Source organism: Variovorax sp. (assembly GCF_035634955.1).
In the GTDB taxonomy this organism is placed as follows: Bacteria; Pseudomonadota; Gammaproteobacteria; order Burkholderiales; family Burkholderiaceae_C; genus Variovorax.
The window spans coordinates 167398-224593 of sequence record NZ_DASQBZ010000027.1 but is presented as its reverse complement, the minus strand read 5'-3'; the positions used below and the strand labels follow the sequence as shown (position 1 = coordinate 224593).

50 protein-coding genes (1 of these 50 cut by a window edge) are annotated in these 57196 nt (G+C 70.3%); 26 read left to right on the top strand and 24 right to left on the bottom strand.

Annotated features, from left to right (window positions below; genetic code table 11):
• Positions 1 to 127 precede the first annotated feature (127 nt).
• From VES41_RS19205 to VES41_RS19190, 4 genes are all read left to right on the top strand, one after another.
• Entirely contained in the window at positions 128 to 925 is a 798-nt protein-coding gene (locus VES41_RS19205) for a histidine phosphatase family protein (RefSeq protein ID WP_324820324.1), read from the top strand.
• Between the two features lie 26 nt (positions 926 to 951).
• Positions 952 to 1860 (top strand): NAD(P)H-hydrate dehydratase, encoded by a 909-nt coding sequence (locus VES41_RS19200; protein ID WP_324820322.1) that lies wholly within the window; start codon positions 952 to 954, stop codon positions 1858 to 1860.
• 43 nt (positions 1861 to 1903) lie between these two features.
• Complete coding sequence (nikR, locus tag VES41_RS19195; protein WP_324820320.1) at positions 1904 to 2383, top strand: nickel-responsive transcriptional regulator NikR; 480 nt, start codon at positions 1904 to 1906, stop codon at positions 2381 to 2383.
• Between the two features lie 104 nt (positions 2384 to 2487).
• The gene (locus VES41_RS19190; RefSeq protein WP_324820318.1) at positions 2488 to 4569 is read left to right on the top strand and encodes a TonB-dependent receptor; all 2082 of its coding nucleotides are present in this window, start codon (positions 2488 to 2490) and stop codon (positions 4567 to 4569) included.
• Here the strand turns inward: VES41_RS19190 and ydiK are convergent.
• The 9 genes from ydiK to VES41_RS19145 form a co-directional block, all read right to left on the bottom strand.
• Positions 4547 to 5731, bottom strand: coding sequence for an AI-2E family transporter YdiK (ydiK, locus tag VES41_RS19185; protein WP_324820316.1), 1185 nt, complete (start codon positions 5729 to 5731; stop codon positions 4547 to 4549). The genes VES41_RS19190 and ydiK overlap by 23 nt on opposite strands.
• Before the next feature lie 110 nt (positions 5732 to 5841).
• The gene (locus VES41_RS19180) at positions 5842 to 7026 is read right to left on the bottom strand and encodes a Bcr/CflA family efflux MFS transporter (protein WP_324820314.1); all 1185 of its coding nucleotides are present in this window, start codon (positions 7024 to 7026) and stop codon (positions 5842 to 5844) included.
• Positions 7027 to 7044: 18 nt separating this feature from the next.
• A complete protein-coding gene (locus tag VES41_RS19175) occupies positions 7045 to 8022 on the bottom strand; it encodes an alpha/beta hydrolase fold domain-containing protein (protein WP_324820312.1) in 978 nt (325 codons plus the stop codon).
• A complete protein-coding gene (locus VES41_RS19170) occupies positions 8019 to 8612 on the bottom strand; it encodes a cupin domain-containing protein (protein WP_324820309.1) in 594 nt (197 codons plus the stop codon). The genes VES41_RS19175 and VES41_RS19170 overlap by 4 nt, the downstream gene beginning before the upstream one ends.
• A gap of 16 nt (positions 8613 to 8628) precedes the next feature.
• Positions 8629 to 9939, bottom strand: a complete 1311-nt coding sequence (locus tag VES41_RS19165; RefSeq protein ID WP_324820308.1) for a TRAP transporter large permease — start codon at positions 9937 to 9939, stop codon at positions 8629 to 8631.
• A complete protein-coding gene (locus tag VES41_RS19160; RefSeq protein ID WP_324820306.1) occupies positions 9936 to 10502 on the bottom strand; it encodes a TRAP transporter small permease in 567 nt (188 codons plus the stop codon). The genes VES41_RS19165 and VES41_RS19160 overlap by 4 nt, the downstream gene beginning before the upstream one ends.
• Before the next feature lie 6 nt (positions 10503 to 10508).
• Positions 10509 to 11579 carry a C4-dicarboxylate TRAP transporter substrate-binding protein gene (locus VES41_RS19155; RefSeq protein WP_324820304.1) on the bottom strand — a complete coding sequence of 357 codons (1071 nt, stop codon included), beginning with the start codon at positions 11577 to 11579 and terminating at the stop codon, positions 10509 to 10511.
• Positions 11580 to 11627: 48 nt separating this feature from the next.
• A complete protein-coding gene (locus VES41_RS19150; RefSeq protein WP_324820302.1) occupies positions 11628 to 12632 on the bottom strand; it encodes a hypothetical protein in 1005 nt (334 codons plus the stop codon).
• Between the two features lie 4 nt (positions 12633 to 12636).
• Positions 12637 to 13197, bottom strand: coding sequence for a cupin domain-containing protein (locus VES41_RS19145; RefSeq protein WP_324820300.1), 561 nt, complete (start codon positions 13195 to 13197; stop codon positions 12637 to 12639).
• 120 nt (positions 13198 to 13317) lie between these two features.
• On the opposite strand from VES41_RS19145, the gene VES41_RS19140 reads away from it, so the two are divergent.
• Positions 13318 to 14283, top strand: coding sequence for a LysR family transcriptional regulator (locus VES41_RS19140; protein WP_324820298.1), 966 nt, complete (start codon positions 13318 to 13320; stop codon positions 14281 to 14283).
• A 75-nt stretch (positions 14284 to 14358) separates the two neighbouring features.
• On the opposite strand, the gene VES41_RS19135 is transcribed toward VES41_RS19140, so the two are convergent.
• Together VES41_RS19135 and VES41_RS19130 are read right to left on the bottom strand one after the other, a co-directional pair.
• Positions 14359 to 19194, bottom strand: a complete 4836-nt coding sequence (locus VES41_RS19135) for an NAD-glutamate dehydrogenase (RefSeq protein ID WP_324820296.1) — start codon at positions 19192 to 19194, stop codon at positions 14359 to 14361.
• Positions 19195 to 19372: 178 nt separating this feature from the next.
• Positions 19373 to 20986 carry a CYTH and CHAD domain-containing protein gene (locus VES41_RS19130; protein ID WP_324820295.1) on the bottom strand — a complete coding sequence of 538 codons (1614 nt, stop codon included), beginning with the start codon at positions 20984 to 20986 and terminating at the stop codon, positions 19373 to 19375.
• A 17-nt stretch (positions 20987 to 21003) separates the two neighbouring features.
• Here VES41_RS19130 and VES41_RS19125 point away from each other — a divergent pair, with 17 nt between their 5' ends.
• Positions 21004 to 21927 (top strand): LysR family transcriptional regulator, encoded by a 924-nt coding sequence (locus VES41_RS19125; protein WP_324820293.1) that lies wholly within the window; start codon positions 21004 to 21006, stop codon positions 21925 to 21927.
• Between the two features lie 57 nt (positions 21928 to 21984).
• On the opposite strand, the gene VES41_RS19120 is transcribed toward VES41_RS19125, so the two are convergent.
• Positions 21985 to 23001: a serine hydrolase gene (locus VES41_RS19120; protein WP_324820291.1), complete on the bottom strand. Its 1017-nt coding sequence runs from the start codon at positions 22999 to 23001 to the stop codon at positions 21985 to 21987.
• Positions 23002 to 23092: 91 nt separating this feature from the next.
• Here VES41_RS19120 and VES41_RS19115 point away from each other — a divergent pair, with 91 nt between their 5' ends.
• Positions 23093 to 23857: a YoaK family protein gene (locus VES41_RS19115; protein WP_324820289.1), complete on the top strand. Its 765-nt coding sequence runs from the start codon at positions 23093 to 23095 to the stop codon at positions 23855 to 23857.
• Positions 23858 to 23867: 10 nt separating this feature from the next.
• On the opposite strand, the gene VES41_RS19110 is transcribed toward VES41_RS19115, so the two are convergent.
• Positions 23868 to 24182 carry a hypothetical protein gene (locus VES41_RS19110; RefSeq protein WP_324820287.1) on the bottom strand — a complete coding sequence of 105 codons (315 nt, stop codon included), beginning with the start codon at positions 24180 to 24182 and terminating at the stop codon, positions 23868 to 23870.
• A gap of 242 nt (positions 24183 to 24424) precedes the next feature.
• On the opposite strand from VES41_RS19110, the gene VES41_RS19105 reads away from it, so the two are divergent.
• Genes VES41_RS19105 through chrA form a run of 3 tightly spaced genes read left to right on the top strand, consistent with a single transcriptional unit; the run spans position 24425 to position 28614 of the window.
• Positions 24425 to 25840, top strand: coding sequence for a nucleobase:cation symporter-2 family protein (locus VES41_RS19105; RefSeq protein ID WP_324820285.1), 1416 nt, complete (start codon positions 24425 to 24427; stop codon positions 25838 to 25840).
• Positions 25841 to 25853: 13 nt separating this feature from the next.
• Complete coding sequence (locus VES41_RS19100) at positions 25854 to 27308, top strand: 8-oxoguanine deaminase (protein ID WP_324820283.1); 1455 nt, start codon at positions 25854 to 25856, stop codon at positions 27306 to 27308.
• Positions 27309 to 27354: 46 nt separating this feature from the next.
• Positions 27355 to 28614 (top strand): chromate efflux transporter, encoded by a 1260-nt coding sequence (chrA, locus tag VES41_RS19095; RefSeq protein ID WP_324820282.1) that lies wholly within the window; start codon positions 27355 to 27357, stop codon positions 28612 to 28614.
• 118 nt (positions 28615 to 28732) lie between these two features.
• On the opposite strand, the gene VES41_RS19090 is transcribed toward chrA, so the two are convergent.
• From VES41_RS19090 to VES41_RS19075, 4 genes are read right to left on the bottom strand one after another with little or no spacing between them, the layout of a single operon-like run.
• Positions 28733 to 29737: a tripartite tricarboxylate transporter substrate binding protein gene (locus VES41_RS19090; RefSeq protein ID WP_324820279.1), complete on the bottom strand. Its 1005-nt coding sequence runs from the start codon at positions 29735 to 29737 to the stop codon at positions 28733 to 28735.
• Between the two features lie 19 nt (positions 29738 to 29756).
• Positions 29757 to 30389: a 3-isopropylmalate dehydratase small subunit gene (leuD, locus tag VES41_RS19085; RefSeq protein WP_324820277.1), complete on the bottom strand. Its 633-nt coding sequence runs from the start codon at positions 30387 to 30389 to the stop codon at positions 29757 to 29759.
• Between the two features lie 2 nt (positions 30390 to 30391).
• Positions 30392 to 31813, bottom strand: a complete 1422-nt coding sequence (locus tag VES41_RS19080; protein ID WP_324820275.1) for a 3-isopropylmalate dehydratase large subunit — start codon at positions 31811 to 31813, stop codon at positions 30392 to 30394.
• 5 nt (positions 31814 to 31818) lie between these two features.
• A complete protein-coding gene (locus tag VES41_RS19075; protein WP_324820273.1) occupies positions 31819 to 32682 on the bottom strand; it encodes an isocitrate lyase/PEP mutase family protein in 864 nt (287 codons plus the stop codon).
• Positions 32683 to 32827: 145 nt separating this feature from the next.
• On the opposite strand from VES41_RS19075, the gene VES41_RS19070 reads away from it, so the two are divergent.
• Positions 32828 to 33628, top strand: coding sequence for a GntR family transcriptional regulator (locus VES41_RS19070; RefSeq protein ID WP_324820271.1), 801 nt, complete (start codon positions 32828 to 32830; stop codon positions 33626 to 33628).
• Between the two features lie 28 nt (positions 33629 to 33656).
• Here VES41_RS19070 and VES41_RS19065 read toward each other — a convergent pair whose 3' ends face one another.
• Positions 33657 to 34649: a formylglycine-generating enzyme family protein gene (locus tag VES41_RS19065; protein WP_324820269.1), complete on the bottom strand. Its 993-nt coding sequence runs from the start codon at positions 34647 to 34649 to the stop codon at positions 33657 to 33659.
• Between the two features lie 404 nt (positions 34650 to 35053).
• On the opposite strand from VES41_RS19065, the gene VES41_RS19060 reads away from it, so the two are divergent.
• The 9 genes from VES41_RS19060 to VES41_RS19020 all read left to right on the top strand — a co-directional run bounded on the left by VES41_RS19060 (position 35054) and on the right by VES41_RS19020 (position 46228).
• Positions 35054 to 36655, top strand: a complete 1602-nt coding sequence (locus tag VES41_RS19060; protein ID WP_324820267.1) for an ABC transporter substrate-binding protein — start codon at positions 35054 to 35056, stop codon at positions 36653 to 36655.
• A 54-nt stretch (positions 36656 to 36709) separates the two neighbouring features.
• Entirely contained in the window at positions 36710 to 37693 is a 984-nt protein-coding gene (locus tag VES41_RS19055; RefSeq protein WP_324820265.1) for an ABC transporter permease, read from the top strand.
• Positions 37690 to 38613, top strand: coding sequence for an ABC transporter permease (locus VES41_RS19050; RefSeq protein ID WP_324820263.1), 924 nt, complete (start codon positions 37690 to 37692; stop codon positions 38611 to 38613). The genes VES41_RS19055 and VES41_RS19050 overlap by 4 nt, the downstream gene beginning before the upstream one ends.
• Complete coding sequence (locus tag VES41_RS19045) at positions 38610 to 39626, top strand: ABC transporter ATP-binding protein (protein WP_324820261.1); 1017 nt, start codon at positions 38610 to 38612, stop codon at positions 39624 to 39626. The genes VES41_RS19050 and VES41_RS19045 overlap by 4 nt, the downstream gene beginning before the upstream one ends.
• Complete coding sequence (locus VES41_RS19040; RefSeq protein ID WP_324820259.1) at positions 39623 to 40654, top strand: oligopeptide/dipeptide ABC transporter ATP-binding protein; 1032 nt, start codon at positions 39623 to 39625, stop codon at positions 40652 to 40654. The genes VES41_RS19045 and VES41_RS19040 overlap by 4 nt, the downstream gene beginning before the upstream one ends.
• 51 nt (positions 40655 to 40705) lie before the next feature.
• Positions 40706 to 41932 (top strand): amidohydrolase, encoded by a 1227-nt coding sequence (locus VES41_RS19035; RefSeq protein ID WP_324820257.1) that lies wholly within the window; start codon positions 40706 to 40708, stop codon positions 41930 to 41932.
• Between the two features lie 25 nt (positions 41933 to 41957).
• On the top strand, positions 41958 to 43613 hold the full coding sequence (locus VES41_RS19030) for an amidohydrolase (protein ID WP_324820255.1): 1656 nt from the start codon (positions 41958 to 41960) through the stop codon (positions 43611 to 43613).
• Positions 43614 to 43641: 28 nt separating this feature from the next.
• Complete coding sequence (locus VES41_RS19025; RefSeq protein ID WP_324820253.1) at positions 43642 to 44643, top strand: CobW family GTP-binding protein; 1002 nt, start codon at positions 43642 to 43644, stop codon at positions 44641 to 44643.
• Between the two features lie 70 nt (positions 44644 to 44713).
• A complete protein-coding gene (locus VES41_RS19020) occupies positions 44714 to 46228 on the top strand; it encodes a PLP-dependent aminotransferase family protein (protein WP_324820251.1) in 1515 nt (504 codons plus the stop codon).
• Between the two features lie 55 nt (positions 46229 to 46283).
• On the opposite strand, the gene VES41_RS19015 is transcribed toward VES41_RS19020, so the two are convergent.
• Entirely contained in the window at positions 46284 to 46676 is a 393-nt protein-coding gene (locus VES41_RS19015) for a nuclear transport factor 2 family protein (RefSeq protein ID WP_324820249.1), read from the bottom strand.
• 221 nt (positions 46677 to 46897) lie between these two features.
• Here VES41_RS19015 and VES41_RS19010 point away from each other — a divergent pair, with 221 nt between their 5' ends.
• Complete coding sequence (locus VES41_RS19010; protein ID WP_324820247.1) at positions 46898 to 48319, top strand: FAD-binding oxidoreductase; 1422 nt, start codon at positions 46898 to 46900, stop codon at positions 48317 to 48319.
• Between the two features lie 106 nt (positions 48320 to 48425).
• On the opposite strand, the gene VES41_RS19005 is transcribed toward VES41_RS19010, so the two are convergent.
• Together VES41_RS19005 and VES41_RS19000 are read right to left on the bottom strand one after the other, a co-directional pair.
• Positions 48426 to 48998, bottom strand: a complete 573-nt coding sequence (locus tag VES41_RS19005) for a BPSL1445 family SYLF domain-containing lipoprotein (RefSeq protein WP_324820245.1) — start codon at positions 48996 to 48998, stop codon at positions 48426 to 48428.
• A 168-nt stretch (positions 48999 to 49166) separates the two neighbouring features.
• On the bottom strand, positions 49167 to 49643 hold the full coding sequence (locus tag VES41_RS19000; protein ID WP_324820243.1) for a MarR family winged helix-turn-helix transcriptional regulator: 477 nt from the start codon (positions 49641 to 49643) through the stop codon (positions 49167 to 49169).
• Between the two features lie 36 nt (positions 49644 to 49679).
• Here VES41_RS19000 and VES41_RS18995 point away from each other — a divergent pair, with 36 nt between their 5' ends.
• Positions 49680 to 50480: a siderophore-interacting protein gene (locus tag VES41_RS18995; protein WP_324820241.1), complete on the top strand. Its 801-nt coding sequence runs from the start codon at positions 49680 to 49682 to the stop codon at positions 50478 to 50480.
• Between the two features lie 32 nt (positions 50481 to 50512).
• Here the strand turns inward: VES41_RS18995 and VES41_RS18990 are convergent, their stop codons facing one another.
• Together VES41_RS18990 and VES41_RS18985 are read right to left on the bottom strand one after the other, a co-directional pair.
• The gene (locus tag VES41_RS18990; protein WP_324820238.1) at positions 50513 to 52069 is read right to left on the bottom strand and encodes a protein adenylyltransferase SelO; all 1557 of its coding nucleotides are present in this window, start codon (positions 52067 to 52069) and stop codon (positions 50513 to 50515) included.
• Positions 52070 to 52152: 83 nt separating this feature from the next.
• A complete protein-coding gene (locus VES41_RS18985) occupies positions 52153 to 53046 on the bottom strand; it encodes a LysR substrate-binding domain-containing protein (protein WP_324820236.1) in 894 nt (297 codons plus the stop codon).
• Positions 53047 to 53121: 75 nt separating this feature from the next.
• On the opposite strand from VES41_RS18985, the gene dkgB reads away from it, so the two are divergent.
• Positions 53122 to 53937: a 2,5-didehydrogluconate reductase DkgB gene (dkgB, locus tag VES41_RS18980; RefSeq protein WP_324820234.1), complete on the top strand. Its 816-nt coding sequence runs from the start codon at positions 53122 to 53124 to the stop codon at positions 53935 to 53937.
• A gap of 5 nt (positions 53938 to 53942) precedes the next feature.
• On the opposite strand, the gene VES41_RS18975 is transcribed toward dkgB, so the two are convergent.
• Positions 53943 to 54716 carry a sulfite exporter TauE/SafE family protein gene (locus tag VES41_RS18975; protein ID WP_324820232.1) on the bottom strand — a complete coding sequence of 258 codons (774 nt, stop codon included), beginning with the start codon at positions 54714 to 54716 and terminating at the stop codon, positions 53943 to 53945.
• Positions 54717 to 54880: 164 nt separating this feature from the next.
• Between VES41_RS18975 and tauA the strand changes: the two genes are divergently transcribed.
• The 3 genes in view from tauA to VES41_RS18960 are tightly spaced (at most 22 nt apart) and all read left to right on the top strand, a layout consistent with a single transcriptional unit that may run on beyond the window.
• The gene (gene tauA / locus VES41_RS18970; RefSeq protein ID WP_324820230.1) at positions 54881 to 55888 is read left to right on the top strand and encodes a taurine ABC transporter substrate-binding protein; all 1008 of its coding nucleotides are present in this window, start codon (positions 54881 to 54883) and stop codon (positions 55886 to 55888) included.
• Positions 55889 to 55901: 13 nt separating this feature from the next.
• Positions 55902 to 56687: a taurine ABC transporter ATP-binding protein gene (locus VES41_RS18965; protein ID WP_324820228.1), complete on the top strand. Its 786-nt coding sequence runs from the start codon at positions 55902 to 55904 to the stop codon at positions 56685 to 56687.
• A gap of 22 nt (positions 56688 to 56709) precedes the next feature.
• Positions 56710 to 57196, top strand: the 5' portion of a protein-coding gene (locus tag VES41_RS18960) for an ABC transporter permease subunit (RefSeq protein ID WP_324820226.1). It continues 416 nt past the right edge of the window; 487 of the gene's 903 nt are visible here — the first part of the coding sequence; its start codon is at positions 56710 to 56712; the stop codon falls past the right edge of the window.

The window sequence follows — 57196 nt, the reverse complement described above, 5'->3', positions numbered from 1 at the left end:
ATGCGCCGTCCGGATGCACGGTCCGGCAACGTCGCGCCGCCGCCGCCCCGGCGTGGCACCCCGGCCGACTCGGGCTGAACGCGTCCTCCTACGCGCGCGGGCCCGCCGCCTCGCCGAGCATCGCGGCGTGAACACCGCCGATTGGCCAGAAACGCTGTGGATCGTCCGGCATGGGCAAAGTGCCGGCAACGTGGCGCGCGACGCCGCCGAATCCGGCGGCCTGCCGGTGATCGACCTGGCGTGGCGCGACATCGACGTGCCCCTGTCCGACCTGGGGCACGAGCAGGCGCGCGCGCTCGGCGGCTGGTTCGCGCAGATGCCGGAGCACCAGGCGCCGCAGGTCATCCTGTGCTCGCCGTACGAGCGTGCGCGCCAGACCGCCGCCTCCGTGGCCGAGGCACTCGTCGCCCAGCGCCGTGCGGACGGCAGCGACGGCGTTGCGCTGCGCCTGGACGAGCGGCTGCGCGAGAAGGAGTTCGGCATCCTCGACCGGCTGACCAAGGTGGGCATCCGCCAGCAGCATCCGGCTCTGGACGAACAGCGCCAGCATGTCGGCAAGTTCTATTTCCGGCCCCCGGGCGGCGAGAGCTGGTGCGACGTCATCCTGCGCCTGCGCAGCCTGCTGGAGATGATCACCCGCGAATACGCGCAGCGGCGCGTACTGGTGGTGGCGCACCAGGTCATCGTCAACTGCATGCGCTACCTGCTCGAGCATCTGGACGAGCGCCGCATATTGGAGATCGACCGCCAAGGCGACGTGCCCAACTGCGCGGTCACGTCGTACCAGGGCGCGCAGGCACGGCAGGCGGCCTCGCCGCTGGACACCGCCCTGGAGCCCGACCTGGTGAACTTCGTCGCACCCCTGCTCCAGACGCACACGCCCGTCACCCGAGCACCGGACGAGCCAGCCGGCGCCAAGCCCTGAGGCCGGCACGCCGGAACCGCGCACGCATGCCCGCCGCCACCGCCCACCGTGCCTTCGCCCTGACCCGCACAACGCTGCGCCGCTGGCCCCTTCCGCCGATCGACGCCGACGGCGACAAGGAAGTGCGCGGCCACGTGCTGGTCGTCGGCGGCAGCGGCGAGATTCCCGGCGCCGCCGTGCTCGCCGCCACCGCGGCGCTGCGCGCGGGGGCCGGCAAGCTCACCCTGGCGGTGCCGCGGCGCGTGGCCGTTGCGGTGGCTGTCGCCATGCCGGAGGCGCGGGTCATCCCGCTGCCCGACGACCCAGCGCGCGGCGCGCGCGTGCCGGCCGGCGTGAAGGAAGCCGCGCGCGCCGCCGACGCCGTGCTGGCCGGCCCGGGCATGCAAAGCGAAGCCGGCACGATCGCGCTGGTGCGGCAGCTTCTGCCATGCTGCACCGGGGCGACAGTGGTCCTGGATGCGCTGGCCATGTCGGCGTTGGCGGTCGCGCCGCACCTCGCCACCGCCTGCGCCGGCGTGGTGCTCACGCCGCATGCGGGCGAAATGGCACACCTGAGCGGACGCAGCAAGGCGCTGGTCTGCGCCGACCCGGAGGCATTCGCGCGCTCGGCCGCTCTGCGCTGGCAGGCATGCGTTGCGCTCAAGGGCGCGCGCACCTTTCTCGGCGCGCCCGATGGATCGATGCTTCACTTCGACGGCGGCGACCCGGGACTGGCGACCTCGGGCTCCGGCGACACGCTCGCCGGCCTCGTCGCGGGACTGGCGGCGCGCGGGCTGCCCGCGCTGCATGCAGCGGCCTGGGGCATCTGGGTGCATGCGGCGTCGGGGGCCGCGGTGCAACGGCGCCTCGGCTGCCGGGTGGGATTTCTGGCACGCGAACTGTGCGACGAATTTCCGCGCGTGATCCGCGGCGTCGCTGCCGGCCGCCACGGCTAGCGGCGCACGGCGCCTGCGGCCGCCTTGCCTGCACAATCGCGCCATGCAACGCTTCACCATCTCGCTGGACGACGAGCTGGCCCGCCAGTTCGACGGATTCATCGCGCACAAGGGCTACGTGAACCGGTCGGAGGCCGTGCGCGACCTCATCCGTGCGCGCCTGGGCGGCGCGACGCAGGACAGCGGCGCGGACGCGGCCCGCGCAAGATGGTGCGTGGCCAACCTCAGCTATGTCTATGACCACCATGACCAGACGGTGGCCGTGCGCGTGCTGGACCTGCAGCATCAGCATCACGACCTCGTCGTCGCCTCGATGCGCACGCACCTGGACCATCATCACTGCCTTGAAACCGCGGTGCTGCGTGGCCCGGCTAAGCCGGTCCGCGCACTGGCCGACCAGCTGATCGCGCTCAAGGGCGTTCGCCACGGTCAGGTGCACATGGTGCTGCTCGAAGCCGATCGCAGGTCGCATCGCCACGAGGGCGGCGCCGGCACGCACATCCACCTGAGCCCGCGCAACTGAAGGGGTCCGCCGGGTTGCCCCGGCGGACCCCTGCTACCTAAGTACAGGCCGGAATGCGTCTTGCGTGGGCCTTGCGTAAGAACAATTGCAATATTCTCTTACGCATGAAACTCGCTCTCAACGCCTGTGCCGCGGTGGCCCTTCTGCCCGGCACCGGCATCGTCGCCCACGCCCAATCGACCCATCTGCCCGAGATCGAGGTGCGCGGACCGCGCGACGCCACGATCGGCACCGCTGACAGCGCCAGCGAGGGGGCGGCAGAACGCGAGTCCTTCCAGACGCGGCCCAAGCTGCGTCCCGGCGACATCGTCGAGGCGGTGCCCGGCGTGGTGGCCACGCAGCATTCGGGCGATGGCAAGGCCAACCAGTATTTCCTGCGTGGCTTCAACCTCGACCACGGCACCGACTTCGCCATGACCGTCAGCGGCATGCCTGTCAACATGCCATCGCACGGCCATGGCCAGGGCTATGCCGACCTGAACTTCCTGATTCCCGAGCTGGTCTCGGGCGTGCGCTATCGCAAGGGGCCGTACTTCGTCGACAACGGCGACTTTTCCCTCGCCGGCAGCGCCAGCATGGACTACGTGAGCGCGATCGATGCGCCCTTTGCCGAGCTGACCCTCGGCGGCGACGGCTACCGCCGCCTGCTCGCCGCCGGCTCGCGGACCGTGCAGGACCAGACCTGGATGGGCGCGCTGGAGCTGCAGGGCAACGACGGCCCCTGGGACGTGCCGGAGGATCTGCGCAAGGCCAATGCCGTGCTGCGCTACTCGCAGGGCAGCCAGGTGCGCGGCTTCAGCTTGACCGGCATGGCCTACAAGAGCGACTGGAACGCCACCGACCAGATTCCGCAGCGCCTGGTCGATTCGGGCGACCTCGGCCGCTACGGCTCGCTGGACCCGACGGACGGGGGCAGCACGCGGCGGCTCAGCCTGTCGGGCCAGTGGTTCGACAACTCGCCCGAGGGCCAGACGCAGGTCAGTGCCTACGCCATCGACTACCAATTCGACCTGTTCTCGAACTTCACCTACTTCCTGAACGATCCGGACGCGGGCGACCAGTTCGAGCAGACCGACCGGCGCCGCATCTTCGGCGCGCAGGCCGCGCGTTCGCTGCCCAACCGCCTGGCCGGCATGGACGGCGTGCTGAGCTTCGGCGCGCAGTGGCGCGGCGACCGCATCGGCAGCGTTGGCCTCTACGATACGCGGGCACGCGAGCGCGACCGGACGGTGCGCGACGACCGGGTGTCGCAGGACCTCGTCTCGGCTTACGGCCAGCAGTTGCTCAACTTCAGCGACCGCTGGCGCGGCTACTTCGGCCTGCGCGGCGACATGCTGCGCTACGACGTCGAGGGCCGCGAACCGGTGTATGGGCCGGGCAACAGCGGCAGCGGACACGACGCGCTGGTCAGCCCGAAGGCCGGACTGGCATTCACCGTGACGCCGGCGAACGAGCTGTACCTGAACGCCGGCAGCGGGTACCACAGCAACGACGTGCGCGGCGCCACCATCAGCGTCGATCCGCAAAGCGGGCTGCCAGCCGACCGGGTGCCGGCGCTCGTGAAGGGGCACGGCGGCGAAGCGGGATGGCGCTTCGCGCCTGGCGAACAGCTCAGCCTGACCACCGCGCTGTGGATGCTCAACCTCGATTCGGAACTGGTCTACGTCGGCGACGCCGGCACCACCGAGCCGGGCCGGCCCAGCCAGCGCCGCGGCGTCGAGACCAGCCTGCGCTGGACACCGTCATCGACGTGGCGTTTCGAGTTCGACGGCGCTCTGTCCCGCGCCCGCTTTCGCGGCCCGGCGCCGGAGGGCGAAGGCGACTACGTCGACAACGCGATCGAGACCGCCGTGTCGGCCGGCGTGGTGTGGACGCATGGCCCGCTGATGGCGACGCTGCGGCTGCGCTACATGGGCCCGCGTGCGCTCGACACCACGAACAGCGTGCGCTCCAGCGCGACCACGCTGCTCAACTTCGGCTCGCGTTACGCGGTCAACCGCCACCTCACCCTTGGCGTGGACGTGTTCAACCTGGCCGGCAGCAAGGGCAACGACATCGAGTACTACTACGCGTCGTGCACCGCTGGGGAAGTGGCCAGTGGCGCCTGCGGCGCCGGCATCGACGATCGCCACATCCATCCGATGGAGCCGCGCACGGTACGGGTCAGCGCGCGCTGGGCGTTCTGACCGCGGCCGGCGCGCGCGAAGTGCGCGGCGCGCCGTCGACGCCCACCTGCGGTACCTGCACCACATCGACCTCGGCGATCGGCGGCAGCGGCACCTCGCCCGTCATCTCCGGGGGCTCGCTGTCATCCAGCCACGCGTCGATCAGCGTGTACGAGACCGCCAGCATCACCGGCCCGACGAACACACCCACCAGGCCGAAGGCGAACAGGCCGCCGATGACGCCGGCGAAGATGAGCAGCAGCGGCAGGTCGGCGCCGCGCTTGATGAGCCAGGGCCGCAGGAAGTTGTCCATAGTGCCGACGATGAGCGTCCACACCGCCAGGAAGATGCCCCAGCCGGTGGCACCGCTCCAGAACACCCAGATGGTGGCCGGCAGCAGCACCAGCGTGGGCCCGACCTGGATGATGCACAGCATGAACATGACGGCGGTGAGCAGCGCCGCCAGCGGCACGCCGGCAACCGCCAGCCCGATGCCGCCGATCACCGCCTGGATCAGCGCCGTCAGCCCCACGCCCAGCGCCACGCCGCGGATGGCCTTGCCGGCCAGCACCACAGCCTCCTGTCCGCGCTCGCCGCCGACCCGCCAGCCAAAGCGCTGCACCACGCGCGCGCCGGTCTCGCCGTTGAGGTACATCACGCCGGCGATGACGACCGTGAGCAGGATCTGCACCGTGAGCGCGCCGACGACACCGGCCTGCGACAGCACCCACGTCGTGACCTCGCTCAGGTAAGGTGTGACGCGGGTCTGAAGGCCGGCCATGCCGGAAGCGACCAGGTCGTCCCAGGTGGTGCCGAGCTTTTCGCCGATGAACGGCAGGTTGCGCAGCCAGTCCGGCAGGTGCGGCGGCCCCTGGTCGATCAGCGAGCGGACCCAGGCGTAGGCCACGTCGGCATGCTCGGCCACGGTGGAGATGGCCAACGTCAGCGGCAACGCGAACAGCAGCAGCAGGATCAGCACCATGGCCGCGACCGCCAGGCCCCGGCTGCCCCACAGGCGCGACTGCAGCCACAGCAGCGCCGGCCAGCTGGCCACAACGACCATCGCGGCCCAGATGGTGGCGCCCAGGAAAGGCCGCAGGATCCACAGCGCCGAGCCGATCAGCAGCACGATGCACAGCACGCCGAAGGTGATCTTGGCCAGGTCGGTGCGGTAATTCGTCATCTCGTCGGGCTCTCCTCAATTGCCCGACATCCTAGCCCAGGGGACGCGACGGATGGCGGCTGGCGGGCGGCCCCTATCGCACCCCCGATCAGCCGATGTGCAGCGCCACCTCAGGCGATCCGGCGCGGCCTGGGCCTGCGCACCAGCGCCAGCATCGCCGCGCCCGCGAGCGCGCTGCCCAGCGAACATGCCGCGAACGGGGCCACGGCGCTGCCGAACTGGTTGATCGCGAACACGGCCGCCGCGCCCGCCCCCATCTGGCAGAAGCCTGCCAGCGCCGCCGCCGCGCCCGCGGCATGCGCGGCGACGCCGACAGCGCCGTTGAGCGCCAGCGGCAGGCAGACCCCGCTGGCGAGCGCATAGAGAAGCATCGGGCCGAGCAGCCGCGGCACCGACAGCGTGCCGGCAAGCGCCAGCACGACGCCCAATCCGGCGGCGGCAACCAGGCTGGCCAGCAGCAGCGCGCCGTCAGCGCCGAAGCGACGGGCCGCAGCCGGCGTGGCCAGCCCCCCGCCCACCACCGCCGCGCCGAGCAACAGCTGACAGGCACCGTAGCCCGCCGGGCTTGCGCCCAGCCGGCCGATGAGCAGCGCCGGCGCGATCGAGATGAACGCCATGAACCCGACGCCGAGGAGCGCCAGGTTGGCCGCATAGGCCACATAGGCCGGACAGCGCAGCAGCGCTGCCTGGCCTCGCAGCGTCCCACGCAGGTTGGATCCCGTGCGCCGTGCCGGCGGCAGCGTCTCGGCGAAACAAAGCCACAGCCAGACCCACAAGACGGCGCCATACACGGCGCAGGCCAGGAACACCGTGCGCCAGCCCCATGCGCCAATGAGCATGCCGCCCAGCAGCGGAGCCAGCGCAGGCATGACGGCCACGGCCAGCGTGACGCGGGACATCGCGCGCAGCGCATCCGGCCCGAGATGGGCATCGCGCACTGCAGCGCGCGGCACGACCAGCGCTGCGCAGCCGCCCAGGGCCTGCAGCACGCGGGCGACCATCAGAACGCCGAAATCCGGCGCAAGCGCAGCCCAGATGCTCGCCGACACGAACAGCCCGGTGGCGCACAGCAGCACCGGGCGCCGCCCGAAGCGGTCGGACAGCGGACCGAGCAGCAGTTGGGCCAGCGCATAGGTGAGCAGGTACAGCGACAGCGTCAGCTGCACGGCCGACTGCGGCGCTTCGAAGGCGGCGCCGATGGCCGGCAGCGCCGGCACGATGACGTTGAGGCCCAGTGGCGCGATCGCGGTGGCGCAGAACAGCAGCAGCAGCGAGGACGCGGGCGCGGCGGCCACGTTCGCACCCGGCCCTTGTCAGCCGAGCGCAGCCCGGGTGCCGAGCCAGTGGCCCAGGCTGGTCGCGCCGCCGGCCACGGCTCGCCGCGCAGCCGACAGGAATCGACCGCTGCGAATGAACCCGTGCGGCACGCCGTCGTGCACTTGCAGCCGCACCGGCACGCCCGCAGCCTGCAGGCGCTGCTGCAGCGCATTCGAATCATCGAGCAGCGGGTCGAGGCTGGCGGCATGCAGGTCGACGGGTGGCAAGCCTTCCATGCGTGCCAGCAGCGGCGCGGCGCGCCAGTCGCGCCGCTGCGCTTCCTGCGCAAGATAGTGATCGCGGATCCAGTCGAGCTGCGCAGCCGACAAGCCGAAGCGGCCGTCACCGAGCCGCTGCCACGAATCGGCGGTGGTGTCCCACGAGTACACGCCGTAGTACAGGAGCAGCCCCCGCAGCGGCGTCTCGCCGGCATCGCGTAGCGCGCATGCCGCGGCCAGCGCCAGGTTGGCGCCTGCGGAATCGCCGGCGGCCGCCAGCCGATCGCCGTCCACACCGTATTCGGCCCCACGCGCGGCAAAGTGACGGACGACGGCCACCGCCTCCTCGAACTGGACGGGAAAGCGCGCTTCGGGCGACGGGCTGTATTGCACGTCGACGGCTGCCGCGCCGCTGTCGCGCACCAGTTCGCGCATCATGGCGTCCCACTCGTCGATGCGCCCGAGGGCGAAGCCGCCGCCATGGAAATAGACGACCGCAGGCACCGGCGAGACCGCGCCATCCGGCAGGTGCACGCGGCAGAGCACGGGCCCGTGCGGGCCAGGCACCTGAACCTGCGCCTCGCGCTGCAGGGGCACGCTGCCTTCCGACAGGAACGCGCCGATGGCGTCGTAGGCAGCGCGCGACTGCGCCACGGGCGCCGCCTCCAGCAGCGGCGCGGCCAGTCCGCGCTCGCGCAGCGCCGCGCCCATGGCCGGCACTTCGGGGTCGACCCAGGGCGGCGGCGGCGCGCTCACACCGTCACGCCCATGAACTCGGTGCCGATCTTCTGGTACCTGTGGATCACGTCCATGCCGAACCGTTCGACCATCATCTTGCTGTCCTCCGGGCCGACGGCGATGTCGTTGAAGTCCTCGTCTCCCTTGCCGGTGATCAGCACCAGCAGCAGTGCGTCGTCGTCACCGACGTTGGTGAAGTCGCGGCACACGCCCGGCGGCACCGCGATCATGTCGAACGGCTGCAGGAAGGTCTCGTGCTCGCCCTGGTCGCCCCAGCGGATCCGGAAACGCCCGGTCAGGCACATGAACGTCTCGTGCGTCTTGAAGTGCGCATGCAGCAGCGGCTTGTCGCCCGGGGGGCAGCGGGCGATGATCACCGACAGGCCCTTCTCGCCGTCGATGGCCGGCTTCTGCGCCATCGGCCCGCCCTGGCTGGCCGGCGCCATCAGCAGGTACAGCGTCTTTGCGGCCATCAGTTCGTAGGCTTCGCGCGGGATGCCGGTCTCGCTCTGGTACATGGCGCTTTGCGGCTGCAACTGGTCGAAGCGCGCGATGCGCGATTCCATCTGCTCGGGGGTGACCGAGATCGTCCTCATCGGGATGTTCATGCAAGTGCCTCCTGTTTCAGCGGATGAATGCCGTGGCCATCCACGGCATGGCGATCACCATCAGCGCCACCGCCAGCATGACGGCCGCGAACGGCAAGGTGCCCATGAAGATGTCGTGCAGCGAGATGCTGCTGTCGTTGATCGAGGCCTTGACGATGAACACGGCCATGCCGAACGGCGGCGTGAGCAGTCCGATCTCGACCACGATGACCGTGATCACGCCCAGCCACACGACGTCGACCTGGAAGGCCTGGAACACGGGCAGGAACAGCGGCACGCAGATCAGCAGGATCGACGCCGAATCCATCAGCGTGCCCAGGATGAGCAGCACCACCAGGTAGACCGCCATCAGCGCGACGAAGCCGAGCCCGGCCTCCTGGATCGCCTGCGCCAGGTACATCGGCAGGCCGGACACCGCGAGCATGCGCGAGTAGACGTTGGCCGCGATAATCAGCAGGATCAGCGACGCGGTGACGTGGCCGGTTTCGGTGAGCAGCCGCCAGAACCCGCGGGCCGACAGCCGCTTCTTGGCCAGCGCGATCGCCAGCGCGCCGAGCGCACCCACGGCGCCCGACTCGGTGGCGGTGAACACGCCCCCGTACAGGCCGCCGAGCACCAGCACGATCAGCAGCAGGATCGGCAGCAGCATGCCGGCCATTTGTCGCTTGCCCAGCGGCGCGAAGGCCGCCGAGGCCTCGTTGCGGCCGAACAGCGCCGGATGGCGGCGCGCCCGCAGCCAGATCATGGCCGCGTACGCCACCGCCAGCACGATGCCCGGGATGATGCCGGCCAGGAACAGGTCGCCCACCGACGTGTTGGTCACCAGTCCGTAGATGATGAACAGCACGCTCGGCGGGATCAGCATGCCCAGCACCGAACTGCCGGCCACGACGCCCACCGCGAAGCGCTTGTCGTAGCCGTAGCGGATCATCTCGGGCACCGCCAGCTTGCTGAAAACCGTGGCGGCCGCCACGCTCACGCCGGTGATCGCGGCGAAGATCGCATTGGCCATGACGGTGGCGATGCCCAGGTTGCCGGGCAGCTTGCGGAACGCCTGGTGCGCCACCGCGAAGCTGTCCTTGCCCAGGTCCGCGATCATCACCAGCAGCCCCATCAGCACGAAGAGCGGGATGACGCCGAACACGTACGCCTCGATCGAGTCGGTGGCGGCGAACGCGAGCATGGTGCCGGCCAACTCGACGTTGTCTCGGATCAGCCATATGCCCACGAAGGACACGATGATCATCACGACCGGCACATGCATGCCGCTGTAGACCAGCAGCACCAGGAACAGGATCGACCACAGGCCTATCGCGGTGCCGCTCACTTGCGCTCTCCCCAGACTGCCTCCAGGTGCCGCCAGGCCAGCAGCAGGAACTGCAACAGCACCGCCGCGCAGCCGACGATCATGATGGCCCGCACCGGCCACTTGGGCAGCGAGAACACCGCGGGGTTGCCGTACGTGTCGCCACTGGCGATGGCGCGCTGCAGGAACGGCACCGTGGCATACAGGATCACGCTGAAAGTCAGCGCACCGAGCAGGTGGAACAGCGCCTGCAGCGCGTGGTAGCCACGCGGCAGGCGCGCCTGTAGCAGCCGAAGCAGCGCATCGGCCTGGATGATGCGCCCCGCTCGCAGCGTGTCGGCAAACTGCAGGAACACGATGGCCGCGATGGACGCGATCACCATCTCGGTGACGCCCGTGAGGGGTTTGCCGAACAGGAAGCGGCCGAACACGTCGACGTTGATCACCACCATGATGAAGCCGATCAGCACCGTGCCGGCCGCGTTCAGCGCGGCGCACAGCCAGCCCAGAAGGCGGTCGGGCAGCCCGGGCTGCACCGCCGGCTGCGCCGACGCGGCGGCGGCATCGAGATCGAGTTGCGCCATGCCGGATCAGGGCCTGGTCCAGTCGCGCGCCGGCTGCGCGCCGGCCTTGCGCAGGTTCTCGACGTAGGTGCGCAGCACTTCGCGCGCCGGCAGGCCCTTGGCCTCGAGCGGTGCGGCCCAGCGCTCGGCGATGTTGGGCAGCGTGTTGGCCCACTTGACGCGTTCGTCGGCGCTCAGCGCCGTAATGGCCGCGTCGTGCTTGCGCATGGTCTCGAAGGCGGCGTCCGTCTCGCGCTCGATGCGCGCCACCATCGCCTCCTGGTGGGCGTCGGCCGCACGCTGGATGGCCTGCCGGACCTCGGCCGGCAGCCGGTCCCAGCTCGCCTTGTTGAACACGATGTCGAAGGCGTTGATGGCGCCGAAGCCCGTGCGCACGATCTGCGGGGCCACCTCGTACATCTTGCCTGCGGCCGACAGCAGCGCCGAGTTGATGGCCGCGTCGTAGACGCCGGTCTTCATGTCGTTGTAGGCCGTGCCCATGGTGGCGGCCACCGGCGATGCGCCGGTGCCTTCCAGCCACAGCGTGTTCGACGCTGCCGCGGCCACCTTCATGCCCTTCACGTCGGTGACGCTGGCGACCGGCCTGCGCGAAATCAACAGGTAGCTGTCGAAGGAATAGCTGGTCAGGTAGACCAGGTTGAGATTCGACCAGGACTTCTGCATCGCCGGCATCGTCTTCTGCATGTCGTGCAGGACCTTGGTCGCGAGGCGCGGGTCGTCGGTGGCGAACGGCGCGGCCGACACCACGTTCTGCAGCGGCAGCCGCGCCGGCTCGAACAGGTGCACCACGTGCCCCATGTCGGCCAGCCCCGTCGAGACCGCGTCCAGCATGTTCGGCATGGTGGCGAGCGTGCCGCCGACCGCCACGTTCCACTCCACCCTGTGCTTGGACCCGGCCTTCTCCAGTTCCTTGTTCACGCCGGGCAGGAAGGTCTTGACCTGCTCGTCGGTCCAGGCGAAGGCCGCCGGGTAGCCCGAGGCGAAGGTGAGCTTGTGGGTGACGGTCTGGGCCTGCGCGGCGCCGTGCGCGACGAGCAGCGCGATGCCGAGCGCACCGCCGAGAAGTCTGAGTTTCACGCTGTCTCCTGATGTTCTGATCGCCGGGGCGGGAACCCCGCACCGACGTTACGCAATGTGTCGCGGTGCCGCAACCACAGCCGCGGCAATGCCGACATTGGTCCGGTCAATGGCCGCCGCCGCGCGCGGGTCCTCGTCCGGTGCGAAGCGAAAGCCGGACACGCCCGCATGCTGGTAGAAACCCGAGTCCTGCACCACCAGGCTGATCATCGTGCGACTGCCGCGGTTGTGGTGCGAATGTGCGGCGCCGGCGGGGGTCACCATCACGCCCAGCGGCGCCCAGTCGATGCGCTGACCGGCCACGAAGGAACTGCAGCTCTCGCCCTGCAGGCTCAGCGTCAGCGCGGCGCCGTTGTGGCAATGGGCGCGCTGGTCACGGCCGGCCTCCAGCGTGTTGATGTTGGCGATGAAAAAGGGCGTGGTCAGGTGCGCTGGCTCCAGCGTGTCGCGGGTGAAGATCACGGCCCGCCCGACCGCCTCCTCGCGGCCTGCCAGCTGGTCGAGCCGGGCCATCTCGCCGGCGATGGCGGCGGCCGTGTAGCGCACCGCGCCAGGCCGGCGCTGCGACAGCGCCCTCACCCCCAGGTAGCGCCACAGCGGTTCGTCCGAGACGGTGAAGACGAGCGAATCGGCGCTCGCCTCGTGGCGCACGCCGCTGGCGGCGGGCAGCACCAGCACGTCGCCGGCCGCCCATGGCACGACCTCGTCGCCGGCCAGCGAGCGGCCGCTGCCGCTGTGCACGTAGTACAGGCGGGACAGTGCCGGCTCGCTCTGCGACAAGGGATCCGCGGCGCGCAGTTGAAGGTAGTGCGCGAGCATGGTCGGCGTCGTGGCCGGGCTGTCCAGGCCCAGCTCGGCCGACCGGTCGAGCGCGAGCGCGCGGCTGCGCACCGGCCACGGACCTTGCACGACCTGCAGCCGCTCGGCCTCGAAGGAACCGCTGGCCGCCCGCGCCTGCAGCGGCTTGAAGTGATTGACGGGGATGTGGAAGCGGGCACGGTCGTCGGCGGGCTCGGCCGTCTGCGCGTCAGGCCGCTGCGCAATGGTGGCCATGCGCTCAGCAGCCCGCGGCGGCGTCCGCGGGGAAGATGCCGGCCTCGACCAGCCGGCGAATGCCCTGCGGCGATATTTCCGCCGCGGGGGCGTTGCCGCCGATCACGCCGAGCAGCAGGCCCTCGGCCTCGCCGTCCGGCGGCGCGACGCATTCGAAACGGCGCTGCACCCCGACCGGGCAAGCGATGAAGTCGAGCGGCTCCAGCACCACGTGGTCGTCGCCGTCCGCGCCCTCCCACTGCACCTTCCAGCGGCCCTTCATGGCCATGAACGTCTCGACAGTGTCGTGCGTGTGCATCAGCACGCCCTTGCCCGGCGCGGCCTGGATGAACGAGATGCCGAAACCGGCCGTCAGGTGCGACACGCGCGCCCGGGCCTTGTCGCCGAATGGCGAGAACCGGCCTTCTCCACTCGGCTGGTCGAACCCCAGCACATTGAGAAAGGCGCGCCGGCATTCGGGCAGCTGCATGTCGGGCAGCCCCTCGTCGCAGCGCGTGAGGTCCGAGAAGCGCGCGACGCAGCGGTGCATCTCCTGCGCGGTGGGGCGGATCGTGGTGATGGCCAACGCAAGTCTCCTTTTACTTATAGTCCCCGGAAGGGAGCGACCATTGCAACACCCCGCGACGACCCCCACAACCAACGGCATGCAATGCCGACATTCACGGCGGGGATGGAGAACTTGCGCATGAGCCGCAATCACATCAGCCTGCTCGTGTGCCTGGACGCATTGCTGAGCGAACGCTCGGTGACCCGCGCCGCGCAGAAGCTGGAGATGAGCCAGCCGGGCATGAGCAACGCGCTGGCGCGCCTGCGCCAGCTGACCGGCGACCCGCTGCTGATCCGCACCCCGCAGGGCTTTCGCCTGACCGAGCGGGCCGAAACGCTGACGGACAAGGTGCGCGCCAGCCTGGCGCTGGTGGATGAGATCTTCGGCAACGAGGCGCCGCTCGATCCGCAGCAGGCGGCCGGCCACGTGTCGATTGCCGCGCCGGATTCGGTCGGCATCGCGGTGATGCCGGCGCTCGCCGGCGCGCTCGCACTGGCCGCGCCGCAGGTACGGCTGGACATCCGGCTGCCCGACGCCGAGCGCCTGCGCGACTGGCTTGTCGAGGGCGAATGCGACATCGCGGTCGGCCACTTCCCGGACCTCGCCTCGGACCTGCGCTGCATGAACCTGTTCACCCAGGGCCTGTCCTGCATACGCGCCCATTCGCAGGGTCCCGCTGATCCGTTGGCACTGCAGGACTACCTGGATGCCACGCACGTTGTGTTCGGCTCGCCGTTCTCGGCGCGCTCGACCATGGAGACGACCATCGACGAGGCGCTGGGCGCGCTGGGCCACGCGCGCCAGCGCATGGTTCGCGTGGCGTCGCTGCCGCCGATTCCCTACATCGTCGCGCGCAGCACGCACATTGCCACGCTACCCACCTGGATGGCCACCCACTATGCCTCGTTCCTGCCGCTGCAGGTGCAGCCGCTGCCTTTCGAGGTCGCCACCGTGCGCTGCAGCATGGTCTGGCACGACCGGACGCACCGGCTCGGCCTGCAGGCTTTCGTGCGCGAGCAGTTGCGCGAGGTCACGCAGGCACTGATGCGCGAGGAGCCGGCGCCCGCGGGCTCCCTGCTGCGCAGCGGCATCGGCACCGGCTAGGCTCCATCGAGGCCATGCGATGCACGGGGCCTGGCAACGCGCCCCCCGCCGCGCACGCATGCCCGGCGCGCCGCTTCAGGCCAGCGCCCGCAACTCCCGCAGCGCCACCGAAAGCATCGCCGCATCCGGCGCCGGCACTGCGCGCAGCTCGGTGACGAGCCGCCCGGCCCGCGCCAGTTCGCGTGCGTGGGCGTCGCGCCAGGTCTGCACCAGCGCCGGGGCGCCGCTGCCGGCGGCGCCGCCGGCCAGGACGGCGCCGGTCATGGCACGCTCGAGGCCGGACAGGTCGTCCTGCATGGCGGCCTTGGCCAGCATCTGCCAGTGCTGGTCGCCCGGCAGGGCGCCGATGCGGTCGCGCAGCCACGCAGTGCCGAGGGTGTTGGCCAGGTCGAAGTAGACGGCGGCCACCAGCTCAACGGGCGCCTGCGCGCTGCCGGCCAGCTCGGCAATGTCGAGCGTGGCGTTGAGCGAATCGAAGGTCGCCACGCGCTCGGCCAGCTCGCGCGGCACGCCGGCGCCGGTGTAGGCCGCCACGGTCGCCTCGTCGCGCGCGCGCTCGTCGGCGTCGAGCAGTTGCGGCAGCCGCGCCGCCAGCGCCTCGACGTTGGGCTTGAAGTGGGCCACGACGTCGGGAATCGGCTCGGCCAGCCGGGGCGAGCGCAGCAGCCACTTGGTGGCCCGCTCCAGTTGCCGGCTGCAGTCGGTCAGCAGCCGTGCCTGCACCGCGTCGTCGACCCGGTTGTCCAGTGCATCGACCGCCTCCCACAGCGCGACCATGCCGAAGATCTCGCGCGCCATGAGGTAGGCGCGAACCACCTCGAACGGACGCGCGCCGGTGGTCTCCACCAGCCGGTGCACGAAGGTGCTGCCGACCCGGTTGAGCGCGCTGTTGGTCACGTGCGTGGCGATGATCTCGCGCCGCAGCGGATGCCGCGACATGTACCCGGCGAAGCGCTCGCGCAGCAGGCTGGGGAAGTAGCGCGACAGTGCGGTGGCCACCCAGGGGTCGTCCGGCAGCGGCGATTCGAGCAGCTCGTCGTACAGCCAGATCTTGCCGTAGGCCAGCAGCACCGCCCGTTCGGGCGTGGTCAGGCCCTGGCCGGCGGCGCGGCGCTCGGCCAGCTGCTCGTCGCCGGGCAGGAACTCGATGGCGCGGTTGAGCCGGCCGGCCTTCTCCAGGAACTGCATGAAGCGTGTCTGCGCGTCCAGCAGCTGCGGCGCGACACGGCCGGTGACCGACAGGATCTGCGTCTGGTAGACGTTGTCGCGCAGCACCAGTTGCGCCACCTCGTCGGTCATCTCCGGCAGGATCGCGTTGCGCTGCTTTTCCGTCAGCTCGCCCTCGGCAATCGGCAGGCCCAGCAGGATCTTGATGTTGACCTCGTGGTCGGAGGTGTCGACGCCGGCCGAGTTGTCGATGGCGTCGGTGTTGATGCGCCCGCCGGCCCGCGCGAACTCGATGCGCCCGAGCTGCGTGCAGCCCAGGTTGCCGCCCTCGCCCAGGACCTGGCAGCGCAGCTCGCGCCCGTTGACGCGAAGGGCGTCGTTGGCCCGGTCGCCCACCTGCGCATGGGTTTCCTCGCTCGCCTTCACGTAGGTGCCGATGCCGCCGTTGTAGAGCAGGTGCACGGGCGCCTTCAGGATGGCGCTGACCAGCGCGGTCGGCGTGAGATGCTCCAGCGCCGCGTCGATGCCCAGTGCCTGTTTGACCTGCGGCGTGAGCGCGATCGACTTGGCGCTGCGCGCGTGGATGCCGCCGCCCTCGGAGATGAGCGATGCGTCGTAGTCGGCCCAGGATGAGCGCGGCAGCCGGAACAGGCGCTCGCGCTCGGCGAAGCTGGCGGCCGCGTCCGGTGTCGGGTCCAGGAAGATGTGCCGGTGGTCGAACGCGGCCACCAGCCGGATGTGGCGCGACAGCAGCATGCCGTTGCCGAACACGTCGCCCGACATGTCTCCGATGCCGGCGACGGTGAAGTCCTGGCTCTGGGTGTCGATGCCCAGCTCGCGGAAATGGCGCTTGACCGACTCCCAGGCGCCGCGCGCGGTGATGCCCATGGCCTTGTGGTCGTAGCCGACCGAGCCGCCGGAGGCGAAGGCGTCGCCCAGCCAGAAGCCGTACTCGGCGCTGATGCCGTTGGCATAGTCGCTGAACGTGGCGGTTCCCTTGTCGGCGGCCACCACCAGGTAGGGGTCGTCCTCGTCGTGCCGGCGCACGTCCGGCGGCGGCACGATGGCGGTGCCGGTGCGGTTGTCGGTGATGTCCAGCAGGCCGCGCAGGTAGTCCTGGTAGCAGGCCACGCCCTCCTTCATCCAGGCCTCGCGGTCGGCCGGCGACGGGGCGCGCTTGAGCACGAACCCACCCTTGGATCCGACCGGCACGATCACCGTGTTCTTGACCATCTGCGCCTTCACCAGGCCCAGCACCTCGGTGCGGAAGTCTTCCGGCCGGTCCGACCAGCGCAGGCCGCCGCGCGCCACCCGGCCACCGCGCAGGTGCACGCCCTCGAAGCGGGTGGAATACACGAAGATCTCGAACATCGGCCGTGGCTCGGGCAGCTCGGGCACCTGGCGCGAGTCGAACTTGAACGACAGGAAGGCACGGCGGCGGCCCTGCGCATCGCGGCGCCAGAAGTTGGTGCGGGTGGTCGCCATGATCAACGCCAGGTAGTGGCGCAGCACGCGGTCCTCGGACAGGTTGGCCACCTGCTCCAGCGCCGTCTCGATGGCCGCCACCTTGGCCTCGATGTCGCCGGCATCCGCCCCGCCGCCGGCGGCAGGATCGAAGCGCAGGACGAACAAGTCCACCAGCTGCTGCGCAATGGCGGCATTGGCCACGAGCGTGGATTCGATGAACGCCTGCGACAGCGCGAACCCCATCTGCCGCATGTACTTGGCGTAGGCGCGCAGCACCACGATGCGGTGCACCGGAATACGCGCGGCCAGCACCAGGCGGTTGAAATCGTCGTTCTCGACACTGCCGTCGAACACGGCAGCGAAAGCCTCCTCGAACACCGGGCGCAACGCGTCCACGTCGAGCTCCGCCTCGCCCAGGCCGCTGCGCAGGCCGAAGTCGTGCACCCACACCGGCGCCTCGCCCGGCGGGGCGATGCGATGCGGATGCTCGTCCAGCACCTTCATGCCCAGGTGCTCCATCATCGGCAGGCTGGTCGACAGCACCAGCGGTGCGCCGCGCACCAGCAGCTTGAAGCGCAACTCGCCGGGCGGCGCCTCCAGCGGCCGGTACAGGTTCATGCCCAGCGGGCGGGCGTCGTCGAGCTGGTCGATCAGCGCAATGTCGTGCACCGCCGCGCGGGCCGGGAATTCGTCTCGGTAGCCGGGCGGGAAGGCGGCGCCGAAGCGGCGCAGCAGCGCATTGCCGCGCGCCTCGCCCTCGGTCTCGATCAGCGCGCTGCGCAGGTCGTCCACCCAGCGCCGGGCCGCAGCCGCGAGCTGCTGCTCGAGCTCGCGCACGTCGAAATCCGGGATCTGGCCGGGGCGGGTGCGCACGGTGATGTGCACCCGCGCGAGGATCGATTCGGAGAAGTGGACGTCGAAGTCGGCGCCCACGCCGTTGAAGGCCTGCAGCAGCAGGGCCTGCCACTTCTGCCGCAGCTCGGTCGTGTAGTTCTCGCGCGGCGCGTAGATCAGGCAGGAGACGAAGCGCTGGTACGGGTCGCGCCTGACGAACAGCCGGAAGCGCTGCCGATCCTCCAGGTGCAGGATGCCCATGGCGGTGGCCAGCAGCTCGTCCGGCCCGGTCTGGAACAGCTCGTCGCGCGGATAGGTGTCGAGCAGGTGCACCAGCGCCTTGCCCGAATGGCTGCCGCGCGCCAGGCCGGCGCGGGCCAGCACGTCCGCCACCTTCTTGCGCAGAAGCGGAATGTCGGCCGGGCTGGCGCTGTAGGCGGTGGAAGTGAAAAGGCCCAGGAACCGGTGCTCGCCGCAGACCTGCCCGGCGGCGTCGAATCGCTTGATGCCGATGTAGTCGAGGTAGCCCGGCCGATGCACGGTCGAGCGGGAGGTCGACTGGGTGACGATGAGCAGCTGCGGCAGCCGCGCCTGCGCCCGCACCTCGCGCGGCAGCGCGGCGAAGCTCGCGCCGGTCTCGCTGGCCGCCGCGCGCAGGATGCCCAGGGCCGACCCCGCCACCGCGCGCAGCCCGTCCTCGCCGTCGGCAGTGGTGACCAGGTCGTGGCTGCGGTAGCCCAGGAACGTGAAGTGGCCGTCGGCCAGCCAGCGCAGGAAGGCGACGTCCTCGGCCAGCTCGTCGGGCGGCACCGGCAACGCACCGTCCTGCACCCCCGCCACGATCTCCAGCACCTTGTCCTGCATCGCCTGCCAGTCGGACACCGATGCGCGCACGTCGCCGAGCACGCGGCGCAGGTCGGCCTCCAGGGCCTGCAGCTGGGCCGGGTCGGCCACGCGATCGACCTCGACGTGGATGAACGACTCGCCGGCCGCGCCCTGCCCGTCCAGTCCCTCGAGCTGGCCAGAAGCGTCACGCCGCACGGCCAGCAGCGGGTGAATGATCAGGTGCAGCGTCAGGCCGTGGCGGTTGACCTCCATGGTCACCGTGTCGACCAGGAACGGCATGTCGTCGTTGACGATCTCGACAATGGTGTGGGTCGATTGCCAACCGTGCTCGGCCACGCTCGGATTGAAGGCGCGCAGCTTGACCCGGCCCGGCTCGCGCTGGCGCGCGAAGCCCCAGTGCGACAGCGCCGCGCCGTACAGGTCGGCCGGCTCGCGGTCGAGCAGGTCCTCCGGGTCGACGTTGCGGAAATAGCGCTGCGCGAACGCCAGCAGTTGCTGCGCACCGTGCGGGTCGGTGACTTTCGAGCGGATGAGCCGCTCGACCTCGTCCAGCCGCTCGCCGGCGCGTGCCGCGCCTGCCGTTTCGGAAACCTGCATGAATATCCTCCTGATGTTCTTGGATTGACCAGCCCGCAAATCTACGCGGGCCGGATGTCGGCCCGGGGTCAGCGGCGTTCCGGCCGCGGGAACTCCCTGCCGCCGCCACTGTGAGAGCCCCGGCGCAGAAAGGCAAGGGCCGCAGCCGGGGCCCGGACGATTCTGCCGGGCCCGGCGGTCAACCCTCGTCGGTCCAGAAGCACCTGGCACCGGCCAGCCGGGCCAGCGCCTTGCGGCAGTCGCGCGCCTGCAGCGGCGCCTGCGCGGCCAGCCAGCCGACGGCGAACCAGGCGCGCGGATCGGTCTCGGCGCGCTCGCGGTACAAGGCGCACGCCACCAGCCGGTCGTTGAACGTGCCCAGCGCGTCCTGCACGGGCAGCAGGCGCTTGGCATAGCGCGCGACCTTCTTCTCGTCGAACAACGGCGTCACGAACTCGCACAGGTAGCGCAGGCGCTTGGCGCGCTTGCGCACCCGATGCTGAAGCAGCGGCGCCAGCGACTCGAAGCGCCGGCCGTCCCGCACGACCTGGCGGTGCAGTTTCTGCAGGCGCTGGCGCAGCAGTTCGCGCACCGCGTGCGCGTCGGCCGCACCTGCGGCATCCGCGTGCCCGCCCGCATCGGCGGCGCCGCAGTGGCTCAGCAGGGCCAACAGCGCGGCCTGGAACGCCGGCGCCCGCACGACCGCTGCGGGGGTGGATGCGCCATCGCCTTCGCGGGCCGGCAGCGACGGGTCCATGGCCGGCGCGCCGGCCCCGTCGAGTGCCGGCTGCAACGCCTGCGCCGCCAGCACCCGGTCGCGCCGCGCGCCCAGCAGGCGGAAAGCCTCGGTCAGCGCCGGCTCGACCGCCGCGGCCGGCAGGCTCGCGGGCGCCAGCGGATCGAGTTCGCGCAAGGCGGTGCGCGTGCGCCGGATGCCGACGCGCAACTGGTGCAGCACCTCCTCGTCCTCGTTGCCAGCGGCCACCTCGCTGGCATTGGGCAGCACCTGCGCCAGCACGCTGGCCAGCACGGCGCGCTGAACCGCCGCGCCGGTGATCGGGCCGGCCCTGCTGCCGTCCAGCCGCACCGGCACGGCGCGCGCCGCCAGCGCCAGCGGCCGCCCGGCCTGCAACGCGCGCACGCGTTCGCCCCGCCCGGCCTTGGTCAGGCTGCTCAGCCACAGGCCGTGGCGCGCACGCCAGCGCTGCGCCGCCGCCACCAGGCCGTCGAACGGGCCATGGAGCAGTTCCAGCTCGAGTTCGCACACCGGGGAGGATCGCCGTGGCCCGGCCGCGCTTTCCGGCGCATAGACCTCGCCGGTGTCGAGCGCCAGCTCGATGGCGGCGCCGCCGACGCGGGTGCGCCGCGCCAGGCGCCAGATGTCGGTGCAGAAGGTCTCGACGAGCGGGCCGTCGGCCTTGGCGAGCACGGCCTCCAGCCGATCGCCGGCAGGCGTGCCGCGGTGGCGCGCAGGATCGGCGACGGGCGGCTGGCCGGCACGGGCCACGCCCAGGTCCACGTTGTGCTCGAGCCGCACCAGCGGGCCGGCCTCGCCCATCGCCTTGAGCGTCTGCACCCAGCGCCGCCCCTCCTTGCGCAGGCGCAGCGCCACATGATGCGCGCCCAGGTCGCCGGCGGCGGTGTCGAAATAGCGTGCGACCAGGTGCGTGCGCGTGGCAGTGGCCGTGCGCAGCTCCTTCTCGAGCGCGGGCAGGCGCTCGGGCGGGATGTCGAACTTGAACTCGATTTCCTTCATGGCGCGCACGTCGATGTCGCAACCGGGCAGTCGGTGCCCGGAGAGCGATGTTGCCATGCCGGCAGAATCCATCCATGCATGCCAAGGTGCTCCGCTACTTCGCCGAAGTCGTCCGCGCGGGATCGATCCGCAAGGCGGCCGCGCAGCTGCACGTCGTGCCGACGGCGGTCAACCGCCAGATTCTCAACCTCGAGGAGGAACTGGGCGCGCCCCTTTTCGAGCGCGTGCGAGGCACGCTACGGCTCACGCCGGTGGGCGAGATCGTGCTCGAGCACGCGCGCGCCACGCTGCGCGAGTTCGACGGTGTGCGCGAGCGCATCGCCGCGGTGCAGGGCCTGCGCCAGGGCGACGTGACGCTGGCCACCACGCCGGGCATGACCGAGGCCTTCCTGCCCGGGCTGGTGCACGGCTTCCACGCGGGGCATCCGGGCATCCGGCTGCGCCTGCTGGACTATCCGGTGCCCGAGGTGCTGCGCAGCGTGCATGCCGGCGACAGCGACCTGGGCCTGGCCTACGACGTGCCAGACAGCGCCGGCTTCCGCGTGCTGTTCACCAGCGAGTGGCCGATCGGCGCGGTGGTGCCGCCGGGGCATCCGCTCGCCCGCCAGGCCACCGCCCTGCTGTCGGACTGCGTGGGCCATCCGCTGATCCTGCCGACCGCCGACCTGTCGCTGCGGCCGCTGCTGGACGGCGCGTTCGCGCGCAGCGCCATCCGCGTGACGCCGGTCGTCGAGAGCACGTCCACCGCGCTGATCCGGCAACTGGTGATGCGCGGCGCCGGCATCAGCCTGCTCAACGCGCTGGACATCGCCGGGGAGCGGCGCGCCGGCCACCTGGTGTTCGTGCCCTTGCGCGACACGCACCCGCGCCCGCAGACCTTGCGCCTGGTCTGCCGCCCGGGCCTCGACGTCAATCCCGCGGCGGAGTTGCTGGCCAGGCATCTGATGGCCGGACTGGAGGACCTGATGGCAAGCCATCGGCCGGCGCCGTCCGCGTAGCACGCCGTTGCGGGCACGATGCAGACGCCGGCATGGCCGTGTCCGGTCCGACCCGCTTCAGGGCGCGCTTTTGCGCGCCGCCGCGAAGAGTCTGGTGCGAATCAGCTGCAGCGCCTGGCCCTGCCTTTGCGCATCCGCCGAAACGCTCGACGTCGTCGCCACCACCATGTCCAGCCGCGGGTAGACCCAGACGAACTGCCCGCTATACCCGCTGGCCATGAAGGTCTGCCGCTGCGCCCCGGACGGCACGACCCACCACATGAACCCGTACGGCAGCGAGCCCGGCGGACCGCCCGCATTTCGGGCGGTGGTGGCTTCGGCAACGAAGGCCGGCGCCAGCAGTTGCCGGTCGCCCCAGCGCCCGTTCTGGAGGAACAGCTGGCCGAGCCTGGCCATGTCCTCGGTACGCATGTGCAACCCCTGCCGGTACGACGGCTCGGCCATTCCGAGCGGCGCGACCAGGCGCTGGCGGGCATAGTCGGCCAGCGGCATGCCCGTCGTGCGCTCGAGAATCGCGGCCAGGATGACCGGGATGGTGTTGTCGTACGCGAAGGTCTGCCCGGGTGCGCTCGACATCGGCCGCGCCCAACCTTCTCGCGCGCGCAGGGCGGGGGCGGTCCCGGCCGGGTCGTCGACCTGGAAGCCCGCGGTCATCGTCAGCAGGTGGCGCAGCGTGATCTCGCGCGAACGCGGGTCGGCGTTCAATGGCGCCAGTTCCGGCAGGAGGTCGACGACCCGCTGGTCCAGGCTCTGGAGATGGCCCTGCTGCAACGCCGCGCCCACGAGCGCCGACGCTGCGCTCTTGGCCACTGAGTGGACCGCCCGCAAGGCCTCGGGTGTGCCGTCGCGGTAGTACCGGAACGCGATGCGCCCGCCCAGGGCCACGAATACGCTCTGCACTTGCGGGAAGTTCTCGCCGATCACCCGCTCCATACCCTCGAACGCCGCCGCGTCCGACGCCTGCTCCTGCGCGGTCGGGGATCGCCACTGGGCCAGCGAAGCCACGGGAAGCAGCGACAGGAAGACCAACAGCCTGGCATGCCTGCCGGGCCTGGATGATGTTGCTGGCGTCATGGGCGCATCAGGTTTCATGTTGGCCGCCGCGAATGGTCGGCGGACGTCGTCCGGCCGGACCGCCTGGAGGATACTGTGGGCCGGAGCATCCATGCGCAGACTTCGCCATCTGACCGGCCGGCATCGAATTCCCTCGACCAACAGGGCACTGGGCCTGCTGCTGGCGTTCAATGCCGGCGCGGTCAACGCCGGCGGCTTCCTGGTGCTGCACATGTACACGTCGCACATGACCGGGTTCGCCTCGCAGCTGGCGGACGGCCTGGTCCTGGCCAATGCCACGCTGGCGCTCAACGCCATGGGCGCGATCCTGGCTTTCATTGCCGGCGCCGCGGTGTGCGCCATCCTGGTGAACTGGGGCCGCCAGCGGCGCCTGCACAGCGTCTATGCGCTGCCGCTGATGCTCGAGGCGCTGCTGATGCTGCCGTTCGGCCTGATGGGCGCCGTCACGCTCACCTGGAGCACGCCGTTCGCGGTGCCGCTGACGGTGCTGCTGCTGTCGTTCATCATGGGCTTGCAGAACGCCGTGGGCTCGAAGACGTCCGGCGGGAGCACGCGCACGACCCACATGACCGGCAACATCACCGACCTTGGCATGGAGCTGGGCAAGGTGATCTTCCTCAAGCGCAGCGGCAGCACGCCGGCGTCCAAGGTCCGGCACGACTGGCTGCGCATGAGGATCTCCGCCGGGCTGGTGGGCATGTTCATCCTCGGCGGGATGGTGGGCGCGCTCGGCTTCAAGTACGCGGGATTCGTCTGTGTGGTGCCGCTGGCGGCGCTGCTCCTGGCGATCTCGGTGCCGCCGTTCATCCGCGACGGCCCGCGCGTCAAGCTGATGCTCGCCCACCTGGGCAAGTAGACGAGCGCCGCTACAGGCCGACCCAGCGCGACAGCCGCTCGGCGAGCACCTTGACGCGCGCCGGCTCCCTGCGCGCGCGCTGGTCGGCCACCCATGCCAGCACCTGTGCGACGCGCTCGGCGCCTTCGTCGCCGCGCCGGGCCTGGTCATGCCACTGGGCACTCAGCTCTCGCAACTGGCGGCTGGTCAGGCGCCTCAGGGGCGGCCCATCGGGCAGCGGCAGTTCTTCGGCGAAGCTGCCCTTGGGCCGGGCGAACCCAGCCGGGACAGCCGGTTTGCTGCGAAGACCGTGGGCCGGCGGCGACTGGAGTGCGGGCGTCTGCATAACCCTATTTTCTTACTCCGATCCGGCCCGGGACACCGCCAATAGGAACTAGGCCTAAAGCCATGGCGGGCCCCGGCCCGCCCCTCCACGCGTCCACTTTTCGTGCACACCGCAGGCGAAATTCTGACCTCGCCGGCCGGTCGACCGCCCACCTAGACTGCCGGCGCGCGGCGTGCACTTGGCAGTGCCACGGCGCGACCGAAGCAAACCACGAGACAACACCCTTCCAGGGCGGAACAACCATGACTGCTCCTCACGATTCTTCTTCCACGACGACGGCCGAGGCGGTCGACCAGAAGCTGCCGCTGCCGCGCTGCGCCGCGCTCGGCCTTCAGCACGTGCTGGTGATGTATGCCGGCACGGTGGCGGTGCCGCTGATCGTGGGCGGCGCGCTGGGCCTATCCAAGGCCGACATCGCCTTCCTGATCAACGCCGACCTGCTGGCGGCCGGCATCGTCACGCTGATCCAGGCGCTGGGGCTTTGGCGCTTCGGCATCCGCATGCCGGTGATGATGGGCGTGACCTTCGCCGCCGTCGGTCCGATGATCGCCATCGGCGCCGATCCTTCGCTCGGGCTGACCGCCATCTACGGCGCGACCATCGTGGCGGGCGTGTTCGGCATGCTGGTGGCGCCGCTCATGGGGCGCCTGCTGGGCGTCTTCCCGCCGCTGGTCACGGGCACGGTCATCACGCTGATCGGCGTCTCGCTGATGGGCGTGGCCATCAACTGGGCCGGCGGCGGCCAGCCGTCGAGCATGCAGATGGTCGACGGCGTGCAGCACGCCGTCTTCAACGCCGACTACGGCGACCCGGCCAAGCTGGCCATCGCGGCGCTGGTGCTGCTGGTGATCATCGGCATCAGCCGCTTCGGCCGGGGGCTGGTCAGCAACATCGCCGTGCTGCTGGGCATCGTGGTGGGCGTGGCGGTTTCGCTGGCGCTCGGCCGGATGCACTTCGACGGGCTGGCCGAGGCGCCCTGGCTGTCGGTGACGACGCCGTTCCACTTCGGGCTGCCCCGCTTCGAGTTGCCGGCCATCGTGTCGATGTGCATCGTCATGCTGATCACGCTGGTGGAATCGACGGGCATGTTCCTGGCGCTGGGCGCCATCACCGGGCGCCGGATGACGCCGGACCTGCTCACGCGCGGCCTGCGCGCCGACGGCCTGGGCACGGTGATCGGCGGCGTGTTCAACACCTTTCCCTACACCAGCTTCTCGCAGAACGTGGGCCTGGTCACGCTGACCGGCGTGCGCTCGCGCTACGTGGCGGCAGCGGGCGGGCTGATCCTGATCCTGCTGGCGCTGGTGCCGAAGCTGGCGCACGTGGTGGCCAGCGTGCCGCCGTACGTGCTGGGCGGCGCCGGCATCGTCATGTTCGGCATGGTGGCCGCCACGGGAATCCGCATTCTGGGTAGCATCGACTACGGGGCCAACCGGCATGCGCTGTACGTGATCGCCATTTCAATCGGCCTGGGGCTCATCCCCACGCTGTCGCCCACCCTGTTCCAGCACCTGCCGGCCTGGACCCATCCGATCACGCACAGCGGGATCGTGCTGGGTACGGTGGCCGCCGTGGTGCTCAACCTGTTCTACAACGGCGTGTTGTCGCGCGAGCGGGCGATGCAGCTCGCAGGCTCGAGCACGCATTCGGCCGAATGAGGATCCGCATTACATGACACCATCTTCCACACCCTCCCCGGGCAACGCGGACGCCGGCGACGGCCGCCTGCTGATCCTGCGCCACGCCGAGGTGCTGGTCACCATGGACGCGGCAAGGCGCGAGATCCGCGATGGCGCGGTGGTCGCCAGGGGGCCCGCCGTCGAATGGGCCGGCCCCACGAGCGAGCTTCCGGCCCCCTACCTGGACGCGCTGGAGGACGGCCGCGCCGAAGCGATCGACCTGCAAGGCCACGTGCTGATGCCCGGGCTGGTCAACACGCACCACCACATGTACCAGAGCCTGACGCGCGTGGTGCCCGAGGCGCAGGACGCCGAACTGTTCGGCTGGCTGACCAACCTGTACCTGCTCTGGGCGCGGCTGACGCCGGAGATGATCCGCGTGTCCACCGGGACCGCGATGGCCGAGCTGATGCTCTCGGGCTGCACCACCACGAGCGACCACCTGTACCTGTTCCCCAACGGCAGTCGGCTGGACGACTCCATCGAGGCCGCCGCCGCCATGGGCATGCGCTTCCACGCGGCGCGCGGGAGCATGAGCGTCGGGCGCAGCGCGGGCGGCCTGCCGCCGGACGAGGTGGTCGAGCGCGAAGCCGACATCCTGGCCGACAGCGAGCGCCTGATCGCGCGCTGGCACAACCCGGGCCGCTTCGCCATGCAGCGCGTGGTGGTGGCGCCGTGCTCGCCGTTCTCGGTCTCGCGCGAGCTGATGCGCGAATCGGCCGTGCTGGCGCGCGACAAGGGCGTGTCGCTGCACACGCACCTGGCCGAGAACGACAACGACATCGCCTATTCGCGCGAGAAGTTCGGCATGACGCCAGCCGAGTACGCGCAAGACCTCGGCTGGGTCGGCCATGACGTGTGGCATGCCCACTGCGTCAAGCTGGACGAGGCCGGCATCGCCCTGTTCGGCCGCACCGGCACCGGCGTGGCCCATTGCCCGTGCAGCAACATGCGCCTGGCCTCGGGCATTGCGCCGGTCGGCGCCATGCGGCGCGCCGGCGTGCCGGTCGGCCTGGGCGTGGACGGCAGCGCCAGCAACGACGGCGCGCACATGCTGGGCGAGGCGCGCCAGGCCATGCTGCTGGCCCGGGTCGGCCACGGCCCGGCCGCGATGACCGCACGCGAGGCGCTGGAGATCGCGACGCTGGGCGGCGCCAGGGTGCTCGGCCGCGACGACATCGGCGCGCTGGCACCCGGCATGGCGGCCGACATGGTCGCGTTCGACCTGCGCGGCGTCAGCCATGCCGGTGCCTGGCACGACCCGGTGGCCGCGCTCGTGTTCTGCCAGCCGGGCAATGCGGCGCTGTCGGTGATCAACGGCCGGGTCCGGGTGCGCAGCGGCGAACTGGTCGACACCGAGCTGGCGCCGCTGCTGCAACGCCACCGCGACCTGGCGCGACAGTTGTACGACGCGGCGCGGCATCCGCACACGGCCGGGCAGGCCTGAGCGACGCGGCGCGGACGCAGGCAGCGGCTCGAGCGGGCTCGCCAGCATGGGACAGCGTCGACATCGGGAACAAGGCAGGCACCCTGACGCGCGGGCCGAAGCCGGTGCGGTGGACGCGTCCACGCCGCGCGGCTCGGCCATCGAGGTATTCCTCGCCTTCCTCAAGCTCGGACTGATCTCGTTCGGCGGCCCTGTCGCTCACCTGGGCTACTTTCGCACGGAGTTCGTCCAGCGCCGGGCCTGGCTGGACGACAAGAGCTATTCGGACCTGGTGGCGCTCTGCCAGTTTCTGCCGGGCCCCGCGAGCAGCCAGGTCGGCATTGCACTCGGGCTTGGGCGCGCAGGCTGGCCGGGCGGACTTTGCGCGTGGGCGGGCTTCACGCTTCCGTCTGCCATCGCGCTCGTCCTGTTCGGGCTCGGCGTCAGCCGATGGGATGCCCTGGCGCAGTCCGGTGCGGTCCACGGGCTGAAGGTCGCAGCCGTCGCCATCGTCGCCCAGGCGGTCTGGGGCATGGGCAGGACGCTGTGTCCCGATCGCTTGCGAGCGGGCATCGCCATCGTCGCGGCGTTGCTGGTGCTTGCCGTCCCATCGGCAATGGGGCAGGTCGGCGCCATCGTCGCAGGTGCGATCGCAGGACGTTGCGCCGTGCATGCTGGACGCGTTCCCAGCACCGAAGACCGCGACCGCGGCGTGCGCAAGAGCATGGGCGCCGCCCTGCTGCTGCTGTTAGCCTTGTTGCTGGTCGTGCTGCCGGTGCTGGCGGCCGCGACCCGTTCGCCGGCGCTTGCCGTCATCGCCTCCTTCTATCAGTCGGGCGCGCTGGTGTTCGGCGGGGGACATGTGGTGCTGCCGCTTCTGCAGGCGAGCGTGGTACCCGGCGGATTGGTGACCAACGACGCCTTCCTCGCCGGATACGGCGCCGCGCAAGCCGTGCCCGGCCCGTTGTTCACGTTCGCGGCATACCTCGGCACGGTCATGAACGGTGCGCTCGGAGGATGGGAGGGCGGCCTGGCTCTTCTGGTGGCGATCTTCGTGCCTGGCTTCCTGGTGGTCGCCGGTGCATTGCCCTTCTGGGAATCCCTGCGCCGGCGCGACGGCATCCGGCGCGCAATGGCCGGCATCAATGCTGCTGTCGTCGGCGTCCTGGCGGCGGCGCTGTACGACCCCGTCTGGACAAGCGCGATCCATTCGCGCGCCGACTTCGGCGTGGCGCTCGGCGCGTTCGGCCTGCTGGTGGTCGGGCGACGCTCGCCCGTTCTGGTCGTGGCGCTGTCGGCCACGGCGGGTTGGCTGCTCGCACGCTGACGCCCACGATCGACTCCGCCATCGCACCCATCACGCATGGGCCAACCGCTCGCAGGCGATGGCCCGCATCGCGTTCATCCTGGTGGATGCGCAGGCGGGCGGCTGAGCGCGAAGGCGCTCAATCCTCCAGCGGAAAGCGCTTGACCAGCGCACCGAGGCGTGCATCGTCCTGGCGGATCATCTCGGCGAACGCGGCCGGGCTGGTGAAGGCCGGCTCGGCACCGGCAACAGCCAGCGCCTCGCGCACGTGCGGGTCCTTGCCCGCCTCGCGGGTCGCGTCGGCGATGGCCTGGGCGACGCGCGCCGGCGTTCCCTTGGGCGCGAACATGCCGTACCAGGTCACCGAGTAGGAATCGGGCCAGCCGGCCTCCATGCTGGTCGGCACGTCGGGCAGCGCCTGCGCGCGCTCGTTCCCGTTGGTCACCAGGATGCGCAGGCGGCCGGTCTTGTGCAGAGGCATGGCCGCGGTGATGCCGGTGAAGGCCATGGTGAGGTTGCCCGACACCAGGTCGCCGACGATGGGCGATGTGCCCTTGTAGTTCACCACCGCCATGTCGTGCAACTGGTAGTCGGCCGCGAACTTCTGGGCACGCACCTTGGAGCTGTTCTCGCCGCTGCCCACGTTGCACGGTTTGCTGCGGCAGTACGCCACCAGCTCGGGCAACGTCTTGAAAGGCAGGGTGCCGGTCATCACCAGCGCGGTGGGCGAAGTCGCCACCGCGGTCACCGGCGCGAGCTGGCCGACCGGGTCGATGCCCTTGAGGCTGCGCTGGTACTTCATCAGCAGGACCGACGGCACCTGGAACAGCAGCGTGTAGCCGTCGGGCGCTGCCTCGATCACGCGGCGTGTGCCGATCAGGCCATCGGCGCCGCCCAGGTTCTCGACGACCACCGGCTTGTTCCACAGAACCGACAGTCGGCTCGCCACAGCGCGGGCGGTGGCGTCGGTGCCGCCGCCTGGGTTGTACGGGACGATCAGCGTCACCTGTCGCTCTGGTGTCCATGCGCCCTCGGCATGCGCCGCGGCAGCACCAAGGGTGGCCGCGCCCAGCAGCGCCAGCAGTGTGCGGCGCGTCGCCGCGCGGATCGGGAAAAGGTGTTTTTTCGGATGGGTGATGGTCATGTGCTGGTTCTCTTCGGATTCATGGTTGCGCAATGGCCGCCGCTGCCGCGGGCCACACCCACGGGCGCGCGACCTTGTCGGCGGCCTGCCATGCGTCGATGGCGCCCTGCAGCTTCAACGTGCGGCCGATGTCGTCCAGGCCCTCGAGCAGCGCGGCGCGGCGCAGCGGGTCGACCTCGAAATTCAGCACTGCGCCGCCTGGCGCGGCGATGGCCTGCGCCTGCAGATCCACCGTCCATTGCGCGCCTGGCGCGCATGCGGCATGCACGACGGCAAGATCGGACGCATCGAGGCGGATCGGCAGCACGCCGTTCTGGAAGCAGTTGGCATGGAAGATGTCGCCAAAGCTCTCTGCCATCACGCAACGGATGCCGCGCGCCAGCAGGGCCCACACGGCACCCTCGCGGGACGAGCCGCAACCGAAGTTGCGCCCGGCCACCAGGATCGGCGCGTCGCGCCAGCATGGCTGGTTGAGCACGAAGGCAGGGTCTTCGCTGCCGTCGGCACGGTAGCGCAGCGCTTCGAACGCCCAAGGCCCGAGTTCTGCACGCTGGAGGCTGGTCAGTCGCTCGATGCGGATGATGAGGTCGGTGTCGACGTTGTCGAGCGCCAGCGGCGCCGCAGCGCCGCGCAGGGTGGAAAAGGGCTGCATGCTCACAGGCTCCGCGGATCGGTGATGACGCCCGCCAGGGCAGCGGCGACGGCGCTGGCCGGGCTGGCCAGATGGGTGCGCGCGCCCGGCCCCTGCCGCCCGACGAAGTTGCGGTTGGACGTGGACACCACGCGTTCGCCCGGCGCCGCCTGCTCGCCGTTGGCGGCCACGCACATGCTGCAGCCGGGCTCGCGCCATTCGAAGCCGGCGGCGGTGAAGATCGCGTCGAGCCCTTCGGCCTGCGCGGCGCGCTTGACGTTCTCCGAGCCCGGCACGACCCATGCGCGCACGTGCGCGGCGACGCGCCGGCCGCGGATCAGCGCGGCCGCCTCGCGCAGGTCCGACAGGCGCGAGTTGGTGCACGACCCGATGAAGACCCGGTTCACCCGCGTGCCTTGCAGGGCAGCGCCGGGTACCAGGCCCATGTAGTCGAGCGCTGCCTGCCAGGCGCCGCGCTGTGCTGCGTCCACGGCGTCGGCCGGGTCCGGTATGCGCCCGTCCACCGCCATCGCGTGCTCCGGGCTCGTGCCCCACGTGAGAGTGGGCGCGACGCGCCGTGCGTCGATGCGCGCCTCGCGGTCGTGACGGGCGCCGTCATCGCCAGGCAGCAGGCGCCAGTGCGCCGCGGCCCGCCCGAAGATCGCCTCGGCGGGTGCGAACGGGCGGCCGCGAAGATACGCCTCTGTCCTGGCGTCGGGCGCCACCAGGCCGATGCGCGCGCCCAGCTCGATGGAGAGGTTGCACAGGGTCATGCGCTGCTCGATGTCCATGCCACGCACGGCTTCGCCCGCGTACTCCACGGCAAAGCCGGTGCCGGCGCTGGCGCCGAGCTGTCCGATCATCGACAAGGCCAGGTCCTTCGCACCGACGCCCGGGCCAGGCAATCCTTCGAACAGGACGCGCAACGTGCGGGGACGGCGCAGCACCAGGGTCTGGCTGGCCAGTGCATGCGTGAGTTCCGACGAACCGACGCCGAACGCAACGGCGCCCAGCGCGCCGTTGGTGCAGGTGTGGCTGTCGCCGCAGATCAGTGTCATGCCCGGCTGCACGATGCCCAGCTCCGGGCCCATCACGTGCACGATGCCCTGCCCCGGCTCGCCCAGGTCGAACAGTCGGATGCCGCTGCGCTGCGTCAGCAGCTTCAGGCCGTCGTACAGGTGCGCCCCCCCGGCGAAGGTGCGGCCGGTGCGGCCGGGTGCGCTGGAGACGGCATGGTCCGGCGTGGCGAAGGCAAGTTCCGGATTGCGCACGGACATGCCGCGCGCGGCCAGTTCGCGCAGGCCCGCGGTGCCGGACAGGTCGTGCAACAGATGCCGGTCGATGTGCAGCAGGTCCCAGCCATCGCCCAGCGGCTGCACCACGTGGGCGTCCCAGATCTTGTCGAACAGGGTGCGCGGGGGCTTCGCGGCGTCGCTATGGTTCATGGCGTTCACTGGGCGTCGTCGAAGCGCGTACGCAAGGCATCCCACTCGTCCGCGCCGAGCCGGCGGAAGCGCTCGGCGACACCTGGCCCCTGCGCCGAACTGGGCGGCTGGCCGGTCGACCTGAGCGTCGACAGCGCCTGCTCGCAGGCCGACGCCGCGGCGCCGATCAGCAGGCTCGGCAGGATGGCCATCCTGTAGCCCATGTCCTGCGCCGCGGCCAGGCTCAGGTCGGGCGTCTTGCCGCCGCGCACGATGTTGAGCAGGCACGGCCCCTCCACCCGGCGCGGGATCGACTCGAGCTCTTCCATCGATTGCGCCGCCTCCACGAACACCATGTCGGCGCCGGCCGCAAGCGCGGCGCGGGCGCGCTCGACCGCCTCGTCGAGGCCGAGCATGGCGCGCGCATCGGTACGGGCGATGACCAGGAAGGCCGGATCGCGCCTGGCTTCGAGCGCGGCGCGGATCTTGGCGACGAACTGGCCGCGCGGGATCACTTCCTTGCCGTCGAGATGCCCGCAGCGCTTGGGCGCGACCTGGTCCTCGATGTGCAGGCCGGCGACGCCGCGCATCTCGTACTCGCGCACGGTGCGCGTCACGTTCAGCTCGTTGCCGTAGCCGGTGTCCGCGTCGGCCACCAGCGGCAGGCTGACCGAGCGCGCCAATACGCCTGCGGCGTCGGCCATCTCGCTCATCGACAGCAGGCCATAGTCGGGAAAGCCACGCGCGGCCGAGGCGCCTGCGCCGGTCATGTAGACGCAGGAAAAGCCGGCGGCCTGGACCATCCTGGCGGTCATGCCGTCATAGGCGCCAGGAGCGACGACGAGGTCGGGGCGCGCAAGCAGCGCGCGAAGTTGCTGGGCGGGTGTCATCTGGTGTGTCCGAGGTTCGAGAGTCAGGGGCGATTTAGTCATGTCATCATAATGCTATGACCTTATGTCATTACTAGGGTATGTCTGGATGACAGGCACAATGCTGGCCGGGCAGCGTCGGCTGACCCGCCAAACGCTCGAACCGATGGACGCCACCAATACCTCCCACGCCTCGCATCTGCGCCGCGAGCCCGGCACCGCCTTGCACCGCCAGCTTTTCATGGTGTTGCGCGACCAGATCGCGCAGGGGGTCTACGCCATCGGCGACCTGATTCCGCCCGAGGACGCGCTGTGCGCGCGCTTCGACGTCTCGCGCATCACGGTGCGCCGCGCCGTGTCCGACCTGGAGCGCCTGGGCCTGGTGGAAAAGCGCCCGGGACGCGGCACCTACGTGCGTGCGGGCACGCGGCCGTCGCGGCCGCGGCCCAGCTTCGGGCTGCTCGAATCACTCGACAAGCAGGCGCGCGAGACCGAGGTGACGGTCTTGAAGGTCGAGACGGCCCCAGCCCCGCCGGCAGTGGCTGAACAACTGGCGCTGAGCGCTGGCACGTCCGCGGTGCACGCGGTGCGGCTGCGGTCGGTGAAGGGCACGCCGATGATGGTGACCGACGCGTGGGTTCCCCGTGAAGTGGGACAGAACGTGACCGAGGCCGAACTGGGCAAGCGCGCGCTGTTCGAGATCCTGATGGGCGAAGGCGTGAAGTTCGGCCGGGTGATCCAGGAGGTGACGGCGGTCGCCGCCGACCCGGTACTCGCGCGCCTGCTACGCGTCGACCTTGGCGCGCCCCTGGTGCAGCTGGTGCGGGTGCTGCACGACCGCCGCAAGCGGCCGGTGCAGTACATCACCATTCATTTCACCGGCGAGCGCAGCCGGGTGTTGATGGATGTGCCGGCCGAGGCGGTCAACACGACCGGCGCCGGGCAGATCGTGCACGATCTGGAGTAGCCGCCCTCCCAGCCCGGACGCGGCCGGCTCAGCCCTCGTCGCCGCCGGCCTCCGCCACCTCGCGCACCACGCAGCGAAAACCGATGTGCGTGGTCGAGGTGTCGACCGGATGCGCATGCCGCGCGGCCGGACGATAGCGGCGGCAGTAGTTGGGCGCGCACAGGTGCGAGCCGCCCTTGAGCACCTTGCGCGGAATCAGGATGTCCGGCATGGCGGGGTCGTAGCTGGCCTTCTCCTGGCCGCCGCGCGGGTTGCTCGGGATGCAGCAGGGCTTGGCGGCGTCGGCCGGGTGCCGCGCGGTCCACCAGTCGTCCGTCCATTCCCACACGTTGCCGATCATGTCGACCAGGCCGTAGCTGTTGGCCGGGTAGCTGCCGACGGGCGAGGTGCGGTCCCAGCCGTCTGGCTTCTGGTTGTGGTTGGGAAACTCGCCGTGCCACGTGTTGGCCATGCGCCGGCCATCGGTCACGAGCTGCTCGCCCCAGACGAACTCCCAGTCGTCGCGCATGTCCGCGCGCGCGGCGAATTCCCACTCGGCCTCGGTCGGCAGCGACTTGCCGGCCCAGCGTGCATAGGCCATGGCGTCGGCATGCGAGACATGGACGACCGGATGCATCTCCTTGCCTTCGATGCTGCTGCCCGGGCCATAGGGATGGCGCCAGTCGGCGTCGCGGATGAACTGCCACCACTGCGTGACGTCGCGCAGGTTGGTCACGCGGTGGCGCGGCGCCACGAACACCATCGAGCTGGGCACCAGCATCTCCGGCAATGCGTTGGGGTAGTCCTTGGGATCGGGCGGCACCTCGGCGGTGGTGACGTGGCCGGTGGCCTCGACGAAGGCGGCGAACTGCTCATTGGTGACCGGCGTCCGGTCCATCATGAAGGCGTCGACCTTCACGCGGTGCGCCGGCGCTTCCTCCGGGTAGTGCCGGTCGGAGCCCATGCGAAAGGTGCCGCCGGGAATGCGGACCATGTCCTGGGTCAGAAGGGAATCGGGGATCGCGTTCAAGGTCTGGGCCATGGCCGGTGCTAACGGGCAAAGAGAGGGGAATGGCCAAGCATCTCAGCTTCACACCGGGTCAGCAAGGCGGCCGGCTCGTGACCGATGCCGCCGCCGGGTCATTCGCCGACCGCGTGGCCCGCCGGCCCTGGCACGCCCCCTGCTTTTACATCGGTGCCCCGCCGGCTGAACGCCACCCGTGCCGGGGCCGGCGCTCCCGCGCACGCCGCTCGCCGCCGTTGTAAGGCGGTTGTTTCTTCAGCAATCCGCCCCGTGCCGGGGCAGGGTTTGCACCAGTATGGGCGGCGTTCGGCTGGTCCCATCGAAGGCCGGATGTTGGACCTATCGCCTTGCGGTGCGCACAGCGTATCTTGCGGACACACACGTTATCGGTTCGTCTTGATCGCATCGCAAGGAGAGTAGAAATGACCGTCATCAATCCGGCTCGCCGGCGTCTCGTCACCGCCGCCGCGCTCGCCAGCGCCACGATGGGCTGGCCGCTGATCGGCGAGGCCGCCGAGCCGCAGCGCGGCGGCACGCTGGTGGTGGGCACGACGCAGACGCCGCGCCACCTCAATGGCGCCGTGCAGTCGGGCGCCGCCACGGCGATGCCGTCGAGCCAGTTGTTTGCCAGTCCCCTGCGCTTCGACGACCAATGGAAGCCACACCCCTATCTCGCCGAGAGCTGGAAGCTGGCCGACGATGGCCTGTCGCTCACGCTCAACCTGCGCAAGAACGCGGTGTTCCACGACGGCAAGCCGATCACGTCGGCCGATGTCGCCTTCTCGATCATGGCGATCAAGGCGAACCATCCGTTCCAGACCATGTTCGGCCCGGTGGAAAAGGTGGAGACGCCCGACGAGCACACCGCCGTCATCCGCATGAGCACGCCGCACCCGGCGATCGTGCTGGCCATGTCGCCGGCCCTGTGCCCGATCCTGCCCAAGCATGTCTATGGCGACGGCCAGGACCTCAAGAGCCACCCGCGCAACAGCAAGGACGTGGTCGGCTCGGGGCCGTTCAAGTTCGTCGAGTTCACGCCCGGCCAGCGCATCGTGCTCGACAAGCACGACAAGTTCTTCCTGCAGGGCAAGCCCTATCTCGACAAGGTGGTCTTCAACCTCACGCCGGACGCCTCGTCCCTGGTTCTCGGACTCGAGCGCGGCGACATCCAGATGATTGCCTTCGCGTCGATACCGACGGACCTGCGCCGCATGTCCGACAACCCGAAGATCACGCTCGCGCGCAAGGGCTACGAGGGCATCGGCCCGCTCAACTGGCTGGCCTTCAACCTCGAACGCAAGCCCCTGTCCGACCTGAAGGTGCGTCAGGCGATCGCGCACACGATCAACAAGGACTTCATCACCAAGGCGCTGATGGGCGGTTTCGCCACGCCGACCACCGGCCCCATCGTGCCCACCAGCCCGTTCTTCTCGGCGGCGGACAACGTCAAGTATCCGTTCGACCTGAAGAAGGCCGCGGCACTGCTGGACGAAGCCGGCCTCAAGCCCGGCGAAGGCGGCGAGCGCCTCAAGCTCACCATCGACTACGTGCCGGGCGCCGACGACCAGCAGAAGACGGTGGCCGAGTACCTGCGGGGCCAGCTCAAGAAGGTGGGCGTGACGCTGGAGGTACGCACCTCGGCCGATTTCCCGTCATGGGCCAAGCGCATGGCCGAGCACGACTTCGACCTGTCCATGGACCTTGTCTGGAACTGGGGCGACCCGACCATCGGGGTGCACCGCACATACCTGTCGAGCAACATCAAGCCGATCGTCTGGACCAACACGCAGTCCTACCGCAACCCCGAGGTCGATGCGCTGCTGGCCAAGGCCGGCGCCGCCGTCCACGAGAACGAGCGCAAGGCGCTCTACGCCCAGTTCGAGAAGATCGTCACCACCGAGCTGCCGGTCGACGTGATCAACGTGGTGCCCTATCACACCGCCGCGCTCAAGAAGGTCGGGCAGTTGCCCACCACCATCTGGGGGCCGATGTCGCCCTACGACGAAGTGTCCCTGCAGCCCTGAGCCGCGGCGCCAGCAGCCAGCACACCGCAAGCCAAGCAACAGGGCCGCGCCATCATGGGAACCCATCTCCGATTCGTCGCCACGCGCGTGTTCCAGGGCCTGGCCCTGGTGATCGCCGTCGTCGTTCTCAACTTCGTGCTCGTGCACGCGGCGCCGGGCGATCCGGTCGAGACCATCGCCGGCGCCAGCGGCGGCATGAGCCAGGAACTGAAGGACGAACTGCGCGTGCAGTACGGGCTGGACAAGCCCGTCACCACGCAGCTGGCCGTCTACCTCGGCAAGGTCGCACAGGGCGATCTGGGCCAGTCGTACTACTTCAACCTGCCGGTGTCGGGGCTGATCCTCGAGCGGCTGCCTGCGACCTTGCTGCTGGTGTTCACCGCGGTGCTCGGCGCGTTCGTGGTGGGTACGGCGCTGGGCGTGCTGTCGGCGCGCAAGCCCAACGGACTGCTGTCGCAGTTGATCACCGTTGGCTCGCTGGTGGGCTTCGCGGCGCCCGTGTTCTGGATCGGCATCCTGCTGATGATCCTGTTCGCCTCGGTGCTGCCGTGGTTCCCGGTGTCTGGCATGCGCGCGGCCGACGCGGTGACCGACCGCGGCAGCCTGGCCGACATCCTCGACGTGCTGCACCACCTGGTGCTGCCGGCGCTCACGCTGGGCATCATCTACCTGGCGCAGTACAGCCGGCTGGCGCGCGCCTCCACCCTCGACGTGCTGGGCAGCGACTACATCCGCACCGCGCGCGCCAAGGGCCTGGCCGAACGCGTAGTGCTCTACAAGCACGCGCTGCGCAATGCGGTGCTGCCCGTGGTGACGGTGCTGGGCCTGCAGTTCGGCAACGTGCTGGCCGGCGCGGTGCTGGTCGAGACCGTGTTCAACTGGCCCGGGCTCGGACGCCTGGCCTTCGACTCGGTGCTGCGCCGCGACTATCCCACCATCCTCGGCGTGCTGCTGCTTTCGGCAGTGGTCGTCGTCATCATGAATCAGGTGACCGACATGGTGTATCGCCTGGTCGACCCCAGGATCCGGACGTCATGAGCGCAGTCCTGCCCCCTTCCGACATGGCTTCCACTCCTACCTCCTCGGCCGTCGCGCCGGTCCGCGCGGCGCCGCGCAGCGAACATCCGGCACGGCAGGCCGCGCGCATGTTCATGCGCAACCCCTCGGCCATCGCCGGGCTAGTGCTGCTCGCCGGCGTGCTGTTCGTCACGCTGCTGGGCCCGCTGATCTGGCCGGCCGACCCCTTCGAGATCGTTGCCGCGCCGCTCACGCCGCCCTTCGGCGAAGAGAACATCCTGGGGACCGACTATCTGGGGCGCGACGTGCTGACCACCATCATCCACGGAGGACGCGCCACCTTGCTCGTCGGCGCGGTGGCAGCCCTCCTGTCGGTGCTGATCGGCGTGACCATCGGCGCACTGTCGGGCTTCTACGGCGGCAAGGTCGACGCCGTGCTCAGCCGCATCGTCGAGTTCTTCCAGGTGCTGCCATCGCTGCTGTTCGCGATGGTGGTGGTCACGCTGTTCCAGCCTTCCCTGCTCACCGTGACGCTGGCCATCGGCATCTCGAGCTGGACGCCCACCGCGCGCCTGGCGCGCGCCGAGTTCCTCAAGCTGCGCGGGCAGGAGTTCGTGCGGGCCGAACGCGCCATCGGCGCGCGCGACGCCCGCATCCTGTGGAAGGTGATGCTGCCCAATGCCTTCCCGCCGCTGATCGTGTCGGCCGCGCTGGCGGTGGGCGTGGCCATCCTGTTCGAGGCCGGGCTGTCGTTCCTCGGACTGGGCGATCCCAACCAGATGACGTGGGGCCTGATGATCGGCTCGAGCCGCCCCTACGTGCTCAGCTGCTGGTGGGCGGTGGCCTTTCCCGGCATCGCGATCTTCGTCACTGTGCTGGCGGTGAGCCTGATCGGCGACGGATTGAACGACGCCCTGAACCCGAAGCTGAGGGAAAGATGATGTCCGACGAGAAGCTGCTGCAGGTGAGCGACCTGCGCGTGGAATTCAAGAGCCGCCAGGGCACGGCCATGGTGCTCAACGGCGTGGATTTCGAACTGCGCCCCGGCGAGACGCTGTGCGTGGTCGGCGAGTCTGGCTGCGGCAAGAGCATGACGGCGCTGGCACTGCTGCGGCTGATTCCCTCGCCCCCCGGGCGCATCGCCGGCGGCCGCGTCGCGCTGCGCGGTCGAGACCTGCTGGCCTGCAGCGAAGCCGAGATGCGCGCCGTGCGCGGCGACCGCATCTCGATGATCTTCCAGGAGCCGATGACCTCGCTCAACCCGGTCTACACGGTCGGCGACCAGATCGGCGAGACGCTGCGCCTGCACGCCGGGCTCGACGCGCGAGCGGCTCGGGCGCGCGCGATCGAGATGCTGATGCAGGTCGGCATTCCGGCGCCGGAGAAGCGGGTCGACGAGTTCCCGCACCAGCTGTCGGGCGGAATGCGCCAGCGCGTGATGATCGCCATGGCGCTGGCCTGCCGGCCCGAGATCCTGATCGCCGACGAACCCACCACCGCACTCGACGTGACGGTGCAGGCGCAGATCTTCGACCTGCTGCGCGACCTGCAACGCGAAAATGGCACTGCCATCCTGATGATCACGCACGACATGGGCGCGGTGGCCGAAATGGCCGACCGCGTCATGGTGATGTACGCCGGCCGCGTGATCGAGCAGGGCACGGTGGACGAGGTGCTCTCGGCACCGCGGCACCCCTATACGCAAGGCCTGATCGAGTGCCTGCCCGAACTCGGATCCAGCCGCGACGGCGAGCCCGGCCCGCTGGCCGAGATTCCCGGCGTGGTGCCGTCCATCTGGGAGCTCGGACAGGGCTGCGCGTTCCGCGAGCGCTGCCCGCACGCGCACGCGCGCTGCGCCGCCGAGGTGCCGCCCATGTTCGCCGCCGGCGGCGCGGGCGGTCATGGCGCGGCGTGCTGGCTGCTGGCCGAGCAGGCCGAGGAGGCGATGGCATGAACGCACGCACCCATCCAGACGTCCTGCTGTCGGTGCAGGACCTTCAGGTCCACTTCCCGCGCAAGAGCAGCTGGGGCCGTCCGCCCGAGGTCGTGCGCGCGGTCGATGGCGTCTCGTTCGAGGTGCGCCGCGGCACCGCGCTGGCGGTGGTCGGCGAATCCGGCTCCGGCAAGACCACGACCGCGCTGGCGGTGATGCGCCTGGCGCCGATCACGGGCGGATCGGTCCGGCTGGGCGACACCGAGCTGAGCCGGCTCGAGGGCGAGGCCATGCGGCTGGCGCGGCGGCGCCTGCAGATCGTGTTCCAGGACCCGTTCTCCTCGCTCAATCCGCGCCAGCGCGCCGGTGACGCGGTGCGCGCGCCGCTCGACCTGATGAAGGTGGGCACGCCGGCCGAGCGCGAGGCGCGCGTGGCGCAGCTGTTCGCCCAGGTCGGCCTGCGGCCCGAGCAGCGGCACCTGTTCCCGCACCAGTTCTCCGGCGGCCAGCGCCAGCGCATCAACATCGCGCGCGCCCTGGCGACGCAACCCGAGCTGGTGGTCTGCGACGAGCCGGTCTCGGCGCTTGACGTGGCCATTCGCGCGCAGATCCTCAACCTGCTGCGGCAACTGCAGCGCGACCTGGGCCTGACCTACCTGTTCATCTCGCACGACATGGCGGTGGTGGAACACCTGTGCGACGAGATCGCCGTCATGTACCTGGGCCAGATCGTCGAGCGCGCGCCGCGCCAGGCGTTCTTCGCCAGCCCGCTGCATCCGTACAGCGTGGCGCTGATGTCCGCCGTACCCACCGTCGCGGGCGGACGCCGCCGCGCCGCCACGCGCATCAAGCTCAGCGGCGACCCACCCAGCCCGATCGCCCCGCCACCGGGCTGCCGGTTCGCCGGCCGCTGCCCCGCCGCCGAGCCCGCGTGCACGCAGGAGATGCCGCCACTGCGCGAGGTGAACCCCGGCCATTGGGTGCGCTGCCGGCGGGTGGAAGTCGTCGATGGCCGGGCGCAGCCCGTGATCCGGTTCGACAACGCATGATGCGTCTGACCACCGCCGCGCGGCAGGCGCGGCGCAAGACCCGGAGGTGAAGTGGCAAGACAAACGACATTGATTCGCGGCGCTCGCGTCTGGACCGGCGTCGGCGACACGCCGGCGCGGTCGCTCGACATGCTGGTCGAAGGCGGACGCATCCAGGCGCTCGAGGCACGGCTGTCCACGCCGCCCGGCGCGCAGGTCATCGACGCCGACGGCCTGCTGCTGCTGCCGGCCTTCGTCGACGGCCACGGCCACCTGGACAAGACCCTCTGGGGCCGGCCGTGGCAGCCGCACAGCGCCGGCCCGACCGTGGCCGAGCGCATCGCCAACGAGCGCTCGCTGCTGGCGCGCCTGGACCATTCGCCACAGGCGGGCAGCGAAAGGCTGCTGCGCCACCTCGTCACGCGCGGCACCACCACCGTGCGCAGCCACGTGGACGTCGGGACCGAGGTCGGCCTGTCGCACCTGCACGCCGTGCTGGCCACGCGCGAGCGCTGCGCCGACATCGCCACGCTGCAACTGGTGGCGTTCCCGCAGGGCGGCGTCGGCCCTGGCGCCGGCACGCTCGACCTGCTGGACAACGCCGTGCTCGAAGGCGCCGAGGCCATCGGCGGGGTCGATCCGGCAACCATCGACGGCCATCCCACCGCGCAGCTGGACGGCGTGTTCGCGATCGCCTCGCGGCGCGGCTGCGCGCTCGACCTGCATCTGCACGAACTGGGCGAGACCGGCCTGGCCGCCGTGGACGCGATCATCGAGCGCACCCTGTCGCTCGGCCTGGCCGGCCGGGTCGTGATCAGCCATGCCTTCTGCCTGGGCGAACTCGCGCCGGACCGGCTCGACCCGCTGCTCGCGCGCCTGGCCAAGGCCGACATCGCCATCATGAGTCACGGCCCCGGCGGTGGATGGCCGCGCCCGCCCGTGCGGCGACTGGCCGAGCACGGCGTGCGCGTTTTCTGCGGCTCCGACGGCGTACGCGACGCCTGGTCGCCGCTGAACACCGGCGACATGCTCGAGCGCGCCTATCTCGTGGCCTACGTCAACGGCCTGCGGGACGACGCCGGCCTCGAACTCGCGCTGCAGATGGCCACCTCGCGCGCGGCCGACGTGCTGGGCATCGAGGCCGGCACGCTGGAGGCCGGCGCGCCCGCCGACATCGTCGCGGTGCAGGCCGAGACCGCCGCCGAGGCCGTCGCCGCGCACCCGCCGCGCTGCTGGGTGATGCGGCGCGGCCAGATCATCGCCCGCGATGGCCACGCCGCCGCGGCCCCGCAAACCTGAGCTTCAACCCTGGAACCCACGCTGCATGTCGACCATCGTCTATCCCGCCCGCAAGATCCTCACCATGAACCCGGCCAGCCCCGTGGCCACGCACATCGCCGTGCGCGACGGCCGCATCCTGGCCGTGGGCGGCCCGGACCACATGAAGGCCTGGGGCGCCTGCGAAGTCGACGACCGCTTCGCCGACATGGTGCTCATGCCCGGCCTGATCGAGGGCCACTGCCACCTGAAGGAAGGCGGCCTGTGGGACATGCCCTATCTGGGCTACTTCGACCGGCGCGGGCCGGACGGCCGCACCTGGCCGGGCCTGGCGAGCATGGACGCGGTGGTCGAGCGCCTGGCGCAGATCGATGCCCAGATGCGCGACGCCGGCGCGCCGGACGACAAGCCCCTCATCGCCTGGGGCTTCGACCCCATCTACTTCGACAACGAGCGCATGACGGTGCAGCACCTCGACCGCGCCAGCCGCACCCGCCGGATCGTCATCGCCCATGCCAACGGCCACCTGATGAACGTCAACACCGCCATGCTGCGGGACGCGGGCATCAGCAGCGAGACGGAAGTCGAGGGCGTGATGAAATTCGGCAACGGCGAGCCCAACGGCGAACTGCAGGAGCCGGCCGCGATGTTCCTGGTGGTCAAGCGCGTGGGCAATGCCGGCCTGCTCGCGCCGATGGACGACAACGGCATGCGCAACTTCGCCGCCATGGCCACCATGACCGGCGTGACCAGTGCCACCGACCTGGTGAACCGCCTGACCGACGCCGACGTCGACGTCCTGCGCCGCAACACCGGCGCGGAAGACTACTCGGTGCGACTGCTGCCGGCCTTCCAGGCCTTCCACGGCACGCACGGCGCGGCCGAGGGCGCCGAGCACGTGCGCCAGCTGATGCAGGGCAACACAGACCGGCTGCGCTTCGGCCTGGTCAAGATGATGATGGACGGGTCGATCCAGGGCTTCTCGGCGCGCGTGCGCTGGCCCGGCTACGTGAATGGTTCGCCCAACGGCATCTGGGTGACGGCCCCGGCGCAGTACGAGGCCGACTTCGAGACCTACCACCGCGCCGGCCTGACGATCCACACCCACACGAACGGCGACGAGGCGAGCGCGGTGGCGATCGACGCGATCGAGCGCATCCTTGCGCGCGCCCCGCGGCCCGGCCACCGCCACACGCTGCAGCACGGCCAGATGATCGACGCCCCGATGTTCCGCCGCATGGCAGCCCTCGGCCTGTCGGCCAATCTCTTCCCCAACCATTTCTGGTACTGGGGCGACCAGCACTACGAAGTGACGGTGGGCCCGGACCGGGCCGAACGCATGAACGCCTGCCGCAGCGCGCTGGACGCCGGGGTCAACCTGGCCATCCATTCCGACGCGCCGGTCACGCCGCTGGGCCCCCTGTTCACGGCCTGGTGCGCGGTCAACCGCCTCACGCCCAAGGGCCGCGTGCTCGGCGAGGGTGAACGCATCAGCGTCGCCCAGGCGCTGTACGCCACCACGCGCGGCGCGGCCTGGACGCTGGGGCTGGAGCAGGACACCGGCATCCTCGTCAGCGGCAAGCGCGCCGACCTGTGCGTGATGCGCGACGACCCCACCGAAACCGACCCCGCGAAGCTCAAGGACGTGCGCGTGTGGGGCACCATGCTGTCGGGCCGGGTGTTCAAATCGCTGCTTGCCTGATCAGCCCGCCACTCGAGGAGCCAACGCGATGCAACCCGCCCCACGCATTCCGCTGACCGTGATCGGCGGCTTCCTGGGTGCCGGCAAGACCACGCTGGTCAACCGCCTGCTGGCCGACGCGCGGGGACGGCGCCTGGCCGTGCTGGTCAACGACTTCGGGGCGGTCAACATCGACGCCGCGCTGGTGGCGCAAAGCGCCGGCGACACCATCGCGCTGACGAACGGCTGCGTGTGCTGCTCGATCGGCGGCGACCTCAGCGCCGCGCTCATCCGCGTGCTGGCGATGCAGCCGGCCTTCGACGGCATCGTGGTCGAGGCCAGCGGCGTGTCCGACCCGGCCCGCATCGCACAGATCGCCCTGGCCGATCCGCAACTCGAGCCCAACGGTACCCTGGTGCTGGTGGACGCCACGGTCGCGGCCGGCCAGTCGCGCGATCCGCTGCTGGGCGAGCAGATGGCCACCCAGGTCAAGGGCGCGGATTTTCTCGTGGTCAACAAGACGGACATCGCCACCGCCGAGGATCTGCGCGCGCTGCGCGACTGGCTGGACTCGGCGGCGCCGGGGGTGCCCCGCTTCGAGACGCATCACGCGGCCGTGCCCGAGGCATTGCTGCGGGCGCCGGCGGCCGCAGCGCCGGCCTGCGGCGCGGACTGCGCGCACGAAACGCACGAGGCCGGCCACGCCCATGTGCATGCGCATATGCATGCCCATGCGCACGACCACGGCCACACCTTCGAGACCTGGCTCGGGCGCCCTCCGGGCCCGCTCGACGCGGACGTGCTTCGGACAGCGTTGCGCGACATGCCGGCAGGCGTGCTGCGGCTCAAGGGCGTGGTTCGCACCGACGCGCATGGCTGGAGCGAAATCCAGTTCGCCGGCCGGCACGGCAGCCTGCGGCGGGCGCTGGCGCCGCCGCCCGGCGGCCAGGCCTCGCTGGTGGCGATCGGGCTTGCGGGCCGGCTGCCGCGCAACGCGCTCGACGACCTGCTGCGGCGCAGCGCCGGTCACGCGGCTTGCGAGATGCGCTGACGTATCATCTTCCGGCACAAGCGCGCGATGCATACCGCGCGCTGCAACGCCAGCCCCGATTTCCAAAAGAATGAGCCAGCGCCTCAGCGCGGCGATGTGGACGCAGCTCATGCAGCGTTCCAGCCGCCCCAACCTCAGCCTGCAAAGCCAGATCCGCGAGATGATGGTGACGGCCATCCTCGACGGCCAGTTGCCCTCCGGCGTGCCGCTGCCGTCCAGCCGCGACCTGGCCGAACACCTTGGCGTGGCGCGCAACACCGTGGTGCTGGCCTACCAGCAACTGGCCGAAGAGGGCTACCTGATCTCGCGCCAGCGCAGCGGCCATTTCGTGAATCCGGAGATGACGCCGGGCAACGGCGCAGTCCGCCGCGGGCCGGCACCACCGGCACGCCCGCCCGGCCCGGACCGTCCGGTCGACTGGGCCGGCCGCCTGCGCCTGGAGCCGGCCGCCCAGCGCAGCATCGTCAAGCCGGCCGACTGGCAGAGCTACCCGTACCCGTTCCTCTACGGCCAGCTCGACGCCTCGCTCTTCCCGATCGCCGATTGGCGCGAGGTGTGCATGAAGTCGCTCGGCGTGCTGGACATCCGCGAGTGGGCGCCCGACCGCATCACCCTCGACGACGACAGCCTGGTGCAGCAGATCCGCACGCGCGTGCTTCCGCGCCGTGGCGTCTGGGCGTCGGCCGACGAACTGATCGTCACGGTCGGCGCGCAGCATGCGCTCTACATGCTGGCCGATCTGCTGATGCGCGAGAACACGCGCGTGGCGATCGAGGATCCGGGCTATCCGGATGCGCGCAACATCTTCGCCAGCCGCAGTTCGCACGTCGTGCCGCTGGCGGTCGACGCCGACGGCCTCCCGGTGGACGAGCGGCTGGCCGGGTTCGACTACGTGTACGCCACGCCCAGCCACCAATGCCCCACGGGCGTGACGATGCCACTGGCCCGGCGCGAGGCGCTGCTGGCCATGGCGAACGACTCCGACCTGGTCATCATCGAGGACGATTTCGAGAGCGAGAACCGGTTCAATGGCGACCCGATCCCCGCCCTCAAGAGCCTGGACCAGAACAATCGGGTGATCTACGTCGGCAGCCTGTCGAAAAGCCTGGCCCCGGGCCTGCGCCTGGGCTATATCGTGGGCGCGCCGCCGCTGATCGCGCAGTTGCGCGCGCTGCGCCGGCTGATGTTGCGCCACCCCACGGCCTTCACCCAGCGCGCCTTCGCGCTGTTCCTGTCGCTGGGCCACCATGACGCGCAACTGCGGCGGCTGGCCATGGCCCAGCGCGAGCGCAGCGCCGTGCTGCTGCAGGCGCTTGCGCAATACGCGCCGGCCTGCCAGGTCACGCCGACCAGCGGCGGCGGGTCGATGTGGGTCCGGCTGCCCGATGGCGTGTCGGCAGTGGAACTGGCCGAGCGCGCCATGGAGCGGGGCGTGCTCATCGAGCCCGGCGACGTGTTCTTCGCCAGCGATACCGCCCCGGGCGGCTACCTGCGGCTGGGCTACCAGGCGATCGAGGCGAGGTCGATCGAGGCGGGGGTCAAGGAACTTGCCGCGGCGCTCGAAGGCTTGATGCCGCGCTCCTAGGCTGCGGCGCGCGCTCGGCGCCGCACGGGCCCGTCGGACCGTTTTGAGGAGCGGCTCAGCCCGCGGTGACGGGCGGCCGATCCTTGCGGAAGGCGTTCTTCACGGCGATCTTGCCGTCTCGGAAAGTGAAGATGTCGACCATGCGAGCCTCGATCCGCGCCCCGTCGGCGGCGCGCGTGCCGCAGAAGGTGGACTCCGAGAAGCCGCGGTCGCCGCTCACCATGTGCACGCCGTCGAGCCAGGCGGCGTCCGGCACGGCCGTCCATGCGGCCTCGAACCCCGCGCGCACCGCCTCGCGGCCGATGAAGCTGCGGCCCAGCATGTCGGGGCCGGCGACGGCATGGAACTCGCAATCGTCGGTCATGAAGCTCATCAGCGCCTCGATGTCATGGCGATTCCAGGCGGCGGCGAAATCGGCCAGGGTCTGTTCGGTGACGGTGCGCGACATGCAATGACTCCTCAGTGATGGAAACAGCCCGCCAGGCAGGCAAAACGGCCCCAGGTTAGTGCACGGCATCCGGATGCGTTGGCGCCAGTTGACGGCATTCGGTTGGACCAGCGGCGGCCCAGCGGCTGGCTCCAGCGAATGCCGTCAACTGGCGCTAACCCGCATCGTGCCCAGTCACTAGTCTGCAAGCAACGACACCGACTCCGTCACTCCCCGGCACCATGGACCTGTCCACACCCAACCCCTCGCTCCTGCGGCCCTACGATCCGCAATACGACCCCCTGGTCGACGCCAACCCCGGCCGCGGCACCGACTATGCGCCGACCTACTGGGTCGCCAGCGCCGGCCGGCCGCCCGCCGACGACGGGCCGATCGACCGCGATGTCGACGCCGACGTCGTGATCGTCGGCTCGGGCTTCACCGGCCTGGCCACGGCCCTGTTCCTGGCACGCGAACACGGCATCCGCGCCACCGTGCTGGAGGCCAACCGCGCGGTGTGGGGCTGCACCAGCCGCAACGGCGGCCAGGGGCAGAACGCCAGCGGCCGCCTGTATCGCTCGCAATGGATCGAGCGCTGGGGCAAGGACGTGGCGCTCAAGCTCGACGCCGAGATCCGCGCCGGCTTCCAGACCTTCAAGGACCTGGTGGCCGAGTTTCCCGAATGCGAGCCGCAGCCCGGCGGCCACCTGTACATCGCGCACCGTGCCAGGAAGGTCGCGTTCCTGGCGCACGAAGCCAAGGTGATGCGCGAGGTGTTCGGCTACGACGCCCAGCTGCTCACAGCCGACGAAGTGCGGCGCCGCTACGTCGACGACGTCGAATCCCACGGCGCGCTGCACGAGCCGGACGGCATCGGCGTGCATCCGCTCAAGCTGGCGTTCGGCTATCTGCGCCGTGCCCGGGAACTCGGGGTGAAGGTCCATCCGGCGAGCCCGGTGACCGGCATGGAAACGCGCGGCGGGGTGCACTACCTCAAGACGCCGGGCGGCACGGTGCGCGCGCGCGCCGTCGGCTTCGCCACCGGCGGCTACACGAGCAATGCGCTGCACCCGAGCCTGGCCTCGAAGATCATGCCGATCCTGTCGAACTCGCTGGTGACGCGCCCGCTGACGGACGACGAACTCGCGGCCACCAACTTCCGCACCACCGAGGTCATCACCGACACCCGCACCTTGCGCTTCTACTACCGGCGCCTGCCGGACAACCGGGTGCAGATCGGCAGCCGCAGCGCCATCACAGGCGCCGACGCGCCGAACCCGCGCCACATGCAGATGCTGGTCGACGGACTGCACCGTAAGTTTCCGGCGCTGCGCGGCATCGGCATCGACCACTCGTGGTGGGGCTGGGTCGATGTCGCGCACGACATGATGCCTCGCGTGACCCAGCCCGACCCGGCCGAGCAGGTGTTCTACGCGCTGGGGTATGGCGGCAACGGGGTGTCGTTCTCGGCGCATGCCGGGCGCCGCATGGCCCAGCGCATCGCCGGCCGCAAGGACGACAGCTTCCAGCTGCCGATCTACAACTCGCCGCTGGAATATCCGAACGTGATGGGGCTGGTGCGCTCACGCGCCTTCGCGCCGTTTCGGCGGATCGGCCAGCGCGGGCTCTATCGCTGGTACTACATGCGCGACGAACGCGCCTGACGGCGCGCAACAACAGCCGGGCCGGCGGTGGTCTCCGGCCCGGTGGCGCATTCGCGCCACCGGCGTCCCATGCCGCCGCACTGCGACGGCCGGGACGCCTGTCGCGTCACAGGTCGAGCTTGGTGACCTTGGTGCCGTCGATGCTGGCATTGGCCATCAGGCCGGCATTGCTCAGCACATAGCCCACCACGGGGCTGCGCATCGTCTGGGTGTCGACGCCCACGTTCGCGCCGGTCTTGAGCAGGGTCACGTTGGCGTCGGCGCCCGCGGTCCAGCCCTTGCTGTTCCTGAACTTGTTCAGCGACTCGTCGTTCATGAACAGGACGAACACGGCCTTGGAATCGGCCCCGGCCAGCAGGCCGACCGCGGCGGCGGCAGTGCTGTAGTAGGCGCTCGTGGCATTGCCCACGCGCAGCGCACCTTCGCCGTACGAGCCGCCGACGCCCAGGCCGGCCGAGATCACCGACGGGAAGACCAGCACGCCCTTGGCCTTGCTGACCATTTCACGCGAGCCGGGCGCCTGGGCGTACAGCTTCGACAGCGCCGCGTCGACGCCCGAATCGATGCTGCGGCGCTTGGCAGCCGGATCGCCGTCCTTGCCCGCGCTGGTCGTCGTGGTGCAAGCCGTGAGCGCCAACAGGGCGGCGGCGCCGAAGGCCATGAATGTTCTCTTGTACATCTTGCTTCTCCTTGGTGAACCTGAGCAGACTGCCGGTGCGGCAGCGGAAGCCATCGTCGTTCAATCCGGACACAATAACAAGCACCTTGCGACAATGATTCGGCGCCATCCTACGCCGGCACGGGAAAGCCGTCGCCCCGCCGCGCCGGGCGCCGGGCCCTGCGCCGCTCAGGCTTCCCGCGCCGGGTCCAGGTTGGCCTCGACCCGCCCCAGCAGCGCCAGCAACTGGGCTTTCTCCGTGGCGTTCAAGCCCGCGGCCGCCAGTTCGGACAGCTTGCGGCGCCGGCGCTGAATCTGCTGCTGCAGCGCCCGTCCCTCTTCGGTGAGCGCCAAACGCAGGTTGCGCCGGTCTTCTGCATCGGGCTGCGCCTGGAGCAGGCCGCGCTCGCGCAAGCCGCCGACCAGCCGGGCCAGTTGCCCCTTGTCGCGTCCGGAGTGCGCGGCCAGGTCGCTTTGCGTGGCGCCCGGATGGCGCGCGAAGAAACCGAGCACCTTGCCGTCCATCGGCGTGGGCGCGCCGGGCAGATGCTCGATCGCGCGATGCTGCAGGCTGCGCACGCGGTGCATGACGGCATGGATGGCTTCGAGGACATCGTCCGAAGGCGCATCGGTCTGATGTTTGACTTTATCAACTGAGTGGGGCATGATGGATGACATTATCAACCATATAGACCCATCTTCATGCCCATGAGGTTTCCCACTTCTTCAACCGCCGTGGCCGCCGCGCCTGCCCAACCAGCCCCCACCGGCCCCGCACCCGTCCGCCGCGTGCAGCGCGTGCGCCACGAACTGCGCCGCCGCGACGTCCAGGTGCTGCGCAGCGAAGCCGTCGGCCCCAACTTCCTGTCGCTGACCTTCGGTGGCGAATCGTTGTCCGACTTCGTGTCCGACTCCTTCGACGACCACGTCAAGTTCATGTTCGATGCCGGCGGCGACGAGATGGTGCGGCGCGACTACACGCCGCGCCGCTTCGACCGGGTGGCGCGCGAGCTCACGCTGGAATTCGCCCTGCACGGCCATGGCACCGCCAGCGACTGGGCACGACAGGCCGCACCCGGGGCGCCGGCGGTGATCGGCGGGCCGCGTGGCTCGATGATCATCCCGGCCGACTATGACTGGCACCTCCTGGCCGGCGATGCCAGCGCCCTGCCCGCCATTCACCGCCGGCTGGAGGAACTGCCGGCAGGCGCCCGCGCGATCGTCCTGGTGCAGGTGCCGCATGCCGACGACCGGCGCGCGATGCACAGCGCGGCCGACGTCCAGTTGCAATGGGTGCATGACGACGTGGCGTGGCTGCGGGCGCTGGCCGACCTGGAACTGCCCGCCGGCGACGGCTTCGCCTGGTGCGCCGGCGAGGCGCGGCTGATGCCGCAGGCGCGCGAGATCGTGCTGCAGGGCCACGGCATCGCCCGCGAGTCCGCGCGCGTCGCAGCCTACTGGAAGCAAGGCGCGAGCGACTTCCACGAGCGGCTCGAGGGCTGACGCGCGGGGCCGCCCGGCTGTGCCGGTGCGGGTCAGGTGCCGCAGAAGGTCTGGTAGCAGGCGGTGACCGAAGGCGCCGCCGGTTCCGCGTAGCGGGCGCGCTCGGCCACTTCGTCGTAGGGCTGCATGAGCGCCGCAAGCAGCCGGTCGAACGGGCCGAGATCGTCGCCATCGCTGGCGGCGGCCAGCGCCTCTTCGACCCGCTCGTTGCGGGGGATGATCCACGGGTTCACACGCCGCATGCGCTCGGCGCGCGACGCGCCATTGCCTGCCGCTGGCGGCAGCGCCGCGTCGTCTCGCGCGCACCGCTCGCGCCAGCGCGCGAGCCACGCCGCCAGCGGCGCGGCATCGGCGAACAGGCTGCGCAACGGGTCTTCGTTTCCGTCCGCCGCATCGGCCAGCCGGCGCCAGGCCAGGGTGAAGTCCACCGACTGCGCCTGCAGCAGCGCCAGCCAGTCACCCACCAGGGCGGCGTCCGCCTCGTCGTCCCCGCCGGCCGCCACCGACGCCAGGCCCAGCTTGGCGCGCTGGCCCTGCAGCAGCGCGGCGGCATACCACGTGGGAAAGGCATCGATCACTTCGGTGACCTGCGCCACCGCCTCCTTCACCGCGGCCTCGTCCTCGGTGTCGCGGGCCAGCAGCGGCAGCAGCGTCTCGCCGAAGCGCGCCAGGTTCCAGCGCGCGATCTGCGGCTGGTTGCCGTAGGCGTAGCGACCGCCGTGATCGATGCTGCTGAACACCGCGGCCGGGTCGTAGCCTTCCATGAAGGCGCACGGGCCGTAGTCGATGGTCTCGCCCGACAACGCCATGTTGTCGGTGTTCATCACGCCATGGATGAAGCCGACGTTCATCCACTGCGCGATCAGCACTGCCTGGCGCCGCGCCACGGCGCGCAGAAGGCCCAGGTAGGGCGCCGGCGATGCGGCCAGTTCCGGATCGTGGCGGGCGATGGTGTAGTCGGCCAGCTGGCGCAGCCGCTCCCACTCGCCGCGCGCCGCGAAGAACTGGAAGGTGCCCACCCGCAGATGGCTGGCCGCCACCCGCGTCAGCACGGCACCCGGCAGGGCCCGCTCGCGCATGACCTGGTCGCCGGTGGCGGCAACCGCCAACGCGCGCGTTGTGGGAATGCCCAGGGCGTGCATGGCCTCGCCGATCAGCACCTCGCGCAGCATCGGGCCGACGGCGGCGCGGCCGTCGCCGCCGCGCGAGAACGGCGTGCGGCCCGACCCCTTGAAGGCGATGTCGCGGCGCCGGCCCTGCCGGTCGACCAGTTCGCCGATCAGGAGCGCCCGGCCGTCGCCCAGCTGCGGCGAGAAGCCGCCGAACTGATGTCCAGCGTATGCCTGTGCGATCGGCTGGGCGCCCGATGGCAGCGCATTGCCGGCGAACAGCGCGGCGCCGGGTTCGCCGCCCAGCGCCGCGACGTCCAGCCCCAGCTCGGCCGCCAGCGGCCGGTTCAGGTAGAGCAGCCGCGGGGCCGTGGCTTCGACAGGCTTCCACGGCAGGTAGAAGCCCTGCAGTTCGCGGGCGTAGCTGTTGTCGAAAGAGAAGCCGGCCACCGGGCCGGCAGGGGTGGTGAGCGCGTCCATGCGGGCAGTGTGCCCGCAATCGGACCGGTCGGCAGGCGTGCCGGCGAGCGCCCACTGTGCCGCCGGACCTATTGCCGGTTGATCTATTGCGGACGGGCCATGCGCGCGGCCAGGAAGTCGAGAAAGCAGCGGATACGCGGCACCAGCGCGGTGTTGCGGTAGTACACCGCATGGACCGGTTGCAATTGCACGGCGGTGTCGCGCGCCAGCACCTGCACCAGGGCGCCGCCCTGGCGATCGGCCTGCGTCATGAAGTCCGACAGGCAGGCGATGCCCTGGCCGGCCAGGGCCAGTTGCCGAACCGTCTCGCCGCTCGAGGCCTGGAGCGCCGGCGCAATGGGATAGCTGTCGCCATGCGCCGTGCGCAGCGGCCAATGGTTCAGATTCTCGGGCTGGGTGAAGCCGATCAGGCTGTGCCGGGCCAGGTCCTCCACGCGCCGTGGCCTGCCATGCACCTCCAGGTAGGCCGGCGCCGCAAGCAGGCGCAGCCTGAAGCTGCCCAGCGACCGCGCCCGCAAGGTGGAGTCCCGAAGGCTGCCGATGCGGATGGCCAGGTCGGTGCGCTGCTCGATCAGGTCCACGATGTCGTCACTGCTGTTGAGCTCCAGCGTGATCTCGGGATACTCGGCCCGGAAAGCCCCGACCAGCGGCACCACGACGTGCAACATGAAGGGCGACGCCGCGTTCACCCGCAATCGCCCAGCGGGCTGCTCGCGACGCGCCGCCATCTGGGCCTCGGCGCCCTCGACCGCCTCGAGAATCGCGCGTGCGTGCTCCAGGAAGAACGCGCCCTCCTCCGTCAGCTCGAGCCGGCGCGTGGTGCGGCGCAGCAAGGTGACGCCAAGCTTGTCCTCCAGGCGGCCCAGTGCCCGGCTGACGCCCGACACGGTCTGCCCGAGGTGAGCCGCCGCGCCGGTGATGGAGCCGCATTCGATCACCCGCGTGAAAGCAAGAAGTTCGTCGAGCGTGGTCTTCATTGTTGATTTTTCGTCAACTGTATTGTGCCCAGTTGCCGCTTTGTGGGAAGCAATGGCCGGGCGACACTCGGTGTCATGACTTCATCCACATTCGTTCCTCCGCTTGGCCTGGGCACCTTTCGCCTGACCGGACAGACCGTCATCGATTCGGTGGCCTCCGGCCTCGCGCTGGGCTACCGCGCGATCGACACGGCGCAGATCTACGGAAACGAGGCCGAGATCGGACAGGCCGTCGCCGAGAGCGGCGTGTCGCGCGACGACCTCTTCCTGACCACCAAGATCTGGACCGACAACCTCGGCCGCGCACGCCTGGCGGCCAGCCTGCGCGAAAGCCTGGACAAGCTGCGCACCGACCGCGTCGACCTGACACTCATCCACTGGCCCTCGCCCGGCAGCGCCGTGCCGCTGGCAGAGACGCTGGCGCTGCTGATGGACGCGAGGGCGCAAGGGTTGACCCGCGCGATCGGCGTGTCGAACTTTCCGGTCGCTTTGCTGCAGCATGCCATCGACATCGTGGGCGCCCAGAACATCGCGACCAACCAGATCGAACTGCATCCCTACCTGCAGAGTCGCCGGCTCACCGCCTTCGCGGCGGAGCATGGCGTGCACATCACCTCGTACATGACGCTGGGCTACGGCAAGTTGCTCCAGGATCCGCATATCCAGATCATCGCCGGCGAAACCGGCGCCACGGCGGCGCAGGTCACGCTGGCCTGGGCGATGCAGCGCGGCTTCTCGGTGATCCCGTCATCCACACGACGCGAGAACCTCGCAAGCAACCTGGCCGCGCCCGAAGTACGGCTGAGCGAGGAGCAGATGGCCCGCATCGACGCCCTCGAGCGCGCGGAACGCCTGGTCGACCCGCAGGGGCTGGCGCCGCGCTGGGACTGATCCACTCAGCCGACGGCGGCGCGCACCACCACCAGCAGCGCGACCAGCGTCAGCAGGTCGAGCACGCGGCGGCGAAAGACTTCGGGCGAGACGCCGCGGAACATGCGCTGCCCGACGACGATGCCGGCCAGCATGGCCGGCGCCAGCCACAGCACCCAGCCGAGCATGTCCGGCCCCACCAGTTCGGTCGGCGCGCCGGTGCCCCAGGTGAGCACTGCCGCGGTGCCGAGCGCCCACAGATCGGTGAAAAGGAAAAGGCCGATCAGCGTGGCGCGCAGGGCCGCTGCCGGCATGGCCGAAGTGGAAAGCAGCACGGCCACCGCGATGCCGCCGATGGCCGCCAGGCCGTTGACCCAGCCCGAGACCAGCCCGGTCAGTAGGCGCGCGCGCCGGGTGGGCGCGAGCGCGAGCTTCGTGCCGCGGCGCAGCATGACCGCGGCCACCAGCAGCAGCGCACCGATGACGATGCGCAGCGGCTGCTCGGGCAGCCAGGCCAGCATGGCGATGCCCAGCGGGATGCACAGCGCATTGCCGAGCACCAGCCACGACATCCAGGACCAGTCGATGTCCCGCCAGGCGCTGCGCAGCAGGCTGACGCTGGCGAGCACCTCCAGCACGAAGACGGGTGGAATCACCACCGCCGGAGAGACGATCAGGGACAACCCTGCCACGCACAGCGCGGAGAACCCGAAGCCGGCAAAGCCGCGCACGACACCCGCGCCGGCGACGATGAGCAGGGCAAGCCCCATCAGGAGCGGAGGCAGCGGAGCGGCGGGCATGGTTTCTGCACGTAGCGGGTCAGCATGACAAAGCGCACGATTGTGGTGCCGCAAGCTATGCGGCGCACATCTGGACCCATGGGTCGCTGCCATCTGGAGGGTTGGCAGCCGCATCCGTGGCTCACACAATGGTCTCGGCTTAGGCCTCAAAAGGAGACATCAAAATGACAAATGTTGTACGTTTCTCGAAGTGGTTGGTGTGCGGCACCCTCGCCGCGATGGCCGGGGGCGCGCTGGCGCAGGCCAAGACGGTAACCTTCGCGCACCAGGACATGCTGGTGCCATTGCGCGCGGTAATGGAATCGGGCGAGCTTGAAAAAGCCACCGGCTACAAGATCAACTGGCGCATGTTCGGCGGCGGCGGCGACGTGATCCGCGCCATGGCCTCGGGCGACGTGCAGATCGGCGAGGCCGGCTCCAGCCCGGTGGCCGCAGCAGCCAGCCAGGGGCAGGACATCAAGCTCTTCTGGATCCTCGACGACATCGCCGACGCCGAGGCGCTGATTGCCCGCAACGGCAGCGGCATCGAAAGCCTGAAGGACCTCAAGGGCAAGCGGGTGGCCACTCCGTTCGTGTCGACTTCGCACTACCAGTTGATGGTCGCGCTGAAGAAGGCCGGCGTGGACGCGCGCGGCGTCAACGTGATGAACCTGCGTCCGCCCGAGGTGGCTGCCGCCTGGGAACGCGGCGACATCGACGCCACGTTCATCTGGGACCCGGTCCTGTCGAAGGTCAAGGCCAATGGCAAGCAGATCGCCAGTTCGCGCTCCATCGGCCAGGCGGGCAATCCCACCTTCGACGGCATCGTGGTCAACAGCAAGTGGGCCGCCGAGAACTCCGAATTCATGGTCGCGCTGGTCAAGGCCCTGGCCAAGGCCGACGATCAATACCGCAAGAACGCCGCCAGCTGGACCGCCGATTCGCCGCAGGTCAAGGCGGTGGCCAAGTGGAGCAAGGCCAATCCGGCCGACGTGCCCGCGGCCATGGCGCGCTACGCATTCCCCTCGCTGCAGGAACAGGCCTCGCCGACCTGGCTTGGCGGCGGCGCCGCCAAGGCGCTGCGCGACACCTCGGAGTTTCTCAAGGAGCAGGGCCGCGTTCAGGCGGTCAAGCCCGACTACTCGGTCTTCGTGACCGACGAGTACGTCAAGAAGGCGATGGCCGCCAACTGACCGGAGCCGAGCAATGCCTATCCTTGACATACGGCAGTTGACGGTCAACTTCGCCGTCAAAGGTGGCGTGCTGCAGGCCCTGGCGCCCGTCAACCTGACACTGCGCGACGGCGACTTCGTCGTCGCGCTGGGCGCCTCCGGCTGCGGCAAGACCACCCTTCTCAACTGCATCGCCGGGTTCCTGCGGCCCTCGACCGGCGACATCCTGCTGGACGGCCTCCCGGTGCACGGACCGGGCGCCGACCGCGGCGTGGTGTTCCAGAAGCACGCGCTGATGCCCTGGCTGTCGGTGGCCGACAACGTCTCGCTGGGCCTGCGCATGCGCGGCGTCGGGCGCACCGAACGCCTGCAGATCGCGCGCAGCAAGCTCGCGCTCGTGGGCCTGGAGGACTACGCGGATCGCGCGGTGTACGAACTCTCCGGCGGCATGCAGCAGCGCGTCGGCATCGCTCGCGCACTGGCCAACGACCCGGCCGTGCTGCTGATGGACGAACCCATGGGCGCGCTCGACGCGTTCACCCGCGAGCAGGTGCAGGAGATCCTCCTGCGCGCCTGGGCGAAGACGGGAAAGATGGTGTTCTTCATCACCCACTCCGTGGAAGAGGCGCTGTTCCTGGCGACGCGGCTGGTCGTGATGAGTCCGAGCCCCGGCCGCATCTCGCACGTCTACGAGGACCTCCCCTTCTCGCGCCAGTTCCTGGCGAGCGGGAATTCGCGAGAGGTCAAGTCCGACCCGGCCTTCATCGCCATGCGCGAAGAAGTCCTCTCGGTCATCCACCACCGCGAGGCCCATGCCTGAACGCACACAGGGAGTTCGTGAAATGACAACAACGAGAGTAGCCGCGCTGCGGCAACCGGGAGACGCCGGCGCAGCGGCCGCAACGGCGTCCGCGCCAGCCGCATCGGCCGGTCCGGCCTCCACTGCGCCATTGAAGACCAGCCGCTTCCGCATCCCCGGCGAAGGCTCGAGCACCGCCATCAGCGTGGTGACCGTCGCGGTGCTGCTGGCGCTGTGGCTCGTCGTGACCAACTTGGGCTGGGTCAAGCCGCTGTTCCTGCCTTCGCCGCAGGCCGTCGGCGAGCAGTTCCTCGACTACGTCCGCGGAACCGCCAACGACAAGCCGCTGTGGGAGCACTTCGCCGCCAGCATGCTGCGGGTGTTCAGCGCATTCGCGCTGGCATGCCTGACCGCCATCCCGATCGGCATTGCCATGGGCATGTCGCGCTGGGCGCGCGGCATTTTCGATCCGCCGATCGAGTTCTACCGGCCGCTGCCGCCGCTGGCCTACCTGCCGCTGATCATCATCT

Coding starts and splice junctions, on each gene's coding strand:
- VES41_RS19200 (WP_324820322.1), top strand. CDS start 952: ATGCCCGCCGCCACCGCCCACCGTGCCTTCGCCCTGACCCGCACAACG.
- nikR (WP_324820320.1), top strand. CDS start 1,904: ATGCAACGCTTCACCATCTCGCTGGACGACGAGCTGGCCCGCCAGTTC.
- VES41_RS19190 (WP_324820318.1), top strand. CDS start 2,488: ATGAAACTCGCTCTCAACGCCTGTGCCGCGGTGGCCCTTCTGCCCGGC.
- ydiK (WP_324820316.1), bottom strand. CDS start 5,731: ATGACGAATTACCGCACCGACCTGGCCAAGATCACCTTCGGCGTGCTG.
- VES41_RS19170 (WP_324820309.1), bottom strand. CDS start 8,612: ATGAACATCCCGATGAGGACGATCTCGGTCACCCCCGAGCAGATGGAA.
- VES41_RS19160 (WP_324820306.1), bottom strand. CDS start 10,502: ATGGCGCAACTCGATCTCGATGCCGCCGCCGCGTCGGCGCAGCCGGCG.
- VES41_RS19150 (WP_324820302.1), bottom strand. CDS start 12,632: ATGGCCACCATTGCGCAGCGGCCTGACGCGCAGACGGCCGAGCCCGCC.
- VES41_RS19140 (WP_324820298.1), top strand. CDS start 13,318: ATGAGCCGCAATCACATCAGCCTGCTCGTGTGCCTGGACGCATTGCTG.
- VES41_RS19135 (WP_324820296.1), bottom strand. CDS start 19,194: ATGCAGGTTTCCGAAACGGCAGGCGCGGCACGCGCCGGCGAGCGGCTG.
- VES41_RS19130 (WP_324820295.1), bottom strand. CDS start 20,986: ATGGCAACATCGCTCTCCGGGCACCGACTGCCCGGTTGCGACATCGAC.
- VES41_RS19125 (WP_324820293.1), top strand. CDS start 21,004: ATGCATGCCAAGGTGCTCCGCTACTTCGCCGAAGTCGTCCGCGCGGGA.
- VES41_RS19120 (WP_324820291.1), bottom strand. CDS start 23,001: ATGACGCCAGCAACATCATCCAGGCCCGGCAGGCATGCCAGGCTGTTG.
- VES41_RS19115 (WP_324820289.1), top strand. CDS start 23,093: ATGCGCAGACTTCGCCATCTGACCGGCCGGCATCGAATTCCCTCGACC.
- VES41_RS19110 (WP_324820287.1), bottom strand. CDS start 24,182: ATGCAGACGCCCGCACTCCAGTCGCCGCCGGCCCACGGTCTTCGCAGC.
- VES41_RS19105 (WP_324820285.1), top strand. CDS start 24,425: ATGACTGCTCCTCACGATTCTTCTTCCACGACGACGGCCGAGGCGGTC.
- VES41_RS19100 (WP_324820283.1), top strand. CDS start 25,854: ATGACACCATCTTCCACACCCTCCCCGGGCAACGCGGACGCCGGCGAC.
- chrA (WP_324820282.1), top strand. CDS start 27,355: ATGGGACAGCGTCGACATCGGGAACAAGGCAGGCACCCTGACGCGCGG.
- VES41_RS19090 (WP_324820279.1), bottom strand. CDS start 29,737: ATGACCATCACCCATCCGAAAAAACACCTTTTCCCGATCCGCGCGGCG.
- leuD (WP_324820277.1), bottom strand. CDS start 30,389: ATGCAGCCCTTTTCCACCCTGCGCGGCGCTGCGGCGCCGCTGGCGCTC.
- VES41_RS19080 (WP_324820275.1), bottom strand. CDS start 31,813: ATGAACCATAGCGACGCCGCGAAGCCCCCGCGCACCCTGTTCGACAAG.
- VES41_RS19075 (WP_324820273.1), bottom strand. CDS start 32,682: ATGACACCCGCCCAGCAACTTCGCGCGCTGCTTGCGCGCCCCGACCTC.
- VES41_RS19070 (WP_324820271.1), top strand. CDS start 32,828: ATGGACGCCACCAATACCTCCCACGCCTCGCATCTGCGCCGCGAGCCC.
- VES41_RS19065 (WP_324820269.1), bottom strand. CDS start 34,649: ATGGCCCAGACCTTGAACGCGATCCCCGATTCCCTTCTGACCCAGGAC.
- VES41_RS19060 (WP_324820267.1), top strand. CDS start 35,054: ATGACCGTCATCAATCCGGCTCGCCGGCGTCTCGTCACCGCCGCCGCG.
- VES41_RS19055 (WP_324820265.1), top strand. CDS start 36,710: ATGGGAACCCATCTCCGATTCGTCGCCACGCGCGTGTTCCAGGGCCTG.
- VES41_RS19050 (WP_324820263.1), top strand. CDS start 37,690: ATGAGCGCAGTCCTGCCCCCTTCCGACATGGCTTCCACTCCTACCTCC.
- VES41_RS19045 (WP_324820261.1), top strand. CDS start 38,610: ATGATGTCCGACGAGAAGCTGCTGCAGGTGAGCGACCTGCGCGTGGAA.
- VES41_RS19040 (WP_324820259.1), top strand. CDS start 39,623: ATGAACGCACGCACCCATCCAGACGTCCTGCTGTCGGTGCAGGACCTT.
- VES41_RS19030 (WP_324820255.1), top strand. CDS start 41,958: ATGTCGACCATCGTCTATCCCGCCCGCAAGATCCTCACCATGAACCCG.
- VES41_RS19025 (WP_324820253.1), top strand. CDS start 43,642: ATGCAACCCGCCCCACGCATTCCGCTGACCGTGATCGGCGGCTTCCTG.
- VES41_RS19020 (WP_324820251.1), top strand. CDS start 44,714: ATGAGCCAGCGCCTCAGCGCGGCGATGTGGACGCAGCTCATGCAGCGT.
- VES41_RS19015 (WP_324820249.1), bottom strand. CDS start 46,676: ATGTCGCGCACCGTCACCGAACAGACCCTGGCCGATTTCGCCGCCGCC.
- VES41_RS19010 (WP_324820247.1), top strand. CDS start 46,898: ATGGACCTGTCCACACCCAACCCCTCGCTCCTGCGGCCCTACGATCCG.
- VES41_RS19005 (WP_324820245.1), bottom strand. CDS start 48,998: ATGTACAAGAGAACATTCATGGCCTTCGGCGCCGCCGCCCTGTTGGCG.
- VES41_RS19000 (WP_324820243.1), bottom strand. CDS start 49,643: ATGCCCCACTCAGTTGATAAAGTCAAACATCAGACCGATGCGCCTTCG.
- VES41_RS18995 (WP_324820241.1), top strand. CDS start 49,680: ATGCCCATGAGGTTTCCCACTTCTTCAACCGCCGTGGCCGCCGCGCCT.
- VES41_RS18990 (WP_324820238.1), bottom strand. CDS start 52,069: ATGGACGCGCTCACCACCCCTGCCGGCCCGGTGGCCGGCTTCTCTTTC.
- VES41_RS18985 (WP_324820236.1), bottom strand. CDS start 53,046: ATGAAGACCACGCTCGACGAACTTCTTGCTTTCACGCGGGTGATCGAA.
- dkgB (WP_324820234.1), top strand. CDS start 53,122: ATGACTTCATCCACATTCGTTCCTCCGCTTGGCCTGGGCACCTTTCGC.
- VES41_RS18975 (WP_324820232.1), bottom strand. CDS start 54,716: ATGCCCGCCGCTCCGCTGCCTCCGCTCCTGATGGGGCTTGCCCTGCTC.
- tauA (WP_324820230.1), top strand. CDS start 54,881: ATGACAAATGTTGTACGTTTCTCGAAGTGGTTGGTGTGCGGCACCCTC.
- VES41_RS18965 (WP_324820228.1), top strand. CDS start 55,902: ATGCCTATCCTTGACATACGGCAGTTGACGGTCAACTTCGCCGTCAAA.